Below are 57,671 nucleotides of genomic sequence, written 5' to 3'. Positions count from 1 at the left end.
CAGCGCGAAGTACGCGCTGGCCTCCTCGCCCGGATCCCCACCGGACTCCTCCTCGAGTGTGCCCGGCGGCAGCGGATACGCCGCCACCTCCTCGTACAGCTCGCGCAGCGGCTCCGAGCGGCGCAGCGTGATCTGGCGTTCCATCCGCTCCAGCAGATGACCGCGCCAGGCGCGCAGATTGCGGATGCGGGGCGCCAGACCCTCGGGGTGGAGGGTGAGCCGGATCGCGTTGAGCGGCGGTACGAGCAGGGACTCGGGGACACCGCCGAGCAGCATGGCGATGCCCCGGTTGGCGGCGAGGACGTGGTACGTCGCGTCCGTCACCAGCGCCGGATACGGCTCGTAGCCCTGGAGCAGGCGCTCCATGCCCTCGCGGAGGGCGTCCATCGCCGGGGCGCCCAGCGGGGTCTCGGGGTAGCGCGGGGCGTAACCGGCGGCCAGGAGCAGCGCGTTGCGCTCACGGACGGGGACGTCCAGGTGCTCGGCGAGGCGCAGCACCATTTCCTCGCTGGGGCGGGAGCGGCCCGTTTCGACGAAGCTGATGTGCCGTGCCGAGGAACCGGCGCGCAGCGCCAACTCCAGCTGGCTGACCCGTCGTTGCTCCCGCCAGGCCCGTAGCAGCGGGCCGACGCCCTGGTCGGGAGGGGTGGTGGGGAGGCCCTGGGTGCCGGACGGGACAATGGTCATACGACGAACGTAGCCGAGGCGGTCGAGGAGTGGCGCGTGTACAACCCGTGGAACCCGTCCTGGGAGGCGACCGCGGTCTACCGGGCACGGGTACGAGGGTGCCTGCTGGGCGGGGCGGTCGGGGACGCGCTCGGCTATCCGGTCGAGTTCGCCTCGCTCGGCATCATCCGCAGTACGCACGGCGGCCGAGGCGTCACCGGGCTGGTGCCGGACGGGGAAGGGGTCGTGGGGCGGGTCAGCGACGACACCCAGATGACCCTGTTCACCGTCGAGGCACTTCAGCAGTCGCACGAGCGCGCACGGCTCAAGGGTGGCGACGGCGCCTGGCCCGAGCGGGTCCGGGAGGCCTACGGCCGCTGGCTCGACACCCAGCGGCAGCCCGGCCCCGATCCGCGCGTCTCCTCCGGACTCGCCGCCCAGCCCTGGCTGTACGCCCGCCGCGCCCCCGGCAACGCCTGCCTGTCCGGCCTCGCCCAGGTCCACCATCCGGACCCGGCCGTCCCGCTCGGTCGGCCCGGACCCGTCAACCCGGACTCCAAGGGCTGCGGCACCGTCATGCGCGCGGCGCCCTTCGGGCTGGCCCGCGTCCCGGCCGAGACCGCGTTCGACATGGCCGCGCGGTGTTCCCAGATGACCCACGGGCACCCCACCGGCTACTACGCCGCCGGTGCGCTGGCCGCGATCGTGGCGTACCTGGTGGCCGACGAGTCCCTGGAGGGCGCCGTACTGCGCACGCTGCGGCTGCTGGCCCGCCACCCGGGTCACGAGGAGACCAGCACCGCCCTCGACCGCGCCCTCGACCTGGCCGTCGAGGGCGCGCCCACGGCCGAGAAGGTCGAGTCCCTCGGCGCCGGCTGGATCGCCGAGGAGGCCCTCGCGATGGGTGTCTACTGCGCCCTCGCCACACTCCCCCACTCTCGGCTTCGCTCGAGCGGGGGGACCCCCACCGTCACCGAGGGCCTCCTCCTCGCCGTCAACCATTCCGGCGACAGCGACTCCACCGGCTCCATCTGCGGCAACCTCCTCGGCGCCCACTACGGCGACCACGGCCTGCCTCACGACTGGCTGACGGCGACGGAGGGCCGCGCCGAGATCACCGTCCTGGCCGACGACTTCGCGGCCGAGAGCATACGGATCTGACGACCGACGGACAGCCTGACCAGGTATGCGACGGTCGGGCTGTGGCAGGCTGAGAGAGACCGCACGCCATGGGGGGACGTATCGGAAGGAGTGGGCCCATGCCCGTCGAACCCTTGTCGCAGAAGGAGATCGAGGACCGGCTGGCGGAGCTGCCCGGCTGGTCGCTGGACGGGGACCGCATCGCCCGCTCCTACCGCCTGGGCTCGCACTTCGCGGCGACCGCGATGGTCGTGCACATCGCTCAGACCCAGGAGGAGCTCGACCACCACTCCGACCTCACCCTCGGCTACAACACCGTCTCGCTGACCGTCAACACGCACAGCGTGGGCGGCGCCGTCACCGAGAAGGACTTCGAGCTGGCCCGCAGGGTGGAGGCCCTCGCGCCCGGCCACGGGGCGAGCTGAGCCGGGTGCTGGACTACGACAAGGAGGCGGTCGAGTACGACGCCCTGCGCGGCGGCGAGCCCCGGGCCGAGGCCGCCGCCGAAGCCGTACTCGGCCTCGTCCCCGAGGACACGCGCACTCTGCTCGACGTGGCCTGCGGCACCGGGATCGTGACCCGCCGGTACGTGGCCGCGCGGGAGGGGATGCGGGTGACGGGCATCGACCGCACATACGCCATGGCGAGCCGTGCCGTGCCCCGGCTGCCCGGTGCTGTCCTGCTCGCCGAAGCCCGCCAACTCCCTTTCCCCAACGGGGAGTTCGACGCTGTGACGAGCGTATGGCTGCTCCATCTGCTCGGCGGCCCCGAGGGCGTCCGGACCGTCGTCGGCGAGTGCGCTCGCGTACTGCGGCCGGGCGGCGTGTATGTCACCACCGTCGACAAGGCCGCCGCCCACAACGTGGGCAGCGACATCGACGCCGTCCTCGCCCCGCGACCGCGCCTCCCGGCCCTGGACACGGCGGCGGCCGTCGAGGCGTACGCCGAGGAGCACGGCCTGCGCCCGGTCGGACAGGCCCGCTTCCCGGGGCGCGGCCAGGGCCGCAGCCCGCGCCGTACCGTCGCCGACCTACGGCGCGGCTGGTTCATGACCCTGCCGCCCGGCGACCCTCTCGCCGACGACTTCGCCGTACGCCTCGCGGCCCTCCCCGACCAGGACCGGCCGCGCCCGGACCCGGAGTTCACGCTGCGGGCGTTCCGGAAGGGCTGAAGGGTTCAGGAGCCCGGCGGCCGGGTGAAGTCCATGGTCCAGTTGGTCAGCCAGGTCTCCCCGTCGTCGAGGGAGAACGCCTGTTCCCGGCGGGCGCCGGTCGCCGACACACCCGACCACACGAACCGCACCCGCACGTCCTTGCCTTCGTGAGTGTCGGTCCCGTAGAACTCACCGCGGCCGCCCTCGAACCGTCCGGCGACCGGCGGGAACAACCTCCCGCTGCGACTGGACGACCAGTTCAGCGTCCAGAGCCCTGTGTCCGGCTCGAACAGCCGCAGCGTCAGCCCCTTCGAACCGAGGGACGGCATGTCGACCTCGTCGATGTTCGCGGCCCCGTCGAACAGCGGCCGACACCGGCTCGTCGACGGGAACTCCTCCCAGCCGCTGTCCGGGTCGAGGAAGTCGGTACGGCGGCGGTGGTGGACCTCCCAGTCGCCGTGGAAGAAGTCGAAGTCGTGCGGGCTGCTCATGAACGGTCTCCAGTGGGTCCAGTGGTTCCGGCGGGCAGGGAGTCGGTCAAGTAGGCGTCGAGGTTGGGGACTTGGGGCGTGAGCAGATGCCGTACCCAGGCGTCCCGTTCGTGCTGGATCGGCGGCAGTTCCCAGACGCAGCCGATCCACGGCCGGTCGGTGGCGACGGTGGGGGTGCCCCCGGTTCGAGCGAAGTCGAGAACTGGGGGAGCGTGGGATCGCGGTCCGGGCAGCCGAGCACAGGCTGGCCCGCCGCCGCGCCGGCGAAGTGCAGGACGTTGTCCCACACCCAGCTGTAGACGTTCAGGTAGGCGCCGTCGTCCCCGCCCCGGTGCAGCACGACGAATGTCGCCGGCGGCGTCCCGTCGTGCTCCGGCAACAGCTCCGGGAGGAGCGCGTACGCGGCCTTCTCGACCTCGGGTGCGATGCCGGCCGGGTCGGCGGTGACGTGATAGCGCTTGATCCGCCGCCCGGCCACCTCGATGGGCGGCGGCACGGTCAGCAGTTTCTCGGTGAAGGGCATGGCCGGACGCTACGACCGCTTCACTGTCACCATGTGTCAGTGAAGTCCAGCCGGCTCGTCTCGATCCTCCTCCTGCTCCAGACCCGGGGCCGGATGACCGCAGCCCAGCTCGCCGAGGAGCTGGAGGTGTCGGTCCGCACGGTCTACCGGGACGTGGAGGCGCTGGGCGCGGCCGGTGTCCCGCTGTACGGCGACGCGGGCCACGCCGGCGGCTACCGGCTCGTCGACGGCTACCGCACCCGCCTCACCGGCCTGACGAGCAAGGAGGCCGAGGCCCTCTTCCTCGCGGGTGTCCCCGGCCCCGCCGCCGAACTGGGCCTGGGCGCGGTCCTGGCCGCCGCCCAGCTGAAGGTCCGCGCGGCGCTCCCGGTGGAGTTGCGGGCCCACGCCGACCGGGTCGCCGGCCGCTTCCACCTGGACGCGCCCGGCTGGTACGCGGAGGCCGACGACGCCCCGCTCCTGTCCGCCGTCGCCGACGCGGTCTGGGACAGCCGGGTGCTGCACGTCCTCTACCGCCGCTGGGCCGAACCCACGGACGTACGGCGTCGCCTCGAACCGTACGGACTGGTCCTGAAGGCCGGCCGCTGGTATGTCGTCTCGGGGCCGGGGCCGCGTACGTTCCGCGTCGACCAGATCCTCGAACTGGCCCCGGCCGACGAGGAGTTCATCCGCCCCGACCACTTCGACCTTGCCGCGTACTGGACGGCGTACCAGCGCGACTTCCACGAGCGGCTGTACCGGGAAGAGGCCCTGGTCCGGCTGGCGCCGGGGGTGACGCTCGCGAGGGCCGTGCGGGTCGACGAGCGTGCGAGCGAGGACGGTTGGACCGAGGTCAGGGTGCCCATCGAGTCCGTCGAGCACGCGCACGGCGAGTTCCTGCGGCTGGGCACGGACATCGAGGTGCTGCAACCGGCCGAACTGCGCGCTCGGATCGCCCGGGCGGTGGGCGAACTGGCCGGAAGATACGGCAACTCCGGTGCGAGCGGCGGCGACTGAGGAAACGGAACCCGTCTGTCTCTCGGGAGGTAACCCCCGTGCAGCACCCGCATGCGCACCGCAGACGCACGATCCGCAAGCCCAGCAAGCTCCGCAAGGCCCACACGATCCGCAAGGCCCGCAGGATCGTGACAACGATGGCGGCCGCCGCCCTGACCGCCGCCGGACTCACCACCTTCACCGCCCCGCCCGCCGCCGCGGCCACCGCCCGCCAGGTCGAGGAACTGGACCGAGGTGTGGTCAGCGTGCATGTCGACAGCGGCAACCTGGTCAGCTGGCGCTGGCTCGGCACCGACCCGAACGACGTGTCGTTCAACGTCTACCGCGCCGGTACGAAGGTCAACTCGACCCCGATCACCGGCTCCACCAACTACTTCCACTCCGGCGCCCCCGCCCAGGCCGACTACACCGTCCGCGCGATCGTGGGCGGCGTGGAGCAGGGTGACTCGGTGCACGCGGTCCAACTCCGCACCGGCTACAAGGACGTACCGATCAGCGCACCCGCGGGCGGCACCACCCCGGACGGCGTCGCGTACACCTACGAGGCCAACGACGCCTCCGTCGGCGACCTCGACGGCGACGGCGCCCTGGAGTTCGTCCTGAAGTGGCAGCCGACGAACGCCAAGGACAACTCCCAGTCCGGCTACACCGGCAACACGATCGTCGACGGCATCAAGCTCGACGGCACCCGCCTGTGGCGTATCGACCTGGGCCGCAACATCCGCTCGGGCGCGCACTACACCCAGTTCCAGGTGTACGACTACGACGGCGACGGCAAGGCCGAGGTCGCCATGAAGACGGCGGACGGCACGGTCGACGGAACGGGGGCGGTCATCGGCAGCGCGTCCGCCGACCACCGCAACTCCAGCGGCTACATCCTGTCCGGCCCCGAGTACCTGACCATGTTCAACGGTCAGACGGGCAAGGCGATGCAGACCGTGGACTACGTCCCGGCGCGTGGCACGGTCTCGTCGTGGGGCGACTCGTACGGCAACCGGGTCGATCGTTTCCTCGCCGGGACCGCGTACCTGGACGGCGCCCGGCCCTCCCTCATCATGGCGCGCGGCTACTACACCCGGTCGGTGATCGCGGCCTGGGACTGGCGGAACGGCTCCTTCACCCGCCGCTGGACCTTCGACACGAACTCCTCCACCAACACCGGCAAGGGCTTCGACGGGCAGGGCTCGCACAGCCTGTCCGTGGGTGACGTCGACAACGACGGCAAGGACGAGATCGTGTACGGCTCGATGGCCGTCGACGACAACGGCTACGGCCTGTGGACCACGAGGACGGGCCACGGCGACGCGCAACACCTGGGCGACCTCGACGCGTCCACGTCCGGCCTCGAGTACTTCAAGGTCTCCGAGTCCACCTCCCAGCCCGCCGAGCTGTACGTCAACCCGGCCAACGGCGCGATCCGCTGGCAGCTGTCCGCCTGCTGCGACAACGGCCGGGGCGTCGCCGGGGACGTCTACGCCGGCAACGACGGCCCCGAGATGTGGTCCGCCTCCGACTCGTCCATCCGCGACGAGGCCGGCGCGACGAAGGGCCGCGAGCCGTCCTCCGCCAACTTCCTCTCCTGGTGGGACGGCGACCCGGTCCGCGAACTCCTCGACGGCACCCGGATCGACAAATACGGCACCTCCGCCGAGACCCGCCTGCTGACCGGCTCCGGGGTGTCCTCCAACAACGGCACCAAGTCCACACCCGCCCTCTCCGGCGACATCCTCGGCGACTGGCGCGAGGAGGTCGTCTGGCGCACCAGCGGCAACACGGCCCTCAGGATCTACTCGACCCCGATCGAGACCACCACGAAGATCACCACCCTGCTCCACGACCCGATGTACCGCACAGGCCTCGCCTGGCAGAACACCGCCTACAACCAACCCCCGCACACCAGCTTCTTCGTCGGCAACAACATGCCGACGGCACCCCGGCCGACGGTGTACACGCCGTAGGCGGTCAGCCCCTCGGCGACCGGGTATCCGCCCGGCCGCCGAGGGGCTCCTGGCTCATCCCAGGGTCAGCGAGGCCTGTACGGGCAGGTGGTCGCTGGGGAACTGGCCGTTCGACGAGAAGGTGTTGATGGACGCCCGGTGCACCGTGACACCCGGTGTGGCGAGGATCCAGTCGATGCGGTCGCCGCCGGGTGTCAGCGGCCGGTAGCCGTGGAAGGTCGCGTACAGGTCGCTGCGCTCGGCCGCCTTGTCCCAGGTGTCGACGAGCCCGGCGCCCAGCATCGTGTCGTAGACCACGTTCTTGTGGGCCGCGACATTGAAGTCACCGGTGACGACGATGGGGAGGGAGTGGTCGAAACGGGCCATGCGCTCGACGATCAGGGACGCGGCGCGCTCTCGGGCGTACTGGCTGGCGTTGTCGAGGTGGGTGTTGAGGAGGTAGAACTGCCGGTCGCCGTCCCGCAGATCGCGGAAGCGGACCCAGGTGACCATTCGGATGGAGCCGCCGCCCCAGGTGTTCGAGCCGGGGATCTCCGGAGTGTCGGAGAGCCAGAAGTGCTGGTGTTCCAGCGGCGCGAGGCGGCTGGTGTCGTAGAAGACCGCCATGAACTCGTCGCGGTTGCCGCCGGCGCGTCCCGTGCCGATCCAGTCGTAGTTCGGTCCGAGGTCGGCCTCGATGTCGAGGAGCTGGTGGTGGAGGCCCTCCTGGGTGCCGATGACATGGGGTCCTTCCTGCCGCAGCAGCTCCCGCATCACCGGCCTGCGGACGGCCCAGCTGTTGGGCTGCGTGGTGCTCGCGTAGCGCAGGTTGAAGGACATGACTTCGAGAGGAGGACCGGCGGCTTCGTCCTCCTCGTCCGCCGCCTCGGCGGGCTCGGCTGACATTCTGTGGGACAGGGGGAGCAGAACCGCCGCGGCGAGGGCGGTCTTCAGACCGATGCGGCGCGTGACTCGGCTGTGGTTCGGCACAGGGGCTCCTTCTGGGAAGGTCTCCGGGCGAGTCGTGCGTACACAGTCTGGAATGCCCCTCTGTGTTCGCCATGAACATGTCGATAGATGGGGGTGTACATGGACCGAAGAGGGCGCGTGCCGGGTTCGACACGCGCCCTGGTGGTTCAACTGACCGTGCAGGCCTGCTCGCCGAGCCGGAAGGCCGTCGGTTCACCGTTGGCGCCCGACCAACTGCCCGTGAAGCCGAAGCTCACCGACGAGCCCGCCGCCACGTTGCCGTTCCAGCCCACGTTCTTCGCCGTCACCGCCGACCCCGACTGGGTGTGGTCGGCGTTCCACATCTGGGAGACGGCCTGACCGTTGGGGAAGGACCAGTTGAGGGACCAGCCGGTCCACGCGCTCGTGCCGGTGTTGCTCAGCCGCACGTCCGCCTGGAAGCCGCCCGACCACTCGTTGGTGACCTGGTACGTCACCGCGCAGGCGCCCGTCGGCTGGGGGTCCGGATCCGGGTCGGGATCCGTGCCGCCGCCTCCGCCGCCTGTGTCGGAGGAGTCGCCGTAGATGACCCCGCGCCCGTTCGTCGCGATGTAGACCCGCCCGTAGACGCGCGGGTCGCCGGTGATGGCCGCGCCCGTCCAACCCCACTGATGGGCGTCGTCGTTGATGCGGGTCCAGGTCGCGCCCTTGTCGGTCGAGCGGAAGATCCCTCGTACGCCGCCGATCTTGGCGCTGGTGTAGAGGGTCTGGTACGAGGCCCCCGTCGCGGCCTTGCCGAAGCCGATGGTGTCGGCCTGCTCGACACCCGCCAGCTTCGTGAAGGTGGCGCCGCCGTCCGTGGAGTGCCACAGACCGTACGCGCCGTCGGTCGCGCCGCCCGCCAGCCAGACGTCGCCCTTCACGCCGGGCAGCGCCTTGAAGCGGACACTGTCGCCGCTCGGCAGACCGGTCGCCGAGGACGCCGTGAAGGTCGCGCCGCCGTCCGTACTGACGTAGAACTTCCCGGACTTGAAGCCATAGAAGGTCCTCGGGTCGACGCGGTCGGACTCGACGATCGCACCCGCCGGGATGCCGCTGGAGGCCGCCCAGGAGTTGCCGAAGCCCGTCGTGTACTGCACGCCGGTGCCCTGCGGGCTCCACACGAACCGGCTGCCGTCCGACGCCGCCGCGACCGTACCGCCGCCGCTGACGCCCGAAGGGTCGCTTCCCGCGAACCAGTTGGCGCCGTTGTCGGTCGAGAACGCGATGTGCGGGCCGGAGTCGAGGTTGCCCACGCGCACGACCGTGTTCGGGTTGGTCTCGGCGTAGTCCAGGCTGGTCGTGGAGGTGAAGTTCGGCTGCGTGAACATCATCGACGGGACCTTGGTCAGATCTGTGTGCCGGAAGCCGCCGACGTCACCGAGCGCGCTCAGCAGCGGGGCGCCCGACGGGGGAGAGGCCAGGTCGTTGACCGCGGTCTCCTCCAGGCCCTGCACCATGGGCTTGACGGCGAACTTGCCGCCGCTGTCCCAGGTCGTGAGGTTCTCGGAGCCGTAGATCGTCGCGCCCGTCCCGTACATCAGCCGGTTGGAATTGAACGGGTCGATCTCCAGCGACTCGGTCATCCAGCCGAGTTTCGGGGTCTGTTCGGGCGGTGAGGGGTTCGCGTTCCAGGTCAGCCACGGGGACGACGAGACGTCGATCGTGTAGCGGTTCTCGCGGCTGCCGGACGACCCGTAGTCCCACGCCCTCGTCCAGGTCGCCCCGCTGTCCGTCGAGCGGAAGATCTGGGTGTCCGGCCACCAGGAGCTGTACGCCGTCGCCATGACCGTGCCGGGGTCCTGCCGGTCGACCGTCAGCCCGCTGAAGCCGTAGTACGTGTCGGCCTCCGCCACCGGGCTGATGTTCGTCCAGGTACCGGTCGCCGTCGCGTACCGCCACAGCTGGCCCTTGCCGCCGTCGTACGGGCCGCCCTTGTCGCTGTAGGAGAGGTGGAGGTAGCCGTTCGTGGCGTCGAGGACGCCCTTGTGGGCCAGATAACCGGTGGGCTGCCCGGCCACCCGCGACCAGGTCGCGCCCGCGTCGGTCGAGCGATAGACGGCGTTTTCCTTGTCGGCGACCCCGACGTAGATCGTCCTCGTGGCGTTCCCGGACGTCCCCGTGGACTCGTCGAAGGTGACCCAGACGATCCCTTGGTTGTCGTTCGCGTAGCCGCTGGTGTCGGCCGGATCCTGCACGTAGTTGCCGACGTTCGGGAAGTTCGTCACCTGGGACCAGGTGACCCCCGAGTCCGTCGACCGCCACAGCCCCTTGCCGCTGGGCGCGCCCAGGTACAGGACGCTGTTCTTGTTGGGGTCGACGACGAGCCGTTCACCCATGCCTCGACCCGGCATGTTCCCGCCCAGCTTGAACGGCAGGTCGGTTTTCTGCCAGCTCGCGCCGCGGTCGGACGAGCGGAGGATCGCGCCGTTGCCGGGGTCCCAGCTGTTGGTGTACGTCCCGGCCGCCACGTACACCTTGTCGGGGTCGACGGAGTCGGAGGCGAGGCTCACGACTCCCGTGTGCCCCCAGTTGTCCCAGCCGACCGAGTCGAGCAGCGGGGTCCACGTTTTCGAGGACTCCACCCAGCGGTAGGCCCCACCGATGTCGGTACGGGCGTACGCGAGGTTCTTCTCCTTGCGGTTGAACACGATGCCGGGGACGAAGCCGCCGCCGTCGATGCGGGCGTTCTTCCAGGTGTAGGTGTCGGCGGCGATCGACACCGGCTTATCGGCCTGCTCGGCGGCCAGCGCGGGTGGGGAGCCCGCGAGCAGACCGGCCGAGAGGGCGAGCACGACCGTGAGGATGCGGGTTCTTCGCACGGTGATGTCCTCTCCAGAAGTGTGGGGGAGGGATGGACAGGCGCGAACGGCCGGGCGGCCCCCAGTGCGGGTGGGGACCGCCCGGCCAGGCTTCGCCGTCAGGTGGCGAAGCCGTATCTGCGGAGCGTCAGCGGGGCTATTCGAGAAGCTCCGCGTATGAGCCCATGGCCAACGCGATGTCCGCCTGAGCCCAGAACCGGTGATACGTGAACGACGGCGCGGCGCCACCCGCCAGGTACGCCTCGATCTTCGACCACGCCGGATCGTCCTCATAAAACGACCGGATCGAATCGAACGTCGACGACGAGTTGATCGCGTCACCGTTCGGCATGGTCCCGGTCCACCCACTCGGCACGTACACCCGGTCGTCGAACCGGTTGTAGTCCGCGCGGGTCTCAGGAACGGCGATCCCGAGCCCGTCCTGATGGTGGTCCCACATCCCGTCGAGCAGGGCCTTGGCGACCCGGGCCGCGTCGGCGTCACCGGAGCGGTCGGCGTAGTACGTCAGGGTCTTGGCGTACGCGGCGGCCACACCGACGTCGTCGGTGTAGTCGGCGACGGTGACGTGAAGTCCCGCGTTGGCACCCGGACTTGAGGCGTTCCACGTGTCCGGCGCACCCGACCACTGCAAGGTCGACGGAATCCGGTACGTCCCGTCAGGGTTGATCGTGGTCTTGGACAGCGCCCAGTCGACCCACTTGTCGAGCACGGTCTTCGCGGCCGCGTTCCCCGTCTGCTGGTAGTACTCGGCGACGCGCTCCATGGACCACGCCTGGAAGCCGAACCACTGGTTGGACGGCGGGTCGTGGTACACGGGCTTCTCGTCGTAGTACATGCCGTAGAAGGTCGGCGTCCCGGCCGGCGGCGTGGCGTACCGCCCCGCCCAGCTGTTGGTGGCGCCGCCCGCGATGCCGCCCTCGTTGGACTGCAGCCAGCGGTAGAACTCGATCTGCCGGTCGAGGGACTTGGCCCAGTCCGCCTGCCCGGTGGTCGACTTGGGCTTCAGCGGGGCGTAGTTGGCGAGGGCGTACGCGGCGAGCGGGTTCTGGTAGCCGCCGTGCGTGTGGCTGGAGCCGATGCGCCAGGCCCAGCCGGCGCTGGTGTCGGTGGCGCCGCCCCACGCGTAGTACCAGGACATCAGGTAGTGAGAGGCGTCCTTGCCGGTACCGGCGGGGCAGGACGTGGCCCCCACGCAGTTCCCGATCTTCTTGAAGTACTTGTCGTACATGGCGTAGCGCAGATAGTCGCCCATCTTCGCGGCCTTGCCGATGGTCGCGGAGACATCGGCACCCTTGCCCTGCTGCTTGGCCCAGATGTCCGCCCAGTACGCTGCCTGCACGGCACGCGCGTCGGCGTCGGGCGCGTTGGTGAACTTCCACTGCTTGGCGTACGAGGCGTCACCGGTGAACAGGTCCAGGTACCCGTTCGTGCCGCCGTACTTGAACTGGTCGCAGGTGGGCTGAGGGATGGTCTCCCACACCGACTCCTGCGGCCCGCGCTGGAAGGTGTTGATGTACGACGGGCCGGTGTCGGTCGGGCCCGCCTCGCACTTGCCGGGCGAGTTGCCGTAGCCGTACACGTTGTCGACGTCCTGCAGCCAGTGCATGCCGTACACATCGTCCGTGCCGTACGCGCTCTTCAGCTCGGCGGCGATCGGGTCCGAGCCGACCGAGACACCGGTGTTGAGCTGCGCCGGATACTCGTTCGGGGTGTCGTGCTCGGGGGCGTACGTCGCCGGCTTGTTCGCCGTGTAGAAGGAGTTGGTCGGCTGGTCGGCGTGGGTGGGGATCATGTACTTCTCCATGATCTCCCAGGCACCGTTGAACCGGGACCAGTCGCCCGTCACCTTGCCGTACATGGCCTGGAGCCACAGGAGGTAGCTGTACGCCTCCGACGTGGTCTCATGGCCGTGGTCCGGCGCCTCGACGATCAGCGTCTCCACCGAGTGGTACGGGATGCCCTCGGGGGAGAAGTAGCCGTTCGCCGGGTTGGTGATCTTGCCGTAGAGCTCCAGGAAGCGGGCGTCGTACTCGCCGGCCGCGGCCAGTTGGGTCACGGTCACCGCGGCCTTGGCGTGCCCGGTGGCCGTCGACTCGAAGACCGCCGAACCGGTGCCGGAGGCGTTCGCGCCGATGGTCACCTTCTGGGCGGTGTTCCAGTTCGACGGCGTGAAGGTCAGCGACGCGCCGCCGGTCACGGAGAGCCCGGTGTTGCCGGAGGCCCGAGCGGTCGTCACCGTCACATTGCCCGAAGGCTGCGTCGAAAGTTTCACGTCGTACGTGCTCGACTCGCCCTGTCGCACGCCCAGTTGGGTCGGTGAGACCACCACGGCGGGCCCCGAGGCGACCGTGATGCCGACCGGCGTGGAGTCCGCCGACGCGCCCAGGCTGTCGTAGGCCTTGGCGACGAGGGAATGACTGCCCACGGCCAAGCCGGCCGCCGAGAACGTGTACGGCGACGTCGTGTCCGTGCCCAGCAGCGTGGTGTCGTCGTAGAACTCGACCTTGGCGATCGTGGCGTCGTCGGCGGCGGCCGCGGTCGCCGCCATCGGCACCGCGTCGCCCTGCGAGTACACCGCGCCCGCCGTCGGGCTGGTCAGCACGGTGATCGGCGGCTGGTGGGCGCCCACACATGTCGTGCCGTTGATCGCGAAGTCGGTCGGTGCCGCGTTCGTGCCGCTGTACGTGAACTGGGCGCCGGTGGTCACCGCGGCCCCGACGGCGATCGTGCCGTTCCAGGACACGTTCTTCGCCGTCACCGTCTTCCCGGACTGCGACCAGGTGCCGTTCCAGCCGTTGGACAGCGTCTGGTTGCCCGCGTAGTCGTACGTCAGGGTCCAGCCGCTGATGGCCTCGGTGCCCCGGTTGGTGATCGTGAGGTCGGCGGTGAAGCCCGAACCCCAGTCGTTCGTCTTGTAGTCGACGCTGCACGCGACTGCCGCCGCACTGGCGGGAGTCGAGCCGGTCGAGAGCATCGTCAAGGGGAGTGCCAGGGCCGCCACGGCGGCGGTCCAAAGACGCCGCGTGGCACGGCGTCTCCGTCTGGGGTGCATGCTCTGGTTCCTTCCGTGCGGCTCTTACGAAGGTGGGGGCGGAGCAGCAACAACAAGCCTTGAACCAGTGGGAGCGCTCCCATATTGAGGAGCGGGACGCAAGGGGTCAAGGCACTTGAAGAGTCGAAAAGATTCGATGAGGGCGAAAAGATTCTTGGTGTGCAATAACGCAACACCTCTGTCTTTTACCGTCACTTGGCGCTACCTTCACCTGCACCAGTGGGAGCGGTTCCATCAGTCGACACGTCCGTCCCGGCGTGTCCGATCTGCAAGGAGTCGCTCATGCGACACCCCCCGCGTTCAGGTCTTTTACTCGTCGGCGCCGGCCTCGGCGCCGGGTTCACCGCGTCGTGGCAGGGAAGCACCGTCCTACCCGTGTAGCCGCCGTCCAGGTCCCGCTGGGCGTGCCCGGGCAGACCATGACGACCCCGTTCGGAACCTCCACGTACACCCCACTACGGAAGAGGAAACCCGCACTCATGAGCCGTACCAGAACAGCACTCCTCGCGGCGATGGCGCTGGTCGCCGGTGCCGCCGGGACCGCGATCGCCGCCGTGCCGGACGATGTCGGCGCCGAGGCGATCCCCTGCACCGTCGACTACAAGGTGCAGAACCAGTGGTCCACCGGCTTCACCACCGCCGTCACGATCACCAACAACGGCGCCGCGAAGTCGTCGTGGGCCGTGAAGTGGTCGTACGCCGGGAACCAGCAGGTCACCAACGCCTGGAACTCCCGGGTCACCCAGAGCGGCAGCGCCGTGACGGCCGCGAACGAGACGTACAACGGCACGCTGGCGACCGGCGGTTCGGTGAGCTTCGGCTTCAACGCCACCTACAGCGGCACCAACGCCCTCCCGACCACGTTCACGCTGGACGGGGTGACCTGCAACGTCGACGACGGCGGCAGCGGCCCGACCGATCCGCCGGACCCGGGTACACCGAACGCCAAGGTGGACAATCCGTACTCCGGCGCCAAGGTGTACGTGAACCCCGAGTGGTCCGCGAAGGCCGCCGCCGAGCCGGGTGGCAGCCGGATCTCCAGCCAGCCCACGGGCGTCTGGCTGGACCGGATCGCCGCGATCGAGGGCGTGGGCAGCGGCATGGGGCTGCGCGACCACCTCGACGAGGCGCTGCGGCAGAAGGGCTCCGACCAGCTCGTCGTGCAGCTGGTCATCTACAACCTGCCCGGCCGTGACTGCGCGGCCCTCGCCTCCAACGGAGAGCTGGGCCCGACGGAGATCGACCGCTACAAGACGGAGTACATCGACCCGATCGCGGCCATCCTCGCCGACTCGAAGTACGCCTCGCTGCGGATCGTCACCACGGTCGAGATCGACTCGCTGCCCAACCTCGTCACCAACACCGGCAGCCGCCCGACGGCCACCCCCGAGTGCGATGTGATGAAGGCCAACGGCAACTACGTCAAGGGCGTCGGCTACGCGCTCAACAAGCTCGGTGACGTGGCGAACGTCTACAACTACGTCGACGCCGGCCACCACGGCTGGATCGGCTGGGACGACAACTTCGGCGCCTCCGCCAACATCTTCAAGGAGGCGGCGACCGCCGAGGGCGCCACGGTGGGCGACGTCCACGGCTTCATCACCAACACGGCGAACTACAGCGCCCTGAAGGAGAACAACTTCACCATCGACTCCACGGTGAACGGCACCTCCGTCCGTGAGTCGAAGTGGGTCGACTGGAACCGCTACGTCGACGAGCTGTCCTTCGCCCAGGCCTTCCGCAACCAGCTGGTCTCGGTCGGCTTCAACTCCAGCATCGGCATGCTGATCGACACCTCCAGGAACGGCTGGGGCGGCAGCGCCCGGCCCACCGGACCCGGTGCGACGACCAGCGTGGACACCTTCGTCAACGGCGGCCGCTACGACCGCCGCATCCACATCGGCAACTGGTGCAACCAGTCCGGTGCCGGGCTCGGCGAGCGTCCGCAGGTGGCCCCCGAGGCCGGGATCGACGCGTACGTGTGGATGAAGCCGCCGGGGGAGTCCGACGGCTCCAGCTCCGCCATCCCGAACGACGAGGGCAAGGGCTTCGACCGCATGTGCGACCCGACGTACACGGGCAACCCGCGCAACGGCAACAACTTGTCCGGCGCCCTGCCGAACTCGCCGCTGTCCGGGCACTGGTTCTCAGCCCAGTTCCAGCAGCTGATGCAGAACGCGTACCCGGCGCTGTGACGCCGACCGCGTGAGGCGGTCCGCCGGGGGTGACGTCCGCTTCCCCCAGCCCCCGGCGGACCGTCGGCGCATATTCCATGCGTGGAATTTGCTGTTACGGCAATGGAAGTAGCCCCCGTCCGGTGCGTCGGCGCAGTCTGGCGGCAACCGGAAGAGAGGCTCACCACCATGGGACAGCACCAGCACCAGCACCAGCACCAGCACGCGCACGCGCATCAGCACAACAGCACCGACATCGACTGGGCCGAGATGGCCGAACATCTGGAGGAACAGGCGGAGCTGTTCGCTCCGCTGTATCGGCAGGCCGCGGCCTGGGTGGCGACGCGGCTGCCCGAGGCGGGGCTGGTCGTCGACGCGGGCAGCGGTCCGGGGGTGGTGAGCTGCCTGCTGGCCGACGAGTTCCCCGGCGCCCGGGTCATCGCCGTCGACGGCTCCGGGCCCCTGCTGGAACGTGCCCGGGCCCGGGCCGAACGCCACGGCGTCGCCGACCGCTTCGGCACCTTTGAGGTCGAACTCCCCGGCGGTCTGGTCGACTTGGACTACCCGGCCGATCTGCTGTGGGCCGGCCGCAGCCTGCACCACCTCGGGGACCAGCGGGCCGGCCTCGCCGCCTTCGCCGAACGGCTCGCGCCCGGCGGTGTGGTGGCGCTCGTGGAGGGCGGCCTGCCCGCGCGCTTCCTGCCGCGAGACATCGGCTTCGGCCGCCCCGGGCTGCAGTCACGGCTCGACGTGGCCGAGGAGCTGTGGTTCAGCGAGATGCGCGCCGAGCTGCCTGGCAGCGTCGCCGAGGCCGAGGACTGGCCCGGGCTCCTCGCCGCCGTGGGCCTGCGAAACGCCACGTCACGCACCTTCCTGCTGGACCTTCCGGCCCCGTTGGCGGAGCCCGCCCGCGCCTATGCCCTCGACTCGTTCCGCCGCCGCCGGAACGGCCTCGCGGAGCTTCTGGACGCCTCCGACCTCTCGACCCTCGACCGGCTCCTCGACCCCGACGACAAGCTGAGCCTCTACCACCGCCCGGACGTGTTCGTCCTCGCGGCCCACACTGTCCACGTGGCCCAGCTGCCCTAGACCCGCACTTCGCAGGTCGCCGAAAAGGTTCTCCGCAGTGGCCCCACCGCGTCCGATCTCGACCGGGCCGGACCGGGACAGCTATCGCCGCTGCGGTTCCGCTCGGCTAGCGATCAGCTACGACCGCTTGATCTTCACGATCGGGTGACCTGCGACGTCCGGGCCTAGAAGCCGTCGACGCCCAGTTCGGTGATTCCGGCGTAGATCCAGCTCCACACCGTGCCGCCGGGCGTGTCCGGGTCGAACACGCCCGGGGCCAGCTCGTCCATCTCCTCCAGGAACACTTGCGCCACCGAGTCCTGGCCCCCTTCCACCGGGTAGGGGTGCCAGCAGGCGTTGCTGTAGCGGTGGACGGCTTCGAGGGCGCGGGTGAAGAAGTCGAGGTCCGGCGCGATCGCCACCAGGCCCTCGCCCGTCTTCCGCCCCAGCTTGGTCCAGATGTGCACCGACCCGTCGTGGCGGTGCACATACAGCTCGCCGTGTTCGCACGAGCCGAGGGCGATCAGGTCCGCGGCGACCACACCATCCGGCAAGCCCTCCTCGGACAGGGCGCCGTCGGCCGGGGGACGCATGGCGTCGGCCGCGAGGGCGTCGAACTCGCACCCGTGGCACACCCACCACGCGGGTATGCCGATTTCCGTCAAGTGCTGCCTGCTGCCCGGGTGTTCGAGTCCCTCGGGCAAGGCGCTCTCGGGTATGCGCAGCACGTGCCGCGCCCCGAAGGCGTCGTCGACGCGGGCCGCGGTGAGCGGACCCGTGGGCCGGCGGATTGCCGGTTCCGGGCCCGAATACGCTTCTTCGGCCGACGTGGGGTCGATCCCGTCGTCGTCCGGCCAGTCCCGCAGTACCTCGGCGTCCGTCTCCAGCACCGCCAGTCCGTGCGCGTTCACGACGAGATGGCGGGTCGTGCCGCCCTCGGCGGCGATCACTGCGGCGCCCTCCCAGCTCTCCGGGGCGCTCAGATTCAAGTTGTTCAGCTCGGGAGCGTGGAGCGCCTCCGGCGACAAGGGGGCTTCCTTCAGCTCCGCTCCGTCCGGGACCGCCACCCTCCGGCCCGTCTCCACGTCGAGCCAGAGGGAGCCGCGATTTTCGACCACCTCGATGAGCTCCCGGTCCTCGTGCACGCGGTGGTGCACCTGGAAATAGTCGCCGTTCAGGCTCGGGTGGGACATGAACCAGTTGGCCGGCCGCCACCACGCCCACACCGTCCGCCAGGGCATCCCCGGCTCGGCCGCCGCGATCCGCTCGGCGTACTCCTCGTGGCCGGTCGTCTTCGCCGCGAAGTGCAGCCAGGAGGCGAACTCGGCGGGCGTCACCTCCGCGCCGCCGAAGATCGCCTCGGCCTGCAGGAAGACCTCGTGCTCCACGCGCCGCGCGTCGTCCGCGGCCTCGATGTGGTCGCGCACCGCGGCGCGATCGGCGGTCAACAGCCGTGCGGGGTCGGCCAGTACGTTGTCCAACTCGTCGTTCATACACAGATCCTGTCACCCACCACTGACACTCCTTGCCCGAGGTCACGTCGTACTTCCTCCGCCGGGCCTTGACTTCGAGAGCGCTTCAAGTGGTGGACTCCCGATGTCGACCAGAGATCTGAGGGGGAGTCATGACCGACGCGCCAGTCGCACTCATCACCGGCGGTGGTACCGGCATCGGAGCCGCCGTCGCCCGGCAGTTGCTCGACGGCGGTCACCGGGTGGCCGTCACCGGCCGCAGGGAGGAGCGGTTGCGGGAGTTCGCCGCCCGACTCGGGGATCCGGAAGGGCTGTTGACCCTCCCGGGGAACGCCGCCGAGTACGCGGACGTGCGGGCGGCCGTGGAGGCCACGCTCAAGGAGTTCGGGCGCATCGACACCGTCGTCGCCAACGCGGGCTTCGCCACGCACGACACCGTCGCCGAGGGGGATCCGGAGGGATGGCCGGAGATGGTGCTGACCAACGTCCTGGGGCCCGCGCTGCTCATCCGGGCGGCCATCGACGCCCTGAAGGAGTCCAAGGGGCGGATCGTGCTGGTCGGCAGCGTCGCCGGCTTCGTGAACGGGCCCGGCAATCTGTACGGGGCGACCAAGTGGGCGATCACCGGGCTCGCCGAGAACACCCGGCGACAGGTCACCGAGTGGGGGGTGGGCGTGACCCACATCGCCCCCGGCCGCGTGGAGACCCCCTTCTGGGACAGCTACGGCAGTCTCCCGCCCGGCCATCTCCTCAGCGCCGACCAGCTCGCCGACTCCGTCGTCTGGGCCATACGGCAACCGGCGGGCGTCGACGTCAACACCATGGTCGTACGACCGATCGGTCAGCCCAACTGACGGCCGGTTGGTCAGCACGGCCCGTGACACACGAGACCGCCCGCCGGAACGCGTCCGGCGGGCGGTCTTCACGCATCTGCGTCAGGCCATGTCGAACGTCGCCGGGTCCGGCCCGATGCGACGGTCCTCGTTCAGCGCGCTGATCGCCGCGATGTCCTCGGTGTCCAGGGAGAAGTCGAAGACCTCGATGTTCTCCTTGATCCGGGAGGGCGTCACCGACTTGGGGATGACCACGTTGCCCAGCTGGAGGTGCCAGCGCAGGACCACCTGGGCCGGGGTGCGGCCGTGCTTCTGCGCGATGGCGATGATCGCCGGGACCTCCAGGAGCCCCTTGCCCTGGCCGAGCGGCGACCAGGCCTCGGTGGCGATGCCCTGCTCCGCGTGGTACTCACGAGACGCGTGCTGCTGGAGGTGCGGGTGCAGCTCGATCTGGTTGACCGCCGGGATGACGGACGTGGCCTCGATCAGCGTCTGAAGGTGCTCCGGGAGGAAGTTGGAGACACCGATGGACTTCGCGCGACCGTCGGCGGACAGCTTCTCGAACGCCTTGTACGTGTCGACGAACTTGCCGCGGGCCGGCAGCGGCCAGTGGATCAGATACAGATCCACGTACTCCAGGCCGAGCTTGGCCAGGGACTCGTCGAAGGCGCGCAGCGTGGAGTCGTAGCCCTGGTCGCTGTTCCAGAGCTTGGTGGTGATGAAGAGGTCCTTGCGGGGGATGCCGGAGGCGGCGATGGCCTTGCCGGTGCCCTCTTCATTGCCGTAGATCGCGGCCGTGTCGATGCTGCGGTAGCCGGCCTCCAGCGCCGTGCCGACCGCCTGCTCGGCCTCGTCGTCCGGCACCTGCCAGACGCCGTAGCCCAGCTGGGGCATCTCGACGCCGTTGTTCAGGATGATCGGGGGGACCTTGCTGCTCACGAGCTCTCGATCCTTCAAGTCGTCGGTTGGTACATCCCATCGTCAACGATCACGGCCCACGATGCATTCCTGAGCGGACCGCTCGCGCCTCGAATCACAGAATGGCCGGAAAGCGACCTGCCCGGCCGACATTATCGCCGCGGGGCCCTGAGCGCGTCCGGGCGGTCTCACCTCTCACGCCCGGTACAGGGCCTCCACCTCGACCGCGTACGCCTTCTCGATCGCCTTGCGCTTCAGCTTCAGCGAGGGCGTCAACAGGCCCTGCTCCTCGGTGAACTGGTGGGCCAGGATCCGGAACGTACGGATCGACTCGGCCTGCGAGACCAGCGTGTTGGCGGCGACCACCGCCCGCCGTACCTCGGTCTCCAGCTCCGGGTCGCGCACCAGGTCGGCCGGCTTCAGCTTCGGCTTGCCGCGCATCTGGAGCCAGTGCTCCACGGCCTCCCCGTCCAGGGTGACCAGGGCGGCGATGTACGGCCGGTCGTTGCCGACGACGATGCACTGGGCGACCAGCGGATGGTCGCGCACCCGCTCCTCCAGGATCGCCGGGGAGACGCTCTTGCCGCCCGAGGTCACCAGGATCTCCTTCTTGCGCCCGGTGATCGTGAGGTAGCCGTCCTCGTCGAGGGAGCCCAGGTCGCCGGTGGCCAGCCAGCCGTCGTGCAGGGTCTCGTCGGTGGCCTTGGGGTTGTTGAGGTAGCCCTGGAAGACGTTGGGGCCGCGCAGCCAGATCTCGCCGTCCTCCGCGATGTGCACAGTCATGCCCGGGATGGCCTGGCCGACCGTGCCGTACCGGGTGCGCTCGGGCGGGTTGGCGGTCGCCGCCGCCGTGCACTCCGTAAGGCCGTAGCCCTCGTAGATGTGGACGCCGGCGCCCGCGTAGAACAGGCCGAGCCGCCGGTCCATCGCCGAGCCGCCGGACATCGCGTACTTGATCCGGCCGCCCATCGCCTCGCGGATCTTGGCATAGACGACCTTGTCGAAGAACTGGTGCTGCATCCGCAGGCCCGCCGAAGGGCCGGGCCCGATGCCCCAGGCCTTCGCCTCCACCGCGTCCGCGTACTTCACGGCGACCTCGACGGCCTTCTCGAACGGCCCGGCCCTGCCGTCCCGCTCGGCCTTGCGCCGCGACGCGTTGAAGACCTTCTCGAAGATGTACGGCACCGCGAGGAAGAACGTCGGCCTGAAGGCGGCGAGGTCCGGCAGCAGGACGGCCGCGCTGAGCTGCGGCTGATGACCGAACTTGACCTTCCCGCGGATCCCCGCGACCTGCACCATCCGTCCGAAGACATGCGCGAGCGGCAGAAACAGCAGCGTCGCCGCCTCGTCGCCCTTCCGGGACTTGAACAGCGGCGCCCAGCGCTCGATGACCGTGTCCGCCTCGACCATGAAGTTGGCGTGGGAGATGACACAGCCCTTGGGGCGGCCCGTCGTGCCGGACGTGTAGATGATCGTCGCGATCGACGCGGGGGTCACCGCCCGCCGGTGCCGGTGCACGACCTCGTCGTCGAGGTGCGCCCCCGACTCGTACAGCTCCTGCACCGCGCCCACGTCCAGCTGCCACAGCCGGCCCAGCTGGGGCAGCCGGTCGATGACCGTGGCGATCGTCATCGCCTGGTCCTCGTGCTCGACCATGGCCGCCGTGCACTGGGCGTCGTACAGCATCCAGAAGACCTGCTCGGCGGAGGAGGTCGGGTAGATGGGGACGACCTGGGCGCCGACGGTCCACAGGGCGTAGTCGAAGAGGGTCCACTCGTAGCGCGTACGGCACATGATGGCGACCCGGTCGCCGAACCGGACGCCCTGCGCGAGCAGCCCCTTGGCCAGCGCGAGCACTTCGTCACGGAACTCCGCGGAGGTCACGTCGCGCCACTCGCCCCGCTCGTCCTTGCGGCCGAGCGCCACGTACGTCGGGTCCTCCTGGGCGTACTCGAAGACGACGTCGGCCAGGCCGCCCACCGGCGGCGCCGACGCCGACGGAGGGTTGGTGAACTCGCGCAAACCCGCTCCTCGTGGCGCTCCCCACAGCGCGTGAAAGCTACCTCACGGGACTGTCGGACGGGAGGGGTTCTGGAAGGGACGAATCCGCACGCACGTCACAGGGCCATGACAGGAAACATGCGCAGAACAGGAGGTATCCGGCGTAACTCCTTACGCCTGCGTAGGTTGCGGCACTCCAATCTCCACCGAACCCGCACGCCCTGATTACGGTGTGCGGTCGATGCGCGTACGAGGGGCCGGGCATGCCGCTTCACGCCCGGCCCCATCGCCGCCGGTCCGGATGTGACCGACACTTCTACCAGCGCACCCGCCCGCCGTGCCGTCACACCCCGCGCGCCCGGCCGTGCAGCCGGTCCCCGCCGGAGAGGATCGCCGCGGCGAGCGCGTCCGCCGCGCCCGCCGCCGCTCCCGGCCGTCGGCCGTGCACCAGTACGAAGTCGACCTCGCCCAACTCCGGCAGCCCCGCCCGCTCCGGCACCCGGACCAGACCGGGCGGCACCAGCCGACGGGAGTGCGCCATCACGCCGAGGCCCGCGCGGGCGGCGGCGATGAGCCCGTTGAGGCTGCCGCTGGTGCACGCGATGTGCCAGGCGCGGCCCTCGCGTTCCAGCGCCTCCAGGGCCAGGGCGCGGGTGATGCCCGGCGGCGGATAGACGATCAGCGGCACCGGGCGGTCGGGGTCGAGGCGGAGCCGCTCCGCGCCGATCCACACCAGCCGGTCCGTCCAGACCGGTTCGCCGCGCGGGTCCTCCGGGCGCCGCTTGGCCAGCACCAGGTCGAGCTTGCCCGCTGTCAGCCGCTCGTGCAGCGTGCCCGACAGCTCGACCGTCAACTCCAGGTCGACCTCGGGATGATCGTGCCGGAACCCCTCCAGGATCTCCGGGAGCCGGGTCAGCACGAAGTCCTCCGACGCGCCGAAGCGCAGCCGCCCGCGCAGCCGGGTCCCGGTGAAGAACGCCGTCGCCTGCTCGTGCACGTCGAGGAGCCGGCGCGCGAAGCCCAGCATGGCCTCGCCGTCCTCCGTCAGCTCCACGGAGTGCGTGTCCCGGGAGAACAGCTGCCGCCCGGTCGCGTCCTCCAGCCGGCGCACGTGCTGGCTGACCGTCGACTGACGCAGCCCGAGGCGCCGGGCGGCCTGCGTGAAGCTCAGCGTCTGGGCCACGGCGAGGAAGGTGCGCAGATGGGAGGGGTCGTACATGGGACCAGGATAGCGCGGTCATCGTGGAACGTGATGACAGTCAGAGTGGTATACCGGGTTCCCGATCGGCGGGATCAGGTGGACGATGGAGAGGGCACGTCCCCTCCCCGTCAGTGCCGCCGAACCAAGCAAGTGGAGCACCGTGAAACGCCTGCAGTGGCCGAGTTGGATGCCGATCGACCCGTACATCCTGCTGTTGCTCGGGACGGTGGGCGTCGCGGCACTCCTCCCGGCACGGGGCACGGCCGCCGACGTCGCGTCGGGCGCGTCCACGGCCGCGATCGCCTTCCTCTTCTTCCTCTACGGCGCCCGGCTCTCCACCCGTGAGGCACTGGACGGATTCAAGCACTGGCGGCTGCACGTCACCGTCCTGGCCTGCACTTTTGTCGTGTTCCCGCTGCTGGGTCTGGCCGCCCGCGGCCTCGAACCGGTGTTCCTGAACCACTCCCTCTACACTGGTCTGCTCTTCCTCACCCTCGTCCCGTCGACCATCCAGTCGTCGATCGCCTTCACCTCGATGGCACGCGGCAACGTGCCGGCCGCGATCTGCGCGGGCTCCTTCTCCTCCCTCGCGGGCATCGTCATCACCCCGCTGCTTGCGGCGAGCCTGCTGGGCGGCAGCGTGGGCGGCTTCTCCGCCGACGCGATCTGGAAGATCGTGTTCCAGCTGCTGGTGCCGTTCGTCGCCGGGCAGGTCGCCCGCCGCTGGATCGGCGCTTTCATCACGCGGCACAAGAAGATCCTCGGCCTCGTCGACCGCGGCTCGATCCTCCTCGTCGTCTATGTCGCGTTCAGCGAGGGCATGGTGCGCGGGATCTGGAGCCAGGTCAGCCCGCTGCGGCTCGCCGGGCTGCTGGTCGTCGAGGCCGTGCTGCTCGCGGTGATGCTCACGCTCACCTGGTACGGCGCGAAGGCCCTCCGCTTCGACCGGGCGGACCGCGTCGCCATCCAGTTCGCAGGCTCGAAGAAATCCCTCGCCTCCGGCCTCCCCATGGCGAGCGTCCTGTTCGGCGCCGAGGCCTCCCTCGCCGTCCTCCCGCTGATGCTGTTCCACCAGATGCAGCTCATGGTGTGCGCGGTCATCGCCAAGCGCCGCTCGCACGACCCGGTGGAGCCGGCGGTCACGGAGCAGCGAGACGAAGCGATACGAACCGCGGTCGGTACAGGGTCACGTTCCGCGTGATGTTCAGCTGCGCCGTCGTCCCGTTCGCGTCCAGCCAGTTGACGTCGTAGCTGAGGACGAGGCGCCCGTCGCCGGCCGCCTCGTGCGCCTGCGGGTTGTACGCCGCGACCCCGACGTCGGGCAGCGGCGGACTGAAGCCCCTGGTGGGCCCGTGCCAGGGGCCGGTGGGGGAGCAGGCCCAGTACGCGGTGACGGTCGTCAGCCCCTCGGTACCGGCGGCCATGGTGAACAGCACATACGTACGGCCGTCCCGTACGACCGTGAACGCGCTGCCCACCCCCTTGTCCTCCCCGTTCCCGAGGACCGCCGCCGGACGCCCCCGCACCGCCCACCGGGAGCCGTCCCAGTACTCCCACGCCCCCGGCTGGCCGAGCCTGCCGCGCGGCACCCGGGCGACATACGCGTGGGAGGTCGGCCGGGAGGCGGCCTGGGCGTCGGTGCCGCCGAAGACGTAGGTCCAGTCGCCCGCGTCGACGGCTGTCGTGCCGAACAGGACACGCCGGGCGGGATCGGCGACGGACCCCTGGTCCAGCACCGTCGTGATGCCCTCCAGGCGCAGATCCGGCAGCGACAGCGTGGCCACCTCCGTGGCCGTGGGCACCCCGTAGATCCACGGCGACTGCCCCGCCGTCCGCGTCCACAGCAGCACGCGTACGGCCTGCTCGGCCGAGCCGGGGGAGCGGGGCTCGACCCGGGCGGCCACCGGCCAGCGCCACTGCTGCGGGGCCGGGTCCGGGAACACGGGCGCCGGGAGCGTGGCTTCGAGGCGGCCCGAAGGGGACATCACCACGGCCGAGTTGCGCACCAGGGGCGCCGAGACGTCCCGCCACGTCACGGACTCGCCGACCGGGTTGGGCGGTGCGTACACCGGGCCGAGGTAGGTGTCGGAGAACAGCCACAGCACCCGCCCGTCCGGGAGCCGCACCGAGTGGGTGCCGTCGCCGCCGGTCCAGTCGTCGGTGCGGGTGGCGTCGTCGCCGTAGCGGGCGAACTCGCCGGTCAGGGACGTGTCGGGGTCCCAGTCCCGCACCGTACGGGCCGTGCAGGTGCGGCCGCCCTCCCGGTCGTCGTCCGGGAGGGCGGTGAGCAGCACGGTCGCGAGGACCAGCACCAGGCCCAGGATCAGGGCGGGTCCGGTCCCCGACAGCCGTCGTGCTCGTGTGTCGTCGGGCACGGAAGGGACGTTAGTTGCCTCCGCTCACCCGGTCCATGGGCAGCCACAGGATCGAGCCCCGGGACGTCGTACTCGCGGCGCGCAGTCCCATCACCTCCTGGTCGCTCAACGCCCGGTCGTAGACGCGGACTTCGTCGAGGGCGCCGGTGAAGTGGACCCGGCTGTCGACCCGTTGCCCGATGTGCACCCCGAACGGGGAGTTCCGGCTCACCGATCCCGTCACATCGGCGGTGCTGAACGGCGTGCCGTCCACGAACAGCGTGAGCTTCCCTCCCCCACGCTCGGCTTCTCCCCCACTCTCAGCTTCGTTCGAGCGGGAGGGGCCCCCATCGCGGGAGGTACCCCCATCCCGACGCAGCGCGAGGTGATGCCACTGCCCGTCGTTGTACGCGTCCGTCGACCGTACGGACGCGGTCCGCGGCGCGGTCGCCCCGTCCCGCACGGTGATCAGCCCGGTCAGCCGCCCGGCCGCCGGCTCCCCGCGCAGCCACACCTGCGGCTGGGTCGTCCCGACCCCGCCCATCCACAGCATCGGCTGCTCACCGGTGGTGGCCGTGTAGCGGAACCAGAGCGAGGCGGTGAAGTTCTTCGTCCCCAGCGGAAATTGGCGGCGGTACGGCAGCCGTACGGCGTCGTCGGTGCCGTCGAACGCGATGGCGCCGCCGAACGCCCCGTCCGTCGGACGCGCACCGCCGAGCACGGCGGCCCGCTTGCCGTGGGGCGCCCTGTCCGGGGTCGTCGGGTCGGCGCCCCGGCGCGGCTTCAGCCAGTCCTCGGTGAAGCGGGCGAAGCGGATCTCGTCCCGGGCATCTATAGCTCCCCCTTCGTACATCAGCCCCACGACGTCGCTGCCACCGTCGCCGCCGATCCGCACCAGGTCCGAGTAGCCGGACCAGTCCGTGGTGACGACCGTGCCCCGGTCCACGCTCTCCCAGGTGCGTCCGCTGTCGTACGAGGAGCGGACCATCATGGTCCGGCGGCGGTCCGGGTCGGCCGGGCAGGCCAGCAGCATCCGGTCGCCCAGCCGCAGCACGGAGCCCTGGACCTGAGGCGTGTACAAGTCCGGCTGGGCCCGGAACGGGGAGACGAAACTGTCGCCGCCGTCACGGCTGACGGTCTGGCTGCGATGGCCGAGGTCGGTGCCGTCCTGCTCCCGGCCGCTGACGAACACCGAGCCGTCCTGACGCTCCGTCAGCGTCAGTTCGGACGGCTTCTGGCGGAACGTGCCGACGTCCGCGATCGGCCATGAGTCCGTCGCGCCGATCTTCCAGCTGTCGCCGCCGTCGTCGCTGGTGATGAGCGCGGCGTGGTTGGCGGTGACCCGGCCGTTCGCCCAGGTCTCGGTGTTCACCCCGAAGACGAGACGGCCGGCATGCCTGCCCTTGCTGAGCTGGATGCCGTGCACGGGGCCGGTGGCGTACCAGGAGTTCCAGTGGGCCGGGCGGATCTCGGCGCTCAGGTCGCGCGGCGTGGACCAGGTCAGGCCGTCGTCGTCGCTGTGCTGGAGATGCGGGGTGCGGTCGCAGGGCACTGAGCAGCTCGCGCTGTCCGTACGGCCCGTGTTGTACGTCTCGGCCAGCACGATCCGGCCGGTCTCGCGGTCCACGATGGGTGCCGGGTTGCCGTGCGTGTCGCCCGCGCCCTCGTTGACGACCTGAAGCGGCCCCCACGTACGGCCGCCGTCCGTGGACCGCTTCAGCACGATGTCTATGTCGGCGGCGTCCCCGCAGTTCAGCACCCGGCCCTCGGCGAACGCCAGCAGCGTGCCCTTCGTCGTCCTGACGACGGCCGGGATGCGGAAGCAGGCATAGCCGGGGTCCTGGGAAGCCTTGAACAGCACCTGCTCCTCGAACTCACCGGCCCTCGCCTCCTGCGCGACGTCGGTCGCCGCTCCGGTGGGATGGGCGACGGCCAGAAGGGCGCCGGTGGTGAGTAACGCGAGGAGGGTGGTTCTGAGGCGTGCGTGAAGACTCGACGGCATGGTGCGGCCAGCCCTTCATCCGTCTAGGCATATGGACATCTGGACATCCCACGTCCAACGTGCGGCCACAGACGCTACTTGTGCCCAAAGGGCACCCACAAGAACCATGCGCGAGTTGCGGACAGGCGTGTCTTGACGGCTTGGTGACGGACCGTCAGGCCAAGGGTGAGGGGGCCAAGGGGGCGCCCCCTGGTTTTTTAGGGGCGCGGGGAACCGCGCGACAAGCCCCCACCCACCCGCACCCGAGAGTGGGGGAGGGACGGGTAGGGGCGGCGGGGGCGAGAAAAAAAGACGGGACCCCGCCGACGCAGGGGGCGCTCCCCGCCGGTCGGGGCCTCGCCAGCCGGTTCAGCCCTGGGCGGCCGCGGTCCGCAGGGCAAGCCGATGCTCCCCCGCGTACACGTTCATGGAGGCGCCCCGCAGGAACCCCACCAGCGTCAGCCCCGCCTCCGCGGCCAGATCCACCGCCAGCGACGACGGCGCAGACACCGCCGCCAACACCGGAATCCCCGCCATGACCGCCTTCTGCGCCAGCTCGAACGACGCCCGCCCCGACACCAGCAGAATCGTCCGGGACAGCGGCAGCCCCCCGTTCTGCAACGCCCGCCCCACCAGCTTGTCCACCGCGTTGTGCCGCCCCACGTCCTCCCGCACGTCCAGCAGCTCACCGTCCTCCGAGAACAGCGCCGCCGCGTGGAGCCCCCCGGTCCGGTCGAAGACCCGCTGGGCCGCGCGCAGCCGGTCGGGGAGGCTCGCGAGCAACTCGGGTTCGACGCGGACCGGGGGAGTGTCGGCGATGGGCCAGCGGGCCGTCGTACGGACGGCATCCAGCGACGCCTTGCCGCACAGCCCGCAGGAAGACGTCGTGTACACGTTCCGTTCGAGGGTGATGTCGGGGATGGCCACCCCCGGTGCGGTCTTCACGTCGACCACGTTGTAGGTGTTCGACCCGTCCACCGTCGCACCCGCGCAGTACACGATGTTCTGCAGATCGCCCTGCTCCGCCAGCACCCCTTCGCTCACCAGGAACCCGGCGGCCAGCGCGAAGTCGTCACCCGGCGTGCGCATGGTGATCGCCAGCGGCTTGCCGTTGAGCCGGATCTCCAGCGGTTCCTCGGCGACCAGCGTGTCCGGCCGGGTGGAGACCGCCCCGTCCCGGATCCGGATCACCTTGCGTCGTTCCGTGACTCGTCCCATGTCGTGTTCAGTCCCGGTTCTGTACGTGCTGGTAGCCGAAACGGCCCTTGATACAAAGGTTGCCGTGGGTCACCGGGCTGTCGTGCGGCGAGGTGACCTTCACGATCTCATTGTCCTGCATGTGAAGGGTGAGGCTGCAGCCCACTCCGCAGTACGCGCACACGGTGGTCGTCTCCGTCTGCGCCGACTCGTCCCACGTACCGGCCGCCCGCATGTCGAACTCGGACTTGAAGGACAAGGCCCCGGTGGGGCACACCTCGATGCAGTTCCCGCAGTACACGCAGGCGGAATCCGTGAGGGGCGCGTCGTGCTCCACCGCGATCCGCGCATCGAATCCACGCCCGGCCACGGAGATCGCGAAGCTGTTCTGCCACTGGTTCCCACACGCGTCCACGCACTTGTAACAGAGGATGCACTTGTCGTAGTCCCGCACATACAGCTCGTTGTCGATCCTCGGCTCCTCGTCGACCCGGGCCGCTTCCGGGCCGAAGCGGTCCGGTTTCGCCTCGTACTCCTTGATCCACTCGGCGACCCGAAGGGTTGTCGACAGATCGACCGAGGAGGCAAGCAGCTCCAGCACGATCTTGCGTCTGTGCCGAGCCCGCTCGGTGTCGGTCCTCACCTCCATCCCGCCCTCGGCCTTGCGGGAACAGGCCGGTACGAGGGTTCGGGACCCTTCGACCTTTACCACGCACACGCGGCAGGCGTTCTTGGGCCTGAGGATGTCCCCTTCGCACAGGGTCGGGACGTCCTTCCCGGCGGCCCGGCAGGCGTCGGGGATCGTCGAGCCCTCGGGGACCCTGGCCTCCTGCCCGTCGATCGTGAACTTCACCAGCCGGCGCGGCACACCCAGCGGTATCGCGGTCATTCGTTCGCCCCCAAGCGGTCGATGGCGGATTCCACGGCGTTCCACGCGGTCTGCCCGAGACCGCAGATCGAGGCGTCCCGCATCGTGCACCGACCTCCCTGAGCGGCGTGATGTCATCGGCGGCCGCCGCACCCGTCCGCTCCACGATCCGGTGCAGCGCCTCCTCCTGCCGTACGGTCCCGACCCGGCACGGCACGCACTGCCCGCACGACTCGTCCCGGAAGAACTCCGCGATCCGCAGCAGCAGCCGGGGCAGCGGAACCGTGCCGTCGAAGGCCATCACCACCCCCGAGCCGAGCGTGGTGCCCGCCTCCCTCGTGCCCTCGAAGGTGAGCGGGATGTCCAGCTCGTCCGGCCGTACGAAACCACCGGCCGCGCCGCCGAGCAGCACTGCCCGCAGCCGTTCCCCTACCCCGGCCAGCTCCAGCAGCTCGCCGAGCGTCGCGCCGAAGGGCAGCTCGTAGATGCCGGGCCGTTCCACCCTCCCCGACACGCAGAACAGCTTCGGGCCGGTGGAGCGCCCCGTCCCGATCGCCGCGTACGCGGGGGCGCCCATCGTCAGGATCGGCAGGACGTTGACCAGCGTCTCCACGTTGTTCTCGACCGTCGGCTTGCCGAACAGGCCCTTCTCCACCGGGAACGGCGGCTTCGAACGCGGCTCGCCCCGATACCCCTCGATGGAGTTGAAGAGAGCCGTCTCCTCACCGCAGATGTACGCGCCCGCACCCCGCCGGATCTCGATGTCGAACGCGTAGCCCTGCCCGAGGACGTCGTCCCCGAGCAGACCGCGCGCCCGGGTCTGCGCGACGGCGTGCTCCAGGCGGCGCAGGGCCCGTGGATACTCGCCGCGCAGATAGTGATGGCCCTGGTGCGCGCCCGTCGCGTACGCCGCGATCGTCATCGCCTCGACCAGCGCGAACGGGTCACCCTCCATGATCACGCGGTCCTTGAAGGTGCCCGGCTCCGATTCGTCGGCGTTGCAGACGAGGTAGTGCGGATGGTCGGGCTGGGACGCCGTGGCCTGCCATTTGCGGCCGGTGGGGAAGGCGGCGCCACCGCGTCCGACCAGGCCCGAGTCGGTCACCTCACGGATGACTCCGGCGGGGCCGAGCTCGAAGGCGCGGCGCAGGGCCGTGTAGCCGCCGTGGGCGCGGTAGTCGTCAAACGTGGCCACCCCGTATGCCTCCGCCGGCGGCACCGTCAGCCGACGGCACAGATAGTCCAGCGCGCCCTCACTGATCCAGCCGACCCGGTCGTTGATCGCGTGCAACCCCGGCAACAGCAGGTCACGGCGCTCCCGGGCCTCCCGGCCGCCCCGCGCCCAGCGAAGGTCGGCGTCGGAGCGGTCGGCGCTCTCCCAGGAGGACTCCGGCGGCCCGAGCGGCGCGTCGACCGCGTCCTTCTGCTCGTCCGTGGGTTTGCTGTCGCCGAAGCGCAGGTCCACTTACGTCACCTCACGATGGTCGCGACGGGCAGCTTCTCGATCCGGATCGCCGACGCCTTGAACTCCGCCGTCCCCGCGATCGGGCAATTGGCCTCGATCGTCAGCTGGTTGGTGTCCACCTCGTCGGGAAAGTGCATGGTCATGAAGGCGAGCCCGGGCCGCAGCGCCGGATCGACCCACACCGGCGCCACCACCGCCCCGCGCCGCGAGGACACCCGCACCTCCTCACCGACCACGACCCCGTAACGCTCCGCGTCCTCCGGGCACAGCTCGACGTACTCCCCGCGCCGCAGCGGCGAGGCGAAACCCCCGCTCTGCACACCGGTGTTGTACGAGTCGAGCCGCCGCCCGGTGGTGAGGCGGATCGGGTACTCCTCGTCCGTCAGATCGACGGGCGGATCGTGCTGGACGAGCCCGAAGGGCGCGAGACGCCCGCGTTCGGCCGGATTCGGCGACCACAGACGTCCGTGCAGATACGTCGGTTCGAGCCGCTCCGTGCTCGGACACGGCCACTGGATGCCCTGGTGCTGCTCAAGACGCTCGTACGTCATCCCGTAGTGGTCCGGCGACACCGACCGCAGCTCGTTCCAGACGGCCTCCGCGTCGGCGTACTTCCACTCATGCCCGAGGCGTCCCGCCAGATCACAGATGATGTCGATGTCCTCGCGGGCCTCACCGGGCGGCGTGATCGCCCGCCGCACCCGCTGAACCCGCCGTTCACTGTCGGTGGTCGTACCGTCCGTCTCCGCCCACCCGGCGGTCGCGGGCAGCACGATGTCCGCCAACTGGGCCGTCTTCGTGAGGAAGATGTCCTGGACGACGAGAAAGGCGAGGGCCGAGAGCCGCCGTACCGCCTGCTCGCTGTCCGCCTCCGACTGCGCCGGGTTCTCCCCGATGCAGTACACGGCACGCAGTGAGCCCTCCTCCATGGCCTCGAACATCTCCGTCAGGTTCAGCCCGTAGTGCGGCTGGACGACGGTGTCCCACGCCGACTCGAACTTCAGCCGGGTATCCGGGTCGAGGATGTCCTGGAACCCCGGGAGGCGGTTGGGGATCGCCCCCATGTCGCCGCCCTGCACGTTGTTCTGGCCGCGCAGGGGCTGCAACCCCGAGGCACAGCGGCCCACATGGCCGGTCAGCAGCGACAGGTTGATCAGCGCGCGCACGTTGTCCGTGCCGTTGTGGTGCTCGGTGATGCCGAGGGTCCAGCACAGCTGGGCGCGCTCGGCGCGGGCGTAGGCGTGCGCCAACTGCCGTATCGCGGCGGCCGGTACGCCCGTCACCTTCTCGGCCAGCGACAGCGTCCACGGTTCGACGAGCGCCTTGTACTCCTCGAAGCCGGTGGTGGCCCGCTCGATGAACGCCTCGTTGGCGAGGCCCGCGTGGATGATCTCGCGGCCGATCGCGTGCGCCATGGGGATGTCGGTGCCGACGTTCAGTCCGAGCCAGCGCTCCGCCCACTCGGCGGTCGACGTCCGGCGCGGATCGACGGCGTACATCCGGGCGCCGTTGTGGATCCCCTTCAGTACATGCTGGAAGAAGATCGGGTGCGCGAAGCGGGCGTTGGAGCCCCACATCACGATGACGTCGGTGTGCTCGATCTCCTCGTACGAGGAGGTGCCGCCGCCGGAGCCGAAGGCGGCGGACAGACCGGCGACGCTGGGCGCGTGGCACGTCCGGTTGCAGGAGTCGACGTTGTTGGTGCCCATGACCACGCGGGCGAACTTCTGCGCCACGTAGTTCATCTCGTTCGTGGCGCGGGCGCAGGAGAACATGCCGGCCATGGTCGCGCGGGCCAGGGCGCTGATCGGGTTGAACGAGATGTTGCCGAGCAGCTTGATCCAGATGTCGCCCCGGATGTCGGGCTCCACCGGGCACTTGAGGCCGCCGGCCGTCATGGCCTCGCTGAACGCGATACAGCGCCGGGACACGCCGCGGTCGGGCTCGCCGACGGAGAACCGGGTGCCTTCCAAGTGCCGTACGACACCCGGGCCTTCGAGCTCGGTGGCCGCGTAGACGACACAGCCGATGGCCCGTTCGGGCCGAGCACCGCACTGACCGCGCCGTCCGGGTCCACGCTCTCGACACGGTGGCCGTCGTGTGGGCCGCCGTGCCGGTGGAAGTACCACCAGGGGATGCCGTTCTGGGCGGCGATCACCGCCGTGGTGTCGTGCAGCAGAGGCTCGATCAGCGGCCCGCACACCGCGTACGAGTGGGCCTTGAGGCCGAGGAAGACGAAGTCGACCGGGCCGATCCGGGTCGTCGGTGGCGTGGGCGCGGGCGGTGAAGTCCCCGCGCGGGCTGAGCACCCGCACCCCGTCCCGCCTCATGGCCGCCAGATGCGGTCCACGGGCGACGAGATGCACATCGGCGCCACCGCGGTGGAGCGCGGCGCCGACATAGGCGCCGATCGCACCGGCGCCGAGAACTGCGACTTTCATGGCGAGGGAGCTCCGTTCGGTCGAGGGATACCGCGGAGATGGCACACTGCCGAACTCTGTCGATGAAATATTGTCTACAGTATGGAAGTTGGGCCAGCAAGGGTTCGCGCAGCGACTGAAGCAGTCCCAGAACAAGGCGTTACTCGGACAGGGGTGGCTGGGGAACGACCGTTCGGCGCGCGGTGGATACCGTTCATCGCATACCGTCGACGCGCCGCCTTCTCAACTCCCTTGTCACTCCCTACCGTCCGGGATCATGAGTCCCCCCGTCGCACCCCCGGGCTGGAGCCGCTGGCTCGTTCCCCCGGCCGCGCTCTCCGTACATCTCTCCATCGGACAGGCATACGCCTGGAGCGTGTTCAAGCCGCCGCTCGAATCGGCCCTCGGTCTGAGCGGCACGCAGAGCGCGCTGCCCTTCCAGCTCGGCATCGTCATGCTCGGTCTGTCCGCCGCGTTCGGCGGGACGCTCGTGGAGCGCAACGGGCCGCGCTGGGCGATGACCGTGGCCCTGATCTGCTTCTCCTCCGGCTTTCTGCTCGCCTCGCTGGGCGCGGCCACCGAGCAGTACTGGCTGATCGTCTTCGGCTACGGCTTCGTCGGCGGCATCGGCCTCGGCATCGGCTACATCTCGCCCGTCTCGACCCTGATCAAATGGTTCCCGGACAGGCCGGGCATGGCGACCGGTATCGCGATCATGGGCTTCGGCGGCGGCGCGCTCATCGCCTCGCCGTGGTCCGCCCAGATGCTGGAGTCCTTCGGCTCCGACTCCTCCGGCATCGCCCTCGCATTCCTCGTGCACGGACTGTCGTACGCCGTGTTCATGCTGCTCGGCGTACTGCTGGTGCGGGTGCCGCGCAGCGAGAAGCCGGTCGAGAGCGGGCCGAGTGTCTTGGAGGGGCCGCAGGTCTCCGCCCGCAACGCCATCCGCACCCCGCAGTTCTGGTGCCTGTGGGTCATCCTCTGCATGAACGTCTCCGCGGGCATCGGCATCCTGGAGAAGGCCGCGCCGATGATCACGGACTTCTTCGCCAATTCCTCCACACCGGTCACCGTCACCGCGGCCGCCGGTTTCGTCGCGCTGCTCTCGGCGGCCAACATGGCGGGCCGCATCATCTGGTCGTCCACGTCCGACCTGATCGGACGCAAGAACATCTACCGCGTCTACCTGGGCGTGGGCGCGCTGATGTACCTGATGATCGCGCAGTTCGGCGACTCCTCCAAGCCGCTGTTCATCGTCTGCGCCCTGGTGATCCTGTCCTTCTACGGCGGTGGCTTCGCGACCATTCCCGCCTACCTGAAGGATCTCTTCGGCACCTACCAGGTCGGCGCCATCCACGGCCGGCTGCTCACCGCCTGGTCCACCGCCGGAGTGCTAGGACCGCTGATCGTCAACTGGATCGCGGACCGGCAGGAGGAGGCGGGCAAGGACGGCGCCGACCTCTACGGCATGTCCTTCTTCATCATGATCGGGCTGCTCGTTGTCGGCTTCGTCGCCAATGAGCTGGTACGGCCGGTCAACCCCCGATTCCACATCCCCGCCCCGAAGGAGGCCGCCGATGTCGTCCAGCGACAGCACTCCGAACCCGCCTGACCGGCGGCCGCTGATCGTCTTCGCCTGGCTCTGGGTGGGGGTACCGCTCGGTTACGGACTGTACGAACTCGTACGCAAGGCCACGCAATTGTTCACCGGGTAAGTGCTCGGACGTCCAGAGGTCTGACAGAAGCCCACAACCCGGGCCCGTCATTACTGTCGCCTCACCCGCCCTCGTACCCGTGAGTCACTGATCAGACTGGTGAATCCCGCTGACCACAGGCTATGAGGGGGACCCACCCATGAACGGCTCGCGGATCGCCGCCGTCGGCCACTACCAGCCCGCCAAGGTGCTCACCAACGAGGACCTGGCGGGCATGGTCGACACGAGTGACGAGTGGATCACGAGCCGAGTGGGCATCCGCACCCGGCACATCGCGGGCCCCGACGAGCCCGTCGACGAACTCGCCGGGCACGCCGCCGCCAAGGCGCTCGCTGCGGCCGGCCTCGGCCCGGACGCCATCGACCTGGTCGTCGTCGCCACCTCCACGGCCGTCGACCGCTCCCCGAACATGGCCGCCCGGGTCGCGCGCCGGCTCGGCATCCCCTCCCCGGCCGCGATGGACCTCAACGTCGTCTGTGCCGGCTTCACCCACGCCCTCGCCACCGCCGACCATGCCGTACGCGCGGGCGGGGCCACCCGGGCGCTCGTCATCGGCGCCGACAAGATGTCCGAGGTCACGGACTGGACGGACCGTACGACCTGCGTCCTCGTCGGGGACGGGGCGGGCGCGGCCGTCGTCGAGGCCGCCCACGCATCCGGCATCGGTCCGGTGCTGTGGGGATCAGTGCCCGAGATGGGGCACGCCGTACGGATCGAGGGCACGCCCGCGCGGTTCGCGCAGGAAGGGCAGAGCGTCTACCGCTGGGCCACCACCAAGCTGCCGCCCATCGCCCGCGCCGCCTGCGAGAAGGCGGGGCTCGCGCCCGCCGACCTCGCCGCGGTCGTCCTCCACCAGGCCAACCTGCGCATCATCGAACCCCTCGCCGAGAAGATCGGCGCGGTCAACGCCGTGGTCGCGCGGGACGTCACCGAGTCCGGCAACACCTCGGCCGGGAGCATCCCGCTCGCCTTCTCCAAGCTCGTCGAACGCGGAGCGATCTCCAGCGGCGACCCCGTCCTGCTGTTCGGCTTCGGCGGGAACCTGTCGTACGCGGGACAGGTCGTCCGGTGCCCGTGACCACCGCCGACCGGGCACTGTTCCGGGCACTGTGACGAGTCCAACTCGCCGTCCCCCTGGCGAACCGGCGTCGTAGACTGTAGACGAAAGACAATTCATACTGGCTTGGCCGCTGAATGGCCTTGCCTCTGATTGACTTTCCGTTTGCAGTGCCTGGTGGCGCTCTGGAGGGGGACCGCGATGTTGTCGGCAGGACTTCAGCAAGGGGCTGTGCCCAGGCTCGAACGCCCCGGTCCACTGCGTGACCGCGTCTACGAGGCACTTCTCGAACTCATCACCACGCGCGCCCTGCGCCCCGGCCAGCACCTGGTCGAGAGCGAGCTCGCCGGGCACCTCGGGGTGTCCCGGCAGCCCGTCCGCGAGGCCTTGCAGCGGCTCAACACCGAGGGCTGGGTCGACCTGCGGCCCGCCCAGGGCGCCTTCGTGCACGAGCCGACCGAGGCGGAGGCCGACCAACTCCTCACGGTGCGCACCCTGTTGGAGGCCGAGGCGGCCGGCCTCGCCGCCGCGAACGCCGGCACGGCGGGTATCGCGGCGCTGGAGGAACTCTGCGCGGAGGGCGAGCGCGCCGTCGACGCCGACGACGTCGACGGGGCCGTCGCGATGAACGCCCACTTCCACGCCAAGGTCATGGAGCTGGCGGGCAACGCCGTCCTCGCCGAACTCGCCGCCCAGGTCGACCGCCGCGTCCGCTGGTACTACACCCCCGTCGCCCGCCAACGCGGCCACCAGTCCTGGATCGAACACCGCGATCTGATCGCCGCGATCGCGTCCCGCGACGAACAGAGGGCCACGGAGGTCATGCGGGCGCACACCGAGCACACGCGGAAGACGTACCACGAGCGCGAGAAGTAAGCAGCCGCCCGGCGGCGCGGGGGCACCTCACCTGACCTGTGTTGCGCCGTCGACGAAGCCGGCCAGCACCGGGCTGTTGTTCTCCCGCATCCAGACGAGCCCCATTTCGACATTGAGCGGCTCGTTCTGGAGCGCACGATAGGTGACACCGATCTTCTGGATGCGGCGCACCGACGAGGGAATGAGCGCGACTCCGACCCCGCTGGCCACGAGCCCCGCGATGGTCTGGATCAGGGCCGCCTCCTGAACGACGCGGGGCGCGAATCCGCCCCGACGGCACTGCTCCAGAATGATTTCACGCAGGCCCTGGCCAGTGTGGCCGCTGACCGTCACGAACGGTTCCTCGGCGAGTTCGCCGATGTCGATCTTCCGCTGCGCCGCAAGCCGGTGACCAGGCGGAAGCGCCGCTACCAGAGGTTCGCGGGAGATGGCCGCGGACTGGAGGTTCCGGTCGCCGAACGGATGCATCGCGGCGAACGGAAGGTAGAAGCAGGCGCAGTCCAGCGATCCGTCACGCAGCCCGGAGACCTGCCGCTCCGGGGTGAGTTCGTGCAGATCAAGGCGCACATCGCTGAATCTCGCCCGGAAATCGCGAAGGATGGGCGGAAGGGTTTCGATGGTCGCGGAGGGAACGAAGCCGAGCGCCAGCCTGCCCCGCTCGCCTTTCGCCGCTCTCCTCGCGTCCATGATGTTCGTGTCCAGCTGGCCGAGGAGTTCCCGCGTGCTCTTCTGAAAGTGACGGCCTGCCGCCGTGAGTCTCACTTTGCGCGTGGTCCGCTCGAAGAGGACCACGTCCAGCTCTTCCTCGAGCTGGCGGATCTGAGCGCTCAGCGGCGGCTGAGTCATGTTGAGCCGGTCCGCCGCCCTGCTGAAGTTCAGCTCTTCGGCCACGGCGAGGAAGTACTGGAGCTGTCGCAGTTCCACAGTGATGTATTCGCCAACCCTATAGATCGAGAGCGAAACGAGTATTGGACAGGATCAATACTGCAGCACAAGCATGTGACGCAACGTTCACAGGAGCGCGGAGGCGCCGACCGGAAGAAGGTCCTGGTGACGGCGAGATCGATGTCGGAGGTCGTCGCGGGCTTCACCCACGACGTGCACGCGGTCAGGGTCGTGTTCGCAGTCGACGCTCACCGCACGTCCTTGCAGCCGGAACTCGAACGTCTTGGCGCCAAGGCGGTGCTCGTCCTGGCCTCCGCCTCTCAGAAGGCGGTGGCCGGCGCACTCACGGCGGCGATGCCGGGTGGCCCCGCGAAGCCGTTGGCGTTCACACGGAGCCGGTCGACGGCGGGGCAGATCTCCCAGGCCTATGAGGTCGCGGCGCGCGAGCAGGCCGACTGCCTGGTCGCCGTCGGGAGCGGTGCGGTGATCCACGCGGCCAGACAGGCCGCACTGCGTGCGGAGCTTCCCCTGGTTGCCCTGCCGACCTCGTACGCCGGGGCGGAGTTCGTTTCCCCGCCGGATACGTCGGACACGCCGGCCTCACCCCCTGGCGGGACCGGACCAGCCGCATACCCGTCAGCGGCGGCCTCGCGGGTGGTGATCTACGACCCGGTCCTCACCGTGGGGCTTCCGGACCACGTCACCACCCGGTCCGCGATGCGCGCGCTCGCGCACGGCGTGGACGTCCTGTGCACGCCGGACGCGAGTCCGGTCGCCGCGATGATGGCGGAGGAGGGGATCCGCCAGATCGCCGACGGCATGCCGGACGCGATCCTGCATCCCCACGGCCTGGTCGGCCGGTCCCGAACCCAGTACGGCGGGTACCTCACCGCCGGCTCGCTCGCCGTGACCGCACCGGGATCGCATCGCAGTCTCTGCGAAGCCGTGGAGCGGGCCTGCGGACTGCGCCACGCCGATGTGCGCCCGGTCGTCCTGCCGCACCTGCTCGCGGCGACCGGTGCGAAATGGCCGCTGGCTCTCGCCCGTGTCGCCGAGGCCCTCGGCCGCAACGACGCCGTGCAGGGCATCACCGACCTCGCGCACGAGGTCGGCGCTCCGCAGAGCCTGCGGGAACTGGGGATGGGGCTCGACGGGCTGGACGCCGCCCTGGAGGCCCTGCGGCGCGACGAGACGGCCGCCCAGGACGCCGAGTTGGAGCCGGACGTGCTCGCCGCCGTCGTGGAGAACGCCTACCACGGGCGAAACCCCCTCCGCCCCTGACACGGCTTCGGCGGCAGAAGCCCGGGGATCGGGCGCCAGACGCACACGCTACGCATGAAAGGTTGGAGGGTCCCATGAGCACGCCTTCGCTGTTCACCGAGGACAGGTCCGCGGAGATCGTCGTCGAGAGTTTCGGCTCGGACACGGACCCGAGGCTGCGGCAGGTCCTGAGCTCCCTCGTCCGGCATCTGCACGCCTTCGTCAAGGACGTGGAGCTCACGAATGAGGAGTGGGAGGCGGCCATCGCCTTCCTCACGGAGACCGGTCAGGCGTGCACCGATGTCCGGCAGGAGTTCATCCTCCTGTCGGACGTGCTGGGTGTCTCCATGCTGGTCGAGACGATCAACAATCGCTCACTGGAACTGGCCACCGAGTCCACCGTCCTCGGCCCGTTCCACATGGTCGATTCACCGCCCAGGGAGCCGGGCGACCTCGTCGCCCTGGACGGCAAGGGCGAGCAGTGCCTGGTCACCGGGCGCGTCACCGACGAGAAGGGCGACTCGATCGCGAATGCCACCGTCGACGTCTGGCAGGCGAACGCCGAGGGCTTCTACGACGTACAGCAGCCCGATATCCAGCCCGAGCGCAACCTCCGTGGCCTGTTCACCACGGACGACAACGGCGAGTTCTGGTTCCGCTCCATCGTGCCCCGCTACTACCCGATCCCGGTCGACGGGCCTGTCGGCCGCCTGCTCGAGGCCACGCACCGCCACCCGAACCGGCCGGCGCACGTGCACTTCCTGGTGAGCGCCGAGGGCCATCGGCCGCTGATCACCCATCTGTTCGTGAAGGACTGCCCCTACATCGGCTCCGACGTGGTCTTCGGCGTCAAGGAGAGCCTTCTGCGCGACTTCGCCCAGGTCGACGACCCCGTCCGCGCCGCCGAACTCGGCTTCGACAACCCCTACCGCGCCGTCCACTTCGACATCACCCTCCTCAGCGACGACGGCCAGGAGGCCAAGCGGTGAGCCAGGCACGAACCTTCACCTACCAGTCGCTGCCCATGCGCGTGGTGATGGGACCCGGCATGCTCAACCGACTGGCCGACGAGATCGACAGGGCCGGGCTGGGGCGCGTCCTCGTCCTGTGTTCCCCGCCCCAGCAGGCACTCGGCGAGGCCGTGGCCGAGCTGATCGGCGACCGTGCCGTGGGAGTCCATCCGCACGCCCGTATGCATGTTCCGGTCGAGTCCGCCGCCGCAGCCCGTGACCGGGTGGCGGAGCTGGGGGCCGACGGCTGCGTCGCGGTCGGCGGCGGCTCGGCGATCGGGCTCGGCAAGGCCATCGCCCTGGAACACGGTCTGAAGATCATCGCCGTACCCACGACATACGCCGGTTCGGAGATGACCTCTGTGTGGGGGCTGACCGAGCACGGTCGCAAGCGCACCGGCAAGGATCCCCGAGTCCTGCCCGTCAGCGTGCTCTACGACCCCGAACTCACGCTGAGCCTTCCGGCGGCTGTCTCCGCGCCCAGTGGCATGAACGCGATCGCGCACGCCGTCGAGGCCCTCTATGCCCCGGACGCCTCGCCGATCATCAGCCTCATGGCCGAGGAAGGAGTGCGCTCGCTCGCCGCCGCCCTCCCCGCGGTGGTCCAGGACGGCAAGGACCTCCCGGCCCGGGCCGACGCCCAGTACGGGGCGTGGCTGTGCGGGGCCTGTCTCGGTGCCACCACGATGTCCCTGCACCACAAGCTGTGTCACGCCCTCGGCGGCACGCTCGACCTGCCACACGCCGAGACACACTCCGTCGTCCTGCCGCACGCCCTCGCGTACAACCAGCCCGCTGCCCCCGAAGCGGCCGCCGCACTCCGACGGGCATTGGGCGGGGTCGCAGATCCGGCCTCGGCCTTGTGGGAGCTCGCCCGGAGCCTGGGCGCCCCCGGATCGCTGCGTGAACTCGGCATGGAGAAGGACGCCATCAGCCAGATCGTCGAACAGACGCTGGCCCACCCCTATGCCAACCCACGGCAGGTCACCGCGGACGGCCTCACCCACCTCCTGAGCCGCGCCTGGGCCGGCGAACCGCCGACCTCGTGACCCGCGTTCACACGGTATCGGCGTCACTCTTTGTCCTGTGAGTGGAGAAAGTTGGGCCCAATCTCCGCGCAACTTCTTCCCAGCCGCAGCGACCGCTGCTACGTTCCCTGCGAAAGCAAGCCACACAGAGGTGGCCGGAACCCAACGGACGCAGGCCGGTTGAGGCGGGGAGGGGCTCGTGAGACGTATGACGGCTCGACCCGCGAACGCGCATCAGGCCCGCCTGCTGCGCCTGCTGCGCGACGGCGGCCCCAACTCCCGCGCCCAACTGGGTGATCGGGTCGATCTTTCCCGGTCGAAGCTGGCCGTGGAGGTGGACCGCCTCCTGGAGACGGGCCTTGTCGTGGCCGACGGCCTCGCCGCCTCCCGGGGCGGCCGCCGCTCGCACAACATCCGGCTCGCCCCCGCGCTCCGCTTCCTCGGCGTCGACATCGGCGCGACCTCGATCGATGTCGCCGTCACCAACGCGGAGTTGGAGATCCTCGGCCACATCAACCAGCCCATGGACGTACGGGACGGCCCGGTCGCCGTCTTCGAGCAAGTCCTGTCCATGGCCGCCAAGTTGAAGGCCTCCGGACTCGCGGAGGGGTTCGACGGCGCCGGTATCGGCGTCCCCGGACCGGTCCGCTTCCCCGAGGGCGTCCCGGTGGCCCCGCCGATCATGCCGGGCTGGGACGGGTTCCCGGTGCGCGAGGCGCTCAGCCAGGAACTCGGCTGCCCCGTCATGGTCGACAACGACGTGAACCTGATGGCGATGGGGGAGCAGCACGCGGGCGTGGCCCGTTCCGTGGGCGACTTCCTCTGCGTCAAGATCGGCACCGGCATCGGCTGTGGCATCGTCGTCGGCGGCGAGGTCCACCGCGGGGTGACGGGCAGCGCCGGCGACATCGGGCACATCCTCGCCGTACCGGACGGCCGCCCCTGCGCCTGCGGCAACCGGGGCTGCCTGGAGGCCCACTTCAGCGGGGCCGCCCTCGCCCGCGACGCCAAGGAGGCCGCCCAGCAGGGCCTCTCGGCGGAACTCGCGTCCCGTCTGGAGACGGGCGGCACCCTCACCGCCATCGACGTCGCCGCCGCGGCCGCCGCCGGTGACGCCACCGCCCTCGATCTGATCCGCGAGGGCGGTAACCGCACCGGCCAGGTCATCGCCGGACTCGTCAGCTTCTTCAACCCCGGCCTGGTGGTGATCGGCGGCGGGGTGACCGGCCTCGGCCACACCCTGCTCGCCGCCATCCGCACCCAGGTCTACCGCCAGTCACTGCCCCTCGCGACCGGCAACCTCCCCATCGTCCTCGGCGAGTTGGGCCCCACCGCCGGAGTCATCGGCGCGGCCCGCCTCATCAGCGACCACCTGTTCTCACCCGCGTAACCACTCCGTTCGTACGAACACCAGCACGGCAACCCGTTCTGCACCGCCCTGCCCTGAACCCGCCTGCCCACGCACGCGCATCGCCCTGAAACCGGCCCGCACGCCCGCCAAGGGGAACTCATGGCACCAGAACCACCGCTGCTCACCATGTCCGGCATCACCAAGTCGTTCCCCGGCGTCCGGGCCCTCGACGGCGTCGACCTCGACGTCCAGGCCGGAGAGGTCCACTGTCTGCTCGGCCAGAACGGCGCAGGCAAGTCGACGCTCATCAAGGTCCTCTCCGGCGCCCACCAGCCCGACGGCGGCACCATCACCTGGCGCGGGGAAACGGTTGTCCTCCGCTCACCCATCGCCGCCATGCGCCTCGGCATCGCCACCATCTACCAGGAACTCGACCTGGTGGAGGGCCTGTCGGTGGCCGAGAACGTCCACCTCGGGCATGAACCCACGGCCGCCGGTTTCGTCGTACGAGGCAAGGCGGCGCGGGCGTCGACGGCCGCCCTGCTCAAGCGACTCGGGCACCCGGAGATCGATCCGGCCCGGCTGGTGGGCGAGTTGTCCGCCGCCCAGCAGCAGATCGTGTCGATGGCCCGGGCGCTCTCCCACGACGTACGGCTCATCGTCATGGACGAGCCGTCGGCCGCGCTCGACCCGGACGAGGTCGACAACCTGTTCAGGATCGTCGGAGACCTGACGGCGGACGGGGTCGCCGTCGTCTACATCTCGCACCGCCTGGAGGAGATCCGGCGGATCGGTGACCGGGTGACCGTACTGAAGGACGGGCGGGCCGTGGCGGGCGGGCTGCCCGCGAAGTCGACGCCGACGCGCGAGGTCGTGGCGCTGATGACGGGCCGGAACGTCGAGTACGTCTTCCCGGACCGGCCGCCGTCGCCCGTTTCACCGGCCGGTGCCCCGCCCGTACTGGAGGTGCGAGGGCTGGCACGGGAGGGGGAGTTCGAACCCTTCGATCTGGACGTGCGGCCCGGCGAGATCGTCGGCCTCGCCGGGCTCGTCGGCTCCGGGCGGTCCGAGATCCTGGAGACGATCTACGGCGCCCGCAAGCCCACCGCCGGTCAAGTGATCGTGGACGGCCGGCAGTTGAGGACGGGCAGCGTACGGGCCGCCGTACGGGCCGGACTCGGACTCGCCCCTGAGGAGCGCAAGGCGCAGGCGCTGCTGATGCTGGAGTCCGTCACCAGGAACGTCTCCGTGTCGTCCATGTCCCGCTTCTCGCGCGGAGGCTGGATCGACCGGGGCGCCGAGCACCGGGCCGCGCGGGCCGCGACCCGGGAGCTGTCACTGCGCCCGGACAACACCTCCGTGCCGGTGCGCACCCTCTCCGGCGGCAACCAGCAGAAAGCCGTCCTCGCCCGCTGGCTGCTGCGCGGCTGCAAGGTGCTGCTGCTGGACGAGCCGACCCGGGGCGTCGACGTGGGCGCCCGCGCCGAGCTGTACGCCGTCGTGCGCCGCCTCGCCGACGAGGGGCTCGCCGTGCTGCTGGTCTCCAGCGAGGTGCCCGAGGTCCTCGGCCTCGCCGACCGGGTGCTCGTACTGCGCGAGGGCCGCGTCGTCCACACCGCGCCCGCCCGTGAACTCGACGAACACCGCGTACTCGACCTCGTGATGGAAGGAAGCCCCGTGGCCACAGAAGGGAGCCCGGCGTCATGACCCAGCCCGTGTCCCCGCCCCGGGGCGGCCCCGACAAGGTGACACCGGTCAGCGAACCGCCCGCCTGGCGCGCACTCGTGTTCCGCGCCGACGTCCGCACCCTCTCGCTCCTCGGTGTCCTCGCCGCGCTGATCGTCATCGGCGGCATCACCAAGCCGGACGAGTTCCTCGACACCCGCAACCTCCAACTCGTCCTCACCCAGGCCTCGGTGATCGGTGTCGTCACCGTCGGCATGACCTTCGTCATCACCTCCGGCGGCATCGACCTGTCGGTCGGCGCGATCGTGGCGCTGGCCTCCGTCTGGGCGACGACGGTCGCCACCCAGGAGTACGGCTTCGGCGGCATCCTCTTCACCGCGGTGATCGTCGGCGTCGGGTGCGGCCTGGTGAACGGACTGCTCATCGCGTACGGCGGGATGGTCCCCTTCATCGCCACCCTCGCCATGCTCGCCTCGGCCCGCGGTCTCGCCCTCCAGATCACCGACGGCAGCACGCAGGTCGTCACCGTCGAGGGCATCCTGGACCTCGGCGAGCGCGACGCGTACGTCCTCGGTATCCCGCCGCTCGTCCTCGTCTTCGCGGTCGTGACGATCATTGGCTGGCTGCTGCTGAACCGTACGACCTTCGGCCGGCGCACGGTCGCCGTCGGCGGCAACGCGGAGGCGGCCCGGCTGGCGGGTATCGACGTACGCCGACAGCGGCTGTATCTGTACCTGCTCTCGGGGCTGTGCTGCGGCATCGCCGCGTTCCTGCTGATCGTGCTGTCCGGGTCGGGCCAGAACACCAACGGCAACCTCTACGAACTCGACGCCATCGCCGCCGCGATCATCGGCGGAACCCTGCTCAGCGGCGGCCGAGGCACCATTACGGGCTCCGTCCTAGGCGTCCTGATCTTCACCACGATCACCAACATCTTCGCGCTCAACAACCTCCAGAGCGATGTCCAGCAGATCGCCAAGGGCGCGATCATCGTCGCCGCGGTGCTGGTCCAGCGACGTACGGCGAGCACGACCTGACACGTCCGACACGTCCGACAAGGGAAGGGCCCAACGCCATGGCACACCTCACGAGCCGCAGAGGACTGCTCTTCGGGACCGCCGCCGTCTCGGCCGGCGCCCTCCTCGCCGGTTGCACCAGCAACGAGTCCAGCGACGATCCCGCCGCCAACGAACAGTCGGCCGCCGACGACAAGCCCGGCAAGGCGGTCACCATCGGCTTCGCCGGACCGCAGGCCGACCACGGCTGGCTCAACGCGATCAACGAGAACGCCAAGAGCCGCGCGGAGCGGTACGAGGACGTCACCCTGGAGATCACCGAGGGATCCAACGACACCGCCCAGCAGATCGGCCAGATCGAGACCCTCATCAACAAGAAGGTCGACGTCCTGGTCGTCCTGCCCGCCGACGGCAAGGCGCTCACGCAGGTCGGCCTGAAGGCGATGCGCGCCGGCATCCCCGTCGTCAACCTCGACCGGATCTTCAACTCACCGCAGGCGTACCGCTGTTGGATCGGCGGCGACAACTACGGCATGGGCCTCAACGCCGGGCACTACATCGGGGAGCAACTCAAGGACAAGGGCGACGCCCGCGTCATCGAGCTGGCCGGACTCGACAACCTGGAGCTGACCCAGCAGCGCACCAAAGGCTTCGACGACGCGCTCAAGAACTACCCGAACATCAAGAAGGTGGCCCGGCAGGCGGCCGAGTTCACTGTGGAGTCGGGCCAGGCGAAGATGGCCCAACTCCTCCAGGCCCAGTCGGACTTCGACGCCCTCTGGAACCACGACGACGACCAGGGCGTCGGCGCCCTGCGCGCCATCGAGCAGGCGGGACGCGACGACTTCCTGATGGTCGGCGGCGCGGGCGCCCTGTCCGCCTTCCAGGCCATCAAGCAGGACGACGGGGTGTTGAAGGCCACCGTCCTCTACCCGCCGACCATGGCCGCCTCCGCGATCGACCTCGCCCGCGCCCTCGGCCAGGGCAAGGGCGTCGGCGGCCTCGCCGAGTTCGAGATCCCGGCCTCGCTCACGCTCTACTCGGCCGTCGTCGACAAGGACAACGTCGACCAGTACATGCCCACCGGCTTCAAGTGACGAGTCCCGCCGGACGGGCCCGCCCACGCGACCAAGGCAGGCCCCACCCCCCACCGCGCCGCGACCACGAGGAGGACACACCCATGGGACAGCCGCAGCAGCCCGACCAGGCCGAGGCGGAGGAGTCAGCAGCCGCGGGACCCGATGCCGGGGGGGCCGGTGGTGGCGCCGGGACCGGGGCTGTGGCCGATGCCTGGCGCGCCGGGCTCGCCGGTGGTCCGGACAAGCCTCCGCTGCGGGTCGGCATGGTCGGGTACGCCTTCATGGGGGCCGCGCACTCCCAGGGCTGGCGCACCGCGGGCCGTGTCTTCGAACTGCCGCTCAGCCCCGTGCTCGCGGCGGTCTGCGGGCGGGACGGCGATGCGGTGCGGGCCATGGCCGACCGGCACGGCTGGGCGGCGACCGAGACCGACTGGCGGGAGCTGGTCGCCAGGGACGACATCGACCTCGTCGACATCTGCACCCCCGGCGACAGCCATGCCGAGATCGCCCTCGCCGCCCTCGCCGCGGGCAAGCACGTGCTCTGCGAGAAGCCGCTCGCCAACACCGTAGAGGAGGCGGAGGCGATGACGGCCGCGGCCGAAGGGGCGTACGGGCGCGGCCAGTTGGCGATGGTCGGCTTCAACTACCGCCGGGTGCCCGCCACCGCGCTCGCCCGCCGTATGGTCGCCGAGGGACGGCTGGGCGCCCTGCGGCACGTACGGGTGACGTACCTTCAGGACTGGCTCGTGGACCCGGAGTTTCCGCTGACCTGGCGGCTGCGCAAGGAGTCGGCGGGGTCGGGGGCGCTCGGCGACCTCGGCGCGCACATCGTCGACCTCGCGCAGTATCTGGCAGGGGAGCCGGTGGTCGGGGTGTCGGCGCTGACCGAGACCTTCGTACGGGAGCGGCCCCTGCCCGCGGGGGCGTCCAGCGGTCTGGCGTCCTCCGGGGGCACGGCCGGCCGAGGCGCGGTCACCGTCGACGACGCGGCCCTGTTCACCGGCCGGTTCGCCTCCGGCGCCGTCGCCTCCTTCGAGGCGACCCGGTTCGCCACCGGCCGCAAGAACGCACTGCGCATCGAACTCAACGGCGAACACGGTTCGTTGGCCTTCGATCTGGAACGGCTCAACGAACTCTCTTACCACGACCACACCGAACCCGGCGCCCGCGCCGGCTTCCGCCGCATCCTCGTCACCGAGCCCGACCACCCCTACCTGGACGCCTGGTGGCCGCCGGGCCACGGCCTCGGCTACGAGCACACCTTCGTCCACCAGGCCCGTGACCTGGTGCAGGCCATCGCGAAGGGAACCCGGCCCGAGCCGTCCTTCGCCGACGGACTCCAAGTGCAGCGCGTGCTCGCGGCGGTGGAGGAGAGCGCCGAGAAGAACTCCGTCTACACCCCGACCCATACCCCGACAGCGGTCTGACTCCGGTCCGAGGAGGCCACGGCAATGCCGCGCAACTTCACTCTCTTCACCGGCCAGTGGGCCGACCTGTCCCTCGAAGAGGTCTGTCGACTCGCCCGCGACTTCGGCTACGACGGACTCGAACTCGCCTGCTGGGGCGACCACTTCGAGGTCGACAAGGCCCTCGCCGACCCGTCGTATCTCGACTCGCGCCACCAACTCCTGGAGAAGTACGGCCTGAAGTGCTGGGCCGTCTCCAACCACCTCGTGGGCCAGGCGGTGTGCGACGCCATCATCGACGAACGCCACCGCGCCATCCTTCCCGCCCGTATCTGGGGCGACGGCGAGCCCGAAGGCGTACGGCAGCGGGCCGCGGCCGAGATGGCCGACACGGCACGGGCCGCGGCCGCCTTCGGCGTCGACACCGTCATCGGCTTCACCGGCTCCGCCATCTGGCATCTGGTAGCCATGTTCCCGCCCGCCCCCGAATCCATGATCGAGCACGGCTACGAGGACTTCGCGACGCGCTGGAACCCGATCCTCGACGTCTTCGACGCCCAGGGCGTGCGGTTCGCGCACGAGGTCCATCCGAGCGAGATCGCGTACGACTACTGGACGACGCAGCGCGCCCTGGAGGCGGTCGACCGGCGGCCCGCCTTCGGCCTGAACTTCGATCCTTCGCACTTCGTGTGGCAGGACCTCGACCCGGTCGGCTTCCTGTGGGACTTCCGCGACCGGATCTACCACGTCGACTGCAAGGAGGCCCGCAAGCGGCTCGATGGCCGGGGCGGCCGTCTCGGCTCGCACCTGCCCTGGGGCGATCCGCGCCGCGGCTGGGACTTCGTGTCCGCCGGGCACGGTGACGTCCCCTGGGAGGACGTCTTCCGCATGCTGCGCTCCATCGACTACCGGGGTCCCATCTCCGTCGAGTGGGAGGACGCCGGCATGGACCGGCTGCAGGGCGCCCCCGAGGCCCTGACCCGCCTCAAGGCGTACGACTTCGAACCGCCGTCGGCCTCCTTCGACGCGGCGTTCGGCGGCAACGACTAGGGCCGTACGGCCCCCTTGTGTCTTCCGGGGTGACGGCGCACCCCGGCGTACCGCACACACCCGTACACCTCCGTACGACCGGCCCCTCTCTGGAGGCATTTCGTGCACCCGTACGACGACAACAGACATCCCACCAGCCACTTCGGACGCCGGAGGGTTCGCGGCCCCCTCGCACTGCTGAGCGGTCTGCTGCTCGCGGGCGCCTCGCTCTCGCTCACCTCGCCCGCTGCGGGCGCGGCCGAGGCCGCCGCTGCCGAGGCCGCCCCGCAGGCCGCTGCGGCCGAGGACTTCCAGCAGGTCACGCTCGCCAAGGGCGAACCGGAGACGGGCGAGCCCATGTCGCTCGCCGTCCTCCCCGACCGGTCGGTCCTGCACACCTCCCGCGACGGTGAGCTGCGGCTGACCGACGCGGCGGGCAACACCAAACTCGCGGGCAAGCTCGACGTGTACTCCCACGACGAGGAGGGCCTGCAGGGCATCGGCGTCGACCCCGGCTTCGCCGACAACCGCTTCATCTACCTCTACTACGCGCCCCCGCTGAACACCCCCGCGGGCGACGCCCCCGAGACCGGCACCGCCGCCGACTTCGCCCCCTTCGACGGCGTCAACCGGCTCTCCCGCTTCGTCCTGAAGGCGGACGGCACCCTCGACACGGCCAGCGAGACGAAGATCCTCGACGTCCCGGCCTCCCGCGGCATCTGCTGCCACGTCGGCGGCGACATCGACTTCGACGCGGCGGGCAACCTGTACCTGTCGACGGGCGACGACAGCAACCCGTTCCAGTCGGACGGTTTCACGCCCATCGACGAGCGCGCCAACCGCAACCCGGCCTTCGACGCCCAGCGCACCTCCGCCAACACCAACGACCTGCGCGGCAAGATCCTGCGCATCAAGGTCAACGCCGACGGCTCGTACGCCGTCCCCGACGGCAACCTCTTCGCGCCGGGTACGGACAAGACGCGCCCCGAGATCTACGCGATGGGCTTCCGCAACCCGTTCCGCTTCAGCGTCGACAAGGAAACCGGCGTTCTGTACGTCGGCGAGTACGGCCCCGACGCCGGCGCCGCCAACCCCTCGCGCGGCCCGGCCGGCCAGGTCGAGTTCGCCCGTGTCACCAAGCCCGGCAACTTCGGCTGGCCGTACTGCACCGGCGACAACGACGCCTACATCGACTACGACTTCGCCACCGGCGCCTCGGGCACGGCCTTCGACTGCTCGGCCCCCAAGAACACCTCGCCGAACAACACCGGCCTCACCGACCTGCCGCCCGCCGAGCCCGCCTGGATCCCGTACGACGGCTCCTCCGTCCCGGAGTTCGGCGACGGCTCCGAGTCCCCGATGGGCGGCCCGGTCTACCACTACGACGCCTCGCTCGACTCCCCGGTGAAGTTCCCGGAGGCGTACGACGGCGACTTCTTCGCCGGTGAGTTCGGCCGCCGCTGGATCAAGCGGATCACTTCGGACGCGGACGGCACCGTGCAGTCCATCAACTCCGTCCCCTGGACCGGCACCCAGATCATGGACATGGCCTTCGGCCCGGACGGCGCGCTGTACGTCCTCGACTACGGCGTCTCCTGGTTCGGCGGCGACGAGCACTCCGCGCTGTACCGCATCGAGAACGCCACCGACGGCCACTCCCCGGTCGCCCAGGCCGCCGCCGACCGTACGTCCGGGCAGGCGAAGCTCAAGGTGCGCTTCTCCTCCGAGGGCACCAGTGACCAGGACGGCGACGCTCTCACCTACAGCTGGGACTTCGGCGACGGCGGCACCTCCACGGCCGCGAACCCCAGCCACACGTACAAGAAGAACGGCACCTACACGGCGACCCTGACCGCGAAGGACCCCTCCGGTCGCACCGGCAGCGCCGGTGTGCGGATCGTCGTCGGCAACACCGCGCCCAAGGTCGAGCTTCAACTCCCACAGGACGGACAGCTGTTCGCCTTCGGGGACGCCGTGCCGTTCAAGGTGAAGGTGAGCGACCCGGAGGACGGCCGTCCGATCGACTGCTCGAAGGTCAAGGTCACCTTCATCCTCGGCCATGACAGCCACGGCCACCCCGTGACCTCCGCCAACGGCTGCACCGGCACCATCCAGACCAGCGCCGACGGCGGCCACGACGAGAACGCCAACATCTTCGGGGTCTTCGACGCCGAGTACACCGACGGTGGAGGCGGCGGCCAGGCCCCGCTGACCACCCACGACCGACACGTCGTCCAGCCCAAGCACCGCCAGGCCGAGCACTACGGCGACTCCTTCGGCATCACGGTGCAGTCGAAGGACACGGCACACGGTGGCAAGACGGTCGGCGACATCTCGAACGGCGACTGGATCTCCTTCAAGCCGTACGTCCTCTCCAACGCCACGAAGATCACCGCGCGCATCTCCTCCGGAGGCGCCGGCGGCAAACTGGAGGTCCGCGCGGGCTCTCCGACCGGCCGTCTCCTCGGTGCCGCGACGGTGCCGGTGACCGGCGGCTGGGAGAACTTCCAGGACGTCACCGCCGACCTGTCCCGCGCACCGCGCGGCACCACCACCCTCTTCCTGGTGTTCAAGGGGAGCGACTCGGGTGCCCTGTTCGACGTGGACGACTACACCTTCACGACGAGGTGAGGGGCTGCTATGCGAACGAACACACGCATATGGACCGCTGTGGGCGCCGCAGCTCTGCTGATCGGCTGCGTGTCGGGCCCGGCCGTGTCCGATGAGACGGGCGGATCCCGTACGGACCACTCCGCCGAGCCCCGGGTGCTGGTGTTCTCCAAGACCGCGGGCTTCCGGCACGACTCGATCCCCGAGGGGATCGCGGCCGTACGGGAGCTGGGTGCCGCACACGGCTTCACGGTCGAGGCCACGGAGGATGCGACCGCCTTCACCGCCCGGAACCTCGGGCGCTACGACGCCGTGGCGTTCCTGTCGACGACGGGTGACGTCCTCAACGAGGCCCAACAGGGCGCGTTCGAGCGGTACATCAAGCGCGGCGGGGCGTACGTGGGCATCCACGCGGCCGCCGACACCGAGTACGACTGGGCCTTCTACGGCGGACTCGCGGGCGCGTACTTCCAGTCGCACCCCGCGATCCAGCCGGCGACGGTCGACGTCGAGGACCACGCCCACCCGGCGACCTCGGGCCTGGGCGCGACCTGGAACCGTACGGACGAGTGGTACAACTACCGCTCCAATCCCCGCGACCGGGCCCATGTCCTCGCCTCGCTCGACGAGTCGTCGTACAGCGGCGGCACCATGAACGGCGACCACCCGATCGCCTGGTGCCAGAACTACCAGGGCGGCCGCGCCTTCTACACCGGAGGCGGTCACACCAAGGAATCGTTCGCCGAACCCGCCTTCCGGCAGCACCTGCTGGGCGGTATCCGATGGGCGATCGGTGAGTCCCAGGCCGACTGCCGCCCGGAGAACGGCTACCGGCCGCTCTTCGAGGGCACGGCGGCTTCGCTGGACGGCTGGCGACAGGCGGGCCCGGGCTCCTTCACCCTGTCCGACGACGGCACGCTGACGTCGAGCGGCGGCATGGGCATGCTCTGGTACGCCGCCTCGGGCTTCGGCTCGTACTCCCTGAAGCTCGACTGGAAGATGGCCGGCGCCTCGGGTGACGACAACTCCGGTGTGTTCGTGGGCTTCCCGCCCTCGGACGACCCGTGGTCGGCCGTGAACAACGGCTACGAGATCCAGATCGACGCCACCGACACACCCGACAGGACCACCGGGTCCGTCTACGGCTTCCGGTCCGCCGACATCAGAGAGCGCGACCGCGCGCTGAACCCGCCGGGGGAGTGGAACACGTACGAGATCCGCGTGGAGGGCGAACGCCTCCGCGTCTGGCTCAACGGCGTGAAGATCAACGATTTCACCAGCACCGACCCGGCTCGGAGCCTGCGCGACGGACACATCGGCATCCAGAACCACGGCGCCGACGACCAGGTGTCCTTCCGCGACATCCGCATCAAGGAACTGCCCGACCGAGCCGCCCACTCCGCGGTCTCGCCCCCGGGCGACTGACCGGTGGCGGGCGGGCGACGCCGGACCCCCGCCCGCCACCTTCCTGTCCCAGCTCCGACCGCACAAGCGGCCACCTGTCCCTTCCCCGGTCCGACCGCACAACCGGTCGCACCGCCGACCGGACCAGCGCGACTCCGGACGGCTCACGTCCCTCGCCGTCGTCCCCGAACGGGAGCGCCTCGTGATCCACCACCGCACGTCGGCCCCTCCGACAACCCACCCGGCCCTCGCCACCCCCTCCGACCTGCGCGGCCACCTGAACGCCCACCTCGCGGACACCCGCCGCGCCTGGCTGGGCGGAGCTCTCGACGAGGCCGCCGACCATCCGGGCACCCATGGGCCCATCTCGGTCTGGGAGCTGCGGCTCGCCGAGGCGGGCCGACGCTGCGGTACCGAGTACGCCGACGCCGTCCGCGTCCTGATCCTGCACGCGGCCCGCGCCGACACCGACGCGCTCACCCGGGTCTACCGCCAGGGCACCGCCGACGAACGCCGAGCCGTCCTGCACGCCCTGCCCCACCTCGTGCCCGGCCCCGACGCCCTGCACCTCGTCGAGGACGCCCTGCGCACCAACGACACCCGTCTCGTCGCCGCCGCCCTCGGCCCGTACGCCGCCCGCCACCTGGCCCCACACCACTGGCGGCACGCCGTCCTGAAGTGCCTCTTCACCGGCGTGCCCGTCGACGAGATCGCCGACCTGGCCCGTCGTGCCCATGGCGACACCGAACTGGCCCGCATGCTCGGCGACTATGCCGACGAACGCACCGCCGCGGGCCGTCCCGTACCCGAGGACCTGTACCGCGTCCTGGCCCTGACCGCGCCCCCACCGGCCGACGAGAACGGCCTCGACGGCAAGGAGACCTGATGCGCATCTTCGACCCCCACATCCACATGACGTCACGCACCACCGACGACTACGAGGCGATGCACGAGGCGGGCGTCCGCGCGGTCGTCGAGCCGGCCTTCTGGCTGGGCCAGCCTCGTACCTCTCCCGCCTCCTTCATCGACTACTTCGACTCCCTGCTGGGCTGGGAGCCCTTCCGCGCCGCCCAGTACGGCATCGCCCACCACTGCGCCCTCGCCCTCAACCCCAAAGAGGCGAACGACCCCCACTGCACCCCCGTCCTGGACCACCTGCCCCGCTACCTGCTCAAGGACCAGGTCGTGGCCGTGGGAGAGATCGGCTACGACTCCATGACCCCGGCCGAGGACCTCGCCCTCGAACACCAGCTGCAACTGGCCGCCGACCACGGCCTGCCCGCCCTGGTGCACACCCCGCACCGCGACAAACTGGCCGGCCTGCGCCGCACCCTCGACGCCGTGCGCGCCTCGGCCCTCCCGGTCGAGCGGGTGCTCCTCGACCACCTCAACGAGACCACCGTCAAGGAGGCCAAGGACAGCGGCAGTTGGCTCGGCTTCTCCGTCTATCCGGACACCAAGATGGACGAGGAACGCATGGTCGCCGTCATCAAGACGTTCGGCCCGGAGAAGGTGCTGGTCAACTCCGCCGCCGACTGGGGCAGAAGCGACCCCCTCAAGACCCGCCGGGTCGGCGACGCCCTGCTCGCCGCCGGCTTCGACGAGGACGACGTGGACCTGGTGCTGTGGCGCAACCCGGTCGCCTTCTACGGGCTCAGCGGCCGCCTCTCCCTCGACGTCACCGCGACCGACGCCACCCACGAGGGCAACAGCATCCTGCGCGGCGGGGAGTGACCCATGCGCTTCCGCCACCCCGACGGCACCACCGTCCACCTCGCCTACTGCACCAATGTGCACCCGGCCGAGACCCTCGACGGCGTCCTCGCCCAGCTCCGCGACCACTGCGAACCCGTACGCCGACGCCTCGGCCGCGACCGCCTCGGCATCGGCCTGTGGCTGGCCAAGGACGCCGCCCACGCCCTGGTGACCGACCCGTCCGCCCTGCGCGCCCTGCGCACCGAACTCGACCGGCGCGGCCTCGAAGTCGTCACCCTCAACGGCTTCCCGTACGACGGCTTCGGAGCCGAGGAGGTCAAGTACCGCGTCTACAAGCCGGACTGGGCCGACCCCGAACGCCTCGACCACACCACCTCCCTCGCCCGCGTCCTGGCCGGACTCCTCCCCGACGACGTCACCGAGGGCACCATCTCCACCCTGCCCCTCGCCTGGCGCACCGCCTACGACGACACGGCCGCCGCCTGGGCCCGCACGGCTCTGCTCACCCTCGCCGAACGCCTCGACGCCGTGGCGGAACTGACCGGCCGCTCCATCCGCGTCGGCCTGGAACCCGAACCCGGCTGCATCATCGAAACCACCGCCGACGCCATCGGCCCGCTCACCGACATCGGCCACCACCGCATCGGCATCTGCGTCGACACCTGCCACCTCGCCACCTCCTTCGAAGACCCGCACACCGCCCTGGACGCGCTCACCCGAGCCGACGTCCCCATCGTCAAATCCCAGCTCTCAGCCGCCCTCCACGCCGACCACCCCGATCTCCCCGACGTCCGCGAAGCCCTCGCCGCCTTCGACGAGCCCCGCTTCCTGCACCAGACCCGCACCTCCACCGCCGCCGGCCTACGCGGCACCGACGACCTCGGCGAAGCCCTCGCGGGCGACGCCCTGCCCGACGCGTCCCCCTGGCGCGCCCACTTCCACGTCCCCCTCCATGCGGCCCCCACCGCGCCCCTCACCTCCACACTCCCCGAACTCAAGGCCGCCCTGACCCATCTGGTCGGCGGCGCCCACCCGCTCACCCGCCATCTGGAGGTCGAGACCTACACCTGGCAGGCCCTCCCACCCGAACTCCGCCCCCGCGGCCGCACCCAACTCGCCGATGGCATCGCCGCCGAACTCGACCTCGCCCGCGACCTGTTGACGGACCTCGGCCTCAAGGAGCTGCCATGAGCCGACAGGAAGCCTCCGCCGACCCGGCGGCCCGCCGTGTGCGCCATCAACCGCGCCCCCGCGCCGCGCCGCCCTCCTCGATGTGCACACACAGGACGGCATGGAGTACCTCGACCCGATGGCCTCAAGGGCCTTCGCGGTCGCCGACCACGACCAACTCCTCGACGACGAGGGGAAGAAGGCGCACCACCTCGACCATCCGCGCTCCGGCGAACTCGTCGCCGTCGCGGAGCCGGACGCCTGGTTCACGTACTACTACTGGCTCGCCGACGCCCGCGCGCCCGACTTCGCGGCGCTACCGCATGGCGGTCGTGCCCCTGGCCCCTTCGCCTATTCGCGGCAGCCACGGCCGCCTGCCCATGAGCGACGACGACGGTCCGCTCATCATCTGCTCCTCCCCCCGCGCTGTCGGTGACCGTGTCGCGGCCACCGATGTGAAAGCACTCCTGCTCCAACTGGCCGGTCTCTCCTGACTCGCCAGAAGTCCTCACTGGTCACAAGTGAAGCACTCACCACTGACAACGCCCGCCCACGCAGAGGAGCTCCAGCAATGAGCCGCACCCGCCAGACAGATCCAGAACTCACCCATCGCCTCAGCAGAAGAGGCATGCTCGGCGTGGCCGCCGGCGCCACGGCTGCCGCCCTGCTGGGCGCCACGGCAACTCCCGCCACGGCGGCGACCGGCAGAGGCCGCCCCGTCCTCCCGCCCGGCCGACTAGGCATCCAGCTCTACAGCCTGCGCGACAAGGTCTCCACCCTCGGCTTCGCGCCCGTCTTCGCCGAGTTGGAGAAGTACGGCTACGACGAGGTCGAGTTCGCCGGCTACACCCAGGGCTCCGCGGGCCCCATCACCCTCGCCCAGCTCAAGCGACTGGCCCGCAACCACGGCCTGACCCCGATCGGCAGCCACGTCGGCTACTACTCCAACGACCCGAACGCATACACCTTCGCCCAGAACCTCACCAAGGTCCTCGACGACGCCCAGGCCCTCGGCCTCAAACACATCGGCACCGCCGCCGGCCCCTTCCGCTACGGCACCACCGTCGACGCGATGAAGCGGGCCGCCGAGGAGTTCAACACCTACGGCGCGGCGGCCAAGGCGCGCGGCATGAAGTTCTACCAGCACAACCACTCCGAGGAGTTCTCCTTCGCCACGGACCAGCCGCATGTCCGCCTCTACGACGTCCTGCTCCGCGAGACCGACCCCGGTCTCGTCTACCTGGAGATGGACATCTTCTGGGCGTACGTGGCCCAGTTCCGCTTCTCCAAGCGCCCCGACGGCACGCCCGCGCCCTTCGAGCCCCTCGACTACGTCCTCAGGCGCCCGAACCGCTACCCGCTCTTCCACGTCAAGGACGGTGAGAGCGACCCGTCGAACCCGTTCGGCTACCGCATGGTGGATGTCGGCGACGGCGACATCGACTACCAGAAGTTCATCTCGGCCGTCACCCGGCTGAGGGGCCACCGCCTCGCCCACCACTGGCAGGCCGAACACGACAACCCCACCGAGTCCTTCACCTTCGCCCGCCGCTCCAGCGAGCACCTGCACTCCCTGCGGGAGAAGTGCTGACCGAGGGCCGAAGGCGTACGCCAACGGCAGCAGGCGGCCGCCCCGTGGTGCGAGACCACGGGG

44 protein-coding genes and 3 pseudogenes (1 of these 47 running past the window's edge) are annotated in these 57,671 nt (G+C 70.2%); 29 read left to right on the top strand and 18 right to left on the bottom strand.

Annotation, left to right across the window (positions count from 1 at the left end):
* Nucleotides 1–687, bottom strand: the 5' portion of a protein-coding gene (locus F3T56_RS20815) for a helix-turn-helix domain-containing protein (protein WP_149826709.1). Its footprint begins 159 nt before the window's first position; the window shows 687 of its 846 coding nt (coding positions 1–687); the start codon lies at nucleotides 685–687; its stop codon lies beyond the left edge, outside the window.
* Nucleotides 688–723: 36 nt separating this feature from the next.
* Here F3T56_RS20815 and F3T56_RS20810 point away from each other — a divergent pair, with 36 nt between their 5' ends.
* The 3 genes from F3T56_RS20810 (at nucleotide 724) to F3T56_RS20800 (ending at nucleotide 2,977) form a co-directional block, all read left to right on the top strand.
* Nucleotides 724–1,827, top strand: coding sequence for an ADP-ribosylglycohydrolase family protein (locus F3T56_RS20810; protein ID WP_149826708.1), 1,104 nt, complete (start codon nucleotides 724–726; stop codon nucleotides 1,825–1,827).
* Nucleotides 1,828–1,925: 98 nt separating this feature from the next.
* On the top strand, nucleotides 1,926–2,231 hold the full coding sequence (locus F3T56_RS20805) for a 4a-hydroxytetrahydrobiopterin dehydratase (RefSeq protein ID WP_149826707.1): 306 nt from the start codon (nucleotides 1,926–1,928) through the stop codon (nucleotides 2,229–2,231).
* A gap of 5 nt (nucleotides 2,232–2,236) precedes the next feature.
* On the top strand, nucleotides 2,237–2,977 hold the full coding sequence (locus F3T56_RS20800; protein WP_149826706.1) for a class I SAM-dependent methyltransferase: 741 nt from the start codon (nucleotides 2,237–2,239) through the stop codon (nucleotides 2,975–2,977).
* A 5-nt stretch (nucleotides 2,978–2,982) separates the two neighbouring features.
* On the opposite strand, the gene F3T56_RS20795 is transcribed toward F3T56_RS20800, so the two are convergent.
* On the bottom strand, nucleotides 2,983–3,450 hold the full coding sequence (locus F3T56_RS20795) for a hypothetical protein (protein ID WP_149826705.1): 468 nt from the start codon (nucleotides 3,448–3,450) through the stop codon (nucleotides 2,983–2,985).
* Between the two features lie 46 nt (nucleotides 3,451–3,496).
* Entirely contained in the window at nucleotides 3,497–3,973 is a 477-nt protein-coding gene (locus tag F3T56_RS20790; RefSeq protein ID WP_246203726.1) for a hypothetical protein, read from the bottom strand.
* A 39-nt stretch (nucleotides 3,974–4,012) separates the two neighbouring features.
* Here F3T56_RS20790 and F3T56_RS20785 point away from each other — a divergent pair, with 39 nt between their 5' ends.
* Both F3T56_RS20785 and F3T56_RS20780 read left to right on the top strand, forming a co-directional pair.
* Nucleotides 4,013–4,969: a helix-turn-helix transcriptional regulator gene (locus F3T56_RS20785; RefSeq protein WP_149826704.1), complete on the top strand. Its 957-nt coding sequence runs from the start codon at nucleotides 4,013–4,015 to the stop codon at nucleotides 4,967–4,969.
* A 38-nt stretch (nucleotides 4,970–5,007) separates the two neighbouring features.
* A complete protein-coding gene (locus F3T56_RS20780; RefSeq protein ID WP_425473594.1) occupies nucleotides 5,008–6,927 on the top strand; it encodes a rhamnogalacturonan lyase in 1,920 nt (639 codons plus the stop codon).
* A gap of 54 nt (nucleotides 6,928–6,981) precedes the next feature.
* Here the strand turns inward: F3T56_RS20780 and F3T56_RS20775 are convergent, their stop codons facing one another.
* From F3T56_RS20775 to F3T56_RS20765, 3 genes are all read right to left on the bottom strand, one after another.
* Nucleotides 6,982–7,896, bottom strand: a complete 915-nt coding sequence (locus tag F3T56_RS20775; protein WP_149826703.1) for an endonuclease/exonuclease/phosphatase family protein — start codon at nucleotides 7,894–7,896, stop codon at nucleotides 6,982–6,984.
* Between the two features lie 146 nt (nucleotides 7,897–8,042).
* A complete protein-coding gene (locus tag F3T56_RS20770) occupies nucleotides 8,043–10,715 on the bottom strand; it encodes a cellulose binding domain-containing protein (RefSeq protein WP_149826702.1) in 2,673 nt (890 codons plus the stop codon).
* 136 nt (nucleotides 10,716–10,851) lie between these two features.
* Complete coding sequence (locus F3T56_RS20765; RefSeq protein ID WP_149826701.1) at nucleotides 10,852–13,767, bottom strand: glycoside hydrolase family 48 protein; 2,916 nt, start codon at nucleotides 13,765–13,767, stop codon at nucleotides 10,852–10,854.
* Between the two features lie 479 nt (nucleotides 13,768–14,246).
* Between F3T56_RS20765 and F3T56_RS20760 the strand changes: the two genes are divergently transcribed.
* A complete protein-coding gene (locus tag F3T56_RS20760; RefSeq protein WP_149826700.1) occupies nucleotides 14,247–15,962 on the top strand; it encodes a glycoside hydrolase family 6 protein in 1,716 nt (571 codons plus the stop codon).
* Between the two features lie 168 nt (nucleotides 15,963–16,130).
* Nucleotides 16,131–17,030 (top strand): class I SAM-dependent methyltransferase, encoded by a 900-nt coding sequence (locus F3T56_RS20755; protein ID WP_149826699.1) that lies wholly within the window; start codon nucleotides 16,131–16,133, stop codon nucleotides 17,028–17,030.
* 164 nt (nucleotides 17,031–17,194) lie between these two features.
* Here the strand turns inward: F3T56_RS20755 and F3T56_RS20750 are convergent, their stop codons facing one another.
* Entirely contained in the window at nucleotides 17,195–18,502 is a 1,308-nt protein-coding gene (locus F3T56_RS20750; RefSeq protein WP_149826698.1) for an SUKH-4 family immunity protein, read from the bottom strand.
* Nucleotides 18,503–18,633: 131 nt separating this feature from the next.
* On the opposite strand from F3T56_RS20750, the gene F3T56_RS20745 reads away from it, so the two are divergent.
* Nucleotides 18,634–19,335, top strand: a complete 702-nt coding sequence (locus F3T56_RS20745; RefSeq protein ID WP_149826697.1) for an SDR family oxidoreductase — start codon at nucleotides 18,634–18,636, stop codon at nucleotides 19,333–19,335.
* An 81-nt stretch (nucleotides 19,336–19,416) separates the two neighbouring features.
* Here the strand turns inward: F3T56_RS20745 and F3T56_RS20740 are convergent, their stop codons facing one another.
* The 3 genes from F3T56_RS20740 to F3T56_RS20730 all read right to left on the bottom strand — a co-directional run bounded on the left by F3T56_RS20740 (nucleotide 19,417) and on the right by F3T56_RS20730 (nucleotide 23,452).
* Nucleotides 19,417–20,253, bottom strand: coding sequence for an aldo/keto reductase (locus F3T56_RS20740; RefSeq protein WP_149826696.1), 837 nt, complete (start codon nucleotides 20,251–20,253; stop codon nucleotides 19,417–19,419).
* A gap of 174 nt (nucleotides 20,254–20,427) precedes the next feature.
* Nucleotides 20,428–22,254, bottom strand: a complete 1,827-nt coding sequence (locus F3T56_RS20735) for an AMP-dependent synthetase/ligase (protein WP_149826695.1) — start codon at nucleotides 22,252–22,254, stop codon at nucleotides 20,428–20,430.
* 322 nt (nucleotides 22,255–22,576) lie between these two features.
* Entirely contained in the window at nucleotides 22,577–23,452 is an 876-nt protein-coding gene (locus tag F3T56_RS20730) for a LysR substrate-binding domain-containing protein (protein ID WP_149826694.1), read from the bottom strand.
* 142 nt (nucleotides 23,453–23,594) lie between these two features.
* On the opposite strand from F3T56_RS20730, the gene F3T56_RS20725 reads away from it, so the two are divergent.
* Nucleotides 23,595–24,635, top strand: coding sequence for a bile acid:sodium symporter family protein (locus tag F3T56_RS20725; RefSeq protein WP_149826693.1), 1,041 nt, complete (start codon nucleotides 23,595–23,597; stop codon nucleotides 24,633–24,635).
* Here F3T56_RS20725 and F3T56_RS20720 read toward each other — a convergent pair.
* From F3T56_RS20720 to F3T56_RS50115, 7 genes and pseudogenes are all read right to left on the bottom strand, one after another.
* Nucleotides 24,574–25,809: a glycoside hydrolase family 183 protein gene (locus F3T56_RS20720; RefSeq protein WP_149826692.1), complete on the bottom strand. Its 1,236-nt coding sequence runs from the start codon at nucleotides 25,807–25,809 to the stop codon at nucleotides 24,574–24,576. The two genes, F3T56_RS20725 and F3T56_RS20720, sit on opposite strands and share 62 nt — an antisense overlap.
* Before the next feature lie 10 nt (nucleotides 25,810–25,819).
* A complete protein-coding gene (locus F3T56_RS20715; protein WP_149826691.1) occupies nucleotides 25,820–27,790 on the bottom strand; it encodes a sialidase family protein in 1,971 nt (656 codons plus the stop codon).
* Nucleotides 27,791–28,138: 348 nt separating this feature from the next.
* Nucleotides 28,139–28,987, bottom strand: coding sequence for a formate dehydrogenase accessory sulfurtransferase FdhD (gene fdhD / locus F3T56_RS20710; protein ID WP_149826690.1), 849 nt, complete (start codon nucleotides 28,985–28,987; stop codon nucleotides 28,139–28,141).
* Between the two features lie 7 nt (nucleotides 28,988–28,994).
* A complete protein-coding gene (locus F3T56_RS20705) occupies nucleotides 28,995–29,855 on the bottom strand; it encodes a 2Fe-2S iron-sulfur cluster-binding protein (protein WP_149826689.1) in 861 nt (286 codons plus the stop codon).
* Nucleotides 29,852–31,299, bottom strand: a pseudogene (locus F3T56_RS20700) (complex I 51 kDa subunit family protein). Before F3T56_RS20700 ends, F3T56_RS20705 begins: the two are co-directional and overlap by 4 nt.
* 5 nt (nucleotides 31,300–31,304) lie before the next feature.
* Complete coding sequence (locus F3T56_RS20695; RefSeq protein ID WP_246203731.1) at nucleotides 31,305–33,272, bottom strand: molybdopterin-dependent oxidoreductase; 1,968 nt, start codon at nucleotides 33,270–33,272, stop codon at nucleotides 31,305–31,307.
* A pseudogene (locus tag F3T56_RS50115) lies at nucleotides 33,194–33,740 on the bottom strand (ketopantoate reductase family protein). The gene F3T56_RS20695 and the pseudogene F3T56_RS50115 overlap by 79 nt, the downstream one beginning before the upstream one ends.
* 256 nt (nucleotides 33,741–33,996) lie before the next feature.
* On the opposite strand from F3T56_RS50115, the gene F3T56_RS20690 reads away from it, so the two are divergent.
* The 4 genes from F3T56_RS20690 to F3T56_RS20680 all read left to right on the top strand — a co-directional run bounded on the left by F3T56_RS20690 (nucleotide 33,997) and on the right by F3T56_RS20680 (nucleotide 37,367).
* On the top strand, nucleotides 33,997–35,331 hold the full coding sequence (locus F3T56_RS20690) for an OFA family MFS transporter (protein ID WP_149826688.1): 1,335 nt from the start codon (nucleotides 33,997–33,999) through the stop codon (nucleotides 35,329–35,331).
* Nucleotides 35,297–35,434, top strand: a complete 138-nt coding sequence (locus F3T56_RS46280; protein WP_172639048.1) for an MFS transporter small subunit — start codon at nucleotides 35,297–35,299, stop codon at nucleotides 35,432–35,434. Before F3T56_RS20690 ends, F3T56_RS46280 begins: the two co-directional genes overlap by 35 nt.
* A gap of 139 nt (nucleotides 35,435–35,573) precedes the next feature.
* Nucleotides 35,574–36,512: a beta-ketoacyl-ACP synthase III gene (locus F3T56_RS20685; RefSeq protein ID WP_149826687.1), complete on the top strand. Its 939-nt coding sequence runs from the start codon at nucleotides 35,574–35,576 to the stop codon at nucleotides 36,510–36,512.
* A 180-nt stretch (nucleotides 36,513–36,692) separates the two neighbouring features.
* On the top strand, nucleotides 36,693–37,367 hold the full coding sequence (locus tag F3T56_RS20680; protein WP_172639047.1) for a GntR family transcriptional regulator: 675 nt from the start codon (nucleotides 36,693–36,695) through the stop codon (nucleotides 37,365–37,367).
* A 27-nt stretch (nucleotides 37,368–37,394) separates the two neighbouring features.
* Here the strand turns inward: F3T56_RS20680 and F3T56_RS20675 are convergent, their stop codons facing one another.
* Nucleotides 37,395–38,291, bottom strand: coding sequence for a LysR family transcriptional regulator (locus F3T56_RS20675; RefSeq protein ID WP_149826685.1), 897 nt, complete (start codon nucleotides 38,289–38,291; stop codon nucleotides 37,395–37,397).
* A gap of 75 nt (nucleotides 38,292–38,366) precedes the next feature.
* Between F3T56_RS20675 and F3T56_RS20670 the strand changes: the two genes are divergently transcribed.
* The 16 genes and pseudogenes from F3T56_RS20670 (at nucleotide 38,367) to F3T56_RS20595 (ending at nucleotide 57,608) form a co-directional block, all read left to right on the top strand.
* Nucleotides 38,367–39,533, top strand: a complete 1,167-nt coding sequence (locus F3T56_RS20670) for an iron-containing alcohol dehydrogenase (RefSeq protein WP_149826684.1) — start codon at nucleotides 38,367–38,369, stop codon at nucleotides 39,531–39,533.
* Between the two features lie 74 nt (nucleotides 39,534–39,607).
* Nucleotides 39,608–40,501, top strand: coding sequence for an intradiol ring-cleavage dioxygenase (locus F3T56_RS20665; protein ID WP_149826683.1), 894 nt, complete (start codon nucleotides 39,608–39,610; stop codon nucleotides 40,499–40,501).
* Entirely contained in the window at nucleotides 40,498–41,571 is a 1,074-nt protein-coding gene (locus F3T56_RS20660) for a maleylacetate reductase (RefSeq protein ID WP_425473593.1), read from the top strand. Before F3T56_RS20665 ends, F3T56_RS20660 begins: the two co-directional genes overlap by 4 nt.
* A 187-nt stretch (nucleotides 41,572–41,758) precedes the next feature.
* Complete coding sequence (locus F3T56_RS20655) at nucleotides 41,759–42,940, top strand: ROK family transcriptional regulator (RefSeq protein ID WP_149826759.1); 1,182 nt, start codon at nucleotides 41,759–41,761, stop codon at nucleotides 42,938–42,940.
* Between the two features lie 120 nt (nucleotides 42,941–43,060).
* The gene (locus F3T56_RS20650; protein ID WP_149826682.1) at nucleotides 43,061–44,608 is read left to right on the top strand and encodes a sugar ABC transporter ATP-binding protein; all 1,548 of its coding nucleotides are present in this window, start codon (nucleotides 43,061–43,063) and stop codon (nucleotides 44,606–44,608) included.
* The gene (locus F3T56_RS20645; RefSeq protein ID WP_149826681.1) at nucleotides 44,605–45,624 is read left to right on the top strand and encodes an ABC transporter permease; all 1,020 of its coding nucleotides are present in this window, start codon (nucleotides 44,605–44,607) and stop codon (nucleotides 45,622–45,624) included. Before F3T56_RS20650 ends, F3T56_RS20645 begins: the two co-directional genes overlap by 4 nt.
* Before the next feature lie 38 nt (nucleotides 45,625–45,662).
* On the top strand, nucleotides 45,663–46,700 hold the full coding sequence (locus F3T56_RS20640) for a substrate-binding domain-containing protein (protein WP_149826680.1): 1,038 nt from the start codon (nucleotides 45,663–45,665) through the stop codon (nucleotides 46,698–46,700).
* An 83-nt stretch (nucleotides 46,701–46,783) separates the two neighbouring features.
* Complete coding sequence (locus F3T56_RS20635) at nucleotides 46,784–48,109, top strand: Gfo/Idh/MocA family protein (protein WP_149826679.1); 1,326 nt, start codon at nucleotides 46,784–46,786, stop codon at nucleotides 48,107–48,109.
* A gap of 24 nt (nucleotides 48,110–48,133) precedes the next feature.
* Complete coding sequence (locus tag F3T56_RS20630; protein WP_149826678.1) at nucleotides 48,134–49,138, top strand: sugar phosphate isomerase/epimerase family protein; 1,005 nt, start codon at nucleotides 48,134–48,136, stop codon at nucleotides 49,136–49,138.
* Nucleotides 49,139–49,240: 102 nt separating this feature from the next.
* A complete protein-coding gene (locus F3T56_RS20625) occupies nucleotides 49,241–51,748 on the top strand; it encodes a PQQ-dependent sugar dehydrogenase (protein ID WP_149826677.1) in 2,508 nt (835 codons plus the stop codon).
* A 9-nt stretch (nucleotides 51,749–51,757) separates the two neighbouring features.
* Nucleotides 51,758–53,152, top strand: coding sequence for a ThuA domain-containing protein (locus F3T56_RS20620; protein ID WP_149826676.1), 1,395 nt, complete (start codon nucleotides 51,758–51,760; stop codon nucleotides 53,150–53,152).
* Nucleotides 53,153–53,333: 181 nt separating this feature from the next.
* On the top strand, nucleotides 53,334–54,017 hold the full coding sequence (locus F3T56_RS20615; protein ID WP_149826675.1) for an EboA domain-containing protein: 684 nt from the start codon (nucleotides 53,334–53,336) through the stop codon (nucleotides 54,015–54,017).
* A complete protein-coding gene (locus F3T56_RS20610) occupies nucleotides 54,017–54,865 on the top strand; it encodes a TatD family hydrolase (RefSeq protein ID WP_149826674.1) in 849 nt (282 codons plus the stop codon). Before F3T56_RS20615 ends, F3T56_RS20610 begins: the two co-directional genes overlap by 1 nt.
* A gap of 3 nt (nucleotides 54,866–54,868) precedes the next feature.
* The gene (eboE, locus tag F3T56_RS20605; RefSeq protein ID WP_149826673.1) at nucleotides 54,869–56,038 is read left to right on the top strand and encodes a metabolite traffic protein EboE; all 1,170 of its coding nucleotides are present in this window, start codon (nucleotides 54,869–54,871) and stop codon (nucleotides 56,036–56,038) included.
* A 61-nt stretch (nucleotides 56,039–56,099) separates the two neighbouring features.
* A pseudogene (locus tag F3T56_RS20600) lies at nucleotides 56,100–56,511 on the top strand (alkaline phosphatase family protein); the annotation flags it as partial.
* 77 nt (nucleotides 56,512–56,588) lie between these two features.
* Nucleotides 56,589–57,608 (top strand): sugar phosphate isomerase/epimerase family protein, encoded by a 1,020-nt coding sequence (locus F3T56_RS20595; RefSeq protein ID WP_149826672.1) that lies wholly within the window; start codon nucleotides 56,589–56,591, stop codon nucleotides 57,606–57,608.
* Nucleotides 57,609–57,671: the final 63 nt, after the last annotated feature.

The organism is Streptomyces tailanensis, assembly GCF_008386495.1.
GTDB classification, from domain to species: Bacteria; Actinomycetota; Actinomycetes; order Streptomycetales; family Streptomycetaceae; genus Streptomyces; species Streptomyces tailanensis.
This window is presented reverse-complemented; position numbering and strand designations above follow the sequence as displayed.

Coding starts and splice junctions, on each gene's coding strand:
- F3T56_RS20680 (WP_172639047.1), top strand. CDS start 36,693: ATGTTGTCGGCAGGACTTCAGCAAGGGGCTGTGCCCAGGCTCGAACGC.
- F3T56_RS20635 (WP_149826679.1), top strand. CDS start 46,784: ATGGGACAGCCGCAGCAGCCCGACCAGGCCGAGGCGGAGGAGTCAGCA.
- F3T56_RS20795 (WP_149826705.1), bottom strand. CDS start 3,450: ATGAGCAGCCCGCACGACTTCGACTTCTTCCACGGCGACTGGGAGGTC.
- F3T56_RS20715 (WP_149826691.1), bottom strand. CDS start 27,790: ATGCCGTCGAGTCTTCACGCACGCCTCAGAACCACCCTCCTCGCGTTA.
- F3T56_RS20730 (WP_149826694.1), bottom strand. CDS start 23,452: ATGTACGACCCCTCCCATCTGCGCACCTTCCTCGCCGTGGCCCAGACG.
- F3T56_RS20610 (WP_149826674.1), top strand. CDS start 54,017: ATGCGCATCTTCGACCCCCACATCCACATGACGTCACGCACCACCGAC.
- F3T56_RS20790 (WP_246203726.1), bottom strand. CDS start 3,973: ATGCCCTTCACCGAGAAACTGCTGACCGTGCCGCCGCCCATCGAGGTG.
- F3T56_RS20755 (WP_149826699.1), top strand. CDS start 16,131: ATGGGACAGCACCAGCACCAGCACCAGCACCAGCACGCGCACGCGCAT.
- F3T56_RS20595 (WP_149826672.1), top strand. CDS start 56,589: ATGAGCCGCACCCGCCAGACAGATCCAGAACTCACCCATCGCCTCAGC.
- F3T56_RS20765 (WP_149826701.1), bottom strand. CDS start 13,767: ATGCACCCCAGACGGAGACGCCGTGCCACGCGGCGTCTTTGGACCGCC.
- F3T56_RS20645 (WP_149826681.1), top strand. CDS start 44,605: ATGACCCAGCCCGTGTCCCCGCCCCGGGGCGGCCCCGACAAGGTGACA.
- eboE (WP_149826673.1), top strand. CDS start 54,869: ATGCGCTTCCGCCACCCCGACGGCACCACCGTCCACCTCGCCTACTGC.
- F3T56_RS20690 (WP_149826688.1), top strand. CDS start 33,997: ATGAGTCCCCCCGTCGCACCCCCGGGCTGGAGCCGCTGGCTCGTTCCC.
- F3T56_RS20640 (WP_149826680.1), top strand. CDS start 45,663: ATGGCACACCTCACGAGCCGCAGAGGACTGCTCTTCGGGACCGCCGCC.
- F3T56_RS20745 (WP_149826697.1), top strand. CDS start 18,634: ATGACCGACGCGCCAGTCGCACTCATCACCGGCGGTGGTACCGGCATC.
- F3T56_RS20685 (WP_149826687.1), top strand. CDS start 35,574: ATGAACGGCTCGCGGATCGCCGCCGTCGGCCACTACCAGCCCGCCAAG.
- F3T56_RS20655 (WP_149826759.1), top strand. CDS start 41,759: ATGACGGCTCGACCCGCGAACGCGCATCAGGCCCGCCTGCTGCGCCTG.
- F3T56_RS20665 (WP_149826683.1), top strand. CDS start 39,608: ATGAGCACGCCTTCGCTGTTCACCGAGGACAGGTCCGCGGAGATCGTC.
- fdhD (WP_149826690.1), bottom strand. CDS start 28,987: ATGGGACGAGTCACGGAACGACGCAAGGTGATCCGGATCCGGGACGGG.
- F3T56_RS46280 (WP_172639048.1), top strand. CDS start 35,297: ATGTCGTCCAGCGACAGCACTCCGAACCCGCCTGACCGGCGGCCGCTG.
- F3T56_RS20630 (WP_149826678.1), top strand. CDS start 48,134: ATGCCGCGCAACTTCACTCTCTTCACCGGCCAGTGGGCCGACCTGTCC.
- F3T56_RS20620 (WP_149826676.1), top strand. CDS start 51,758: ATGCGAACGAACACACGCATATGGACCGCTGTGGGCGCCGCAGCTCTG.
- F3T56_RS20805 (WP_149826707.1), top strand. CDS start 1,926: ATGCCCGTCGAACCCTTGTCGCAGAAGGAGATCGAGGACCGGCTGGCG.
- F3T56_RS20705 (WP_149826689.1), bottom strand. CDS start 29,855: ATGACCGCGATACCGCTGGGTGTGCCGCGCCGGCTGGTGAAGTTCACG.
- F3T56_RS20750 (WP_149826698.1), bottom strand. CDS start 18,502: ATGAACGACGAGTTGGACAACGTACTGGCCGACCCCGCACGGCTGTTG.
- F3T56_RS20760 (WP_149826700.1), top strand. CDS start 14,247: ATGAGCCGTACCAGAACAGCACTCCTCGCGGCGATGGCGCTGGTCGCC.
- F3T56_RS20650 (WP_149826682.1), top strand. CDS start 43,061: ATGGCACCAGAACCACCGCTGCTCACCATGTCCGGCATCACCAAGTCG.